The organism is Acidiphilium iwatense (assembly GCF_021556475.1).
Lineage (GTDB): Bacteria > Pseudomonadota > Alphaproteobacteria > Acetobacterales > Acetobacteraceae > Acidiphilium > Acidiphilium iwatense.
The window spans coordinates 1-47,489 of sequence record NZ_JAKGBZ010000029.1 but is presented as its reverse complement, the minus strand read 5'-3'; the positions used below and the strand labels follow the sequence as shown (position 1 = coordinate 47,489).

The window sequence follows — 47,489 nt, the reverse complement described above, 5'->3', positions numbered from 1 at the left end:
CCCGTCCTGCTGGCGCGCCAGCTCCCGCCCGATCGCCACCGCAATCTCAGGATCGGTCTCGCCAACCGACGCCCCAAAAAACCGCGCCATGCTCCCAATCACTCTCTGCTCGTTCATCGTGTCGGCTCCGGGTTGAGTTTGGCGAGGCGCGAATCGTGCCGTCCGCCGTCGTAGTCGGTCGAAAGAAACGCGGTCAGCGCGTCGAGCGCGACCACATCACCGGTCAGCCGTGCGCCGAGGGCGAGGACATTGGCATTGTTATGCGAGCGCGACAGCCGCGCCTCGGTCGCATCATGCGCCTGCGCGCAGCGTATGCCGGCGTGACGGTTGGCGGCGATCGCCATGCCGATCCCCGAGCCGCACACCAGCAAGCCGAGCCGCGCCTCGCCGCCTTCGATGCGCGCGCTCACCGCATGGGCGATATCGGGATAATCCACGCTCTCGGCGGAATTGGTGCCGCAATCGATCACCCGCCAGCCCGCCTTGCGCGCGGCTTCGGCCAGATGATTCTTCAACGCGAAGCCAGCATGGTCCGCGCCGACGGCGATCGTCTTGTCGTTGGACATGCGAACCGCATAGCACGCACCGCCCGCCGGGTGAAACAACCCCCAAGCGACGGCGCATTGCGCCGGACAAGCTTGCGTCCCGCCCGGCTTCGCGCGATGAGCCGCCTATGATCACCGGCAGTTTCCCCACCACCCGCCTGCGCCGCAACCGCCGCGATGCCTGGACCCGCCGCATGGTCGCCGAGACCGCGCTCTCGGCCGACCACCTGATCTGGCCGGTCTTCATCCGCGACGGCTCGGGCGATCCCACTTCAGTCAACTCGATGCCTGGGGTCGTCCGGGTGGGGCTCGACCGGCTCGCCGCCCATGTCGAGGACGCGGTGAAACTTGGCATCCCGGCCATCGCCCTGTTTCCGGCGACGCCCGCCGAACTGAAAAACCCCGAGGGCAGCGAGGCGCTGAACCCGGAAAACCTGATCTGCCAATCCGCCCGCCTGCTGAAACGCGAATTTCCCGAGCTCGGCCTGATCGGCGACGTCGCGCTCGATCCCTATACCGATCACGGCCATGACGGCGTGCTGCGCGACGGCTACGTCGCCAACGACGAATCGGTCGCCGTCCTGGAGCGTCAGGCAATCATCCAGGCGGAAGCAGGCATCGACATCATCGCGCCGTCGGACATGATGGACGGGCGGATCGGCGGCATCCGTGCGGCGCTGGACGCCGAGGGGCTGATCCACACAAAAATCATGAGCTACGCCGCCAAATACGCGTCCTGTTTCTACGGCCCGTTCCGCGAGGCGCTGGGCTCGCAGGGCGCGCTCAAGGGCGACAAGAAAACCTACCAGATGAATCCGGCCAATTCCGACGAAGCACTGCGCGAAGTCGCGATGGATATCGAAGAAGGTGCGGACATGGTCATGGTCAAGCCCGGAATGCCCTATCTCGACATCGTCCGCCGGGTCCACGACGCCTTCCGCGTGCCGGTCTTCGCCTATCAGGTGTCGGGTGAATACGCGATGCTGGCCACCGCGATGGAACTCGGCCTGCTCGATCGCGAACGGGGAATTCTGGAAACGCTCATCGGTTTCCGCCGCGCCGGAGCGTCCGGCGTGCTGACCTATTTCGCGGTGGAAGCGGCGCGGTTGCTCAAATCGGGCTGAACCGCGCCGCTTCCGTTTACAGGGTCAGAAAACCGCGTGATAGACCACGAGGACGATGATCGCCCCGATCACGGCGACGATCAGGCTGTAGATATTCAGCCCGGTCACACCGGCGCCGCCGAACAGATGAAACACGAAGCCGCCGACCACGGCGCCGATAATGCCGAGCACCATGTCGAGGATGAAACCCTCGCCCTGCTTGTTGACGACCTTGCTCGCGATGAAACCGGCGATCAGCCCGAGGATGAGCCACGCAATGATGGACATTCGGTTGTTCCCTTGAAAATGGAGATCGGCTCGATTTAACGCTTCAGCGCGCCGCGGATTTTGTCCTTGGCCTCGCCCGCCTTGCTTTGCACCTTGCCGGCAATCTTCTCGGCCTTGCCCTCGGCCTCCAGCCGTTTATTGCCGGTCGCCTTGCCGGCGGCTTGCTTCAGGCTGCCTTTCACTTGCTTGCCGGCACCCGCAACCCGATCTTTATCGACCATGACTGAGACTCCCTTTGCCATTGTGACGGCTCCGGCGGATTGCCGGGCCTCAGCTTTTCACATGGGTGAGGGCAAAACCGGCTTCGAGACCCCGCGCCAAAAATCAACGCAAGATTACGGAAATGACACCGCGCCGTCAGGCCATTCCGAGAGCGCGACGATATACGTCGAGCAGCGTCTCCTGCTCCTCGATCTCCGCCGGCTCCTGCTTGCGCATGCGGATGAGCTGGCGCAGCACCTTCACGTCGAAGCCGGCGGATTTCGCTTCCGAATAAATGTCCTTGATGTCGGAGGCGAGCGCCTTGCGTTCCTCCTCCAGCCGCTCGATCCGCTCGACGATGCTTTTCAGCCGGTCCGCCGCGATATTGCCGGTCGTCGCATTGTCAGCCGTATCGAGCACCATCGGTTCTTCTCCAGCCAGATCGGGGAGCCGGCGGAATAGAGCGCGCACCGAATCCGGTCAATGCCCGGCCTTGTTCGCCTGGTTAAATGCCGCCTTCTGCTCCGGCGACGCATCCTTCTGATATTTGGCCTGCCATTCCTTGTAGGGCATCCCGTAAACGATCTCCCGCGCCTCGGGATCGGTCAGCGCGATACCCTGCGTCTCCGCCGCCTCGCGATACCAGCGCGACAGGCAGTTGCGGCAGAATCCCGCGAGGTTCATCATGTCGATATTCTGCACGTCGGTCCGCTCGCGCAGATGCGCCACCAGCCGGCGGAACGCGGCCGCTTCCAGCGCGGTCCTGGTCGTCTCGTCCAATTCGGCTACGTTCATCGCGTTCATCTCCTTACCTGTGCGTCAAGTGGTCATCGACGCACTTGTTTGCCATACGGGGATGCAACATGACGCCCCAAGCGGCGCGACAAAAGGGAAAATTCATGGCTTCTCGCCTCCGGCGCCATCGGCGCACCAAGATCATCGCGACCATCGGCCCGGCAAGCTCGACGCCGGAGATGCTCGCGCAACTCTTCGAATCCGGCGCCGACGTATTCCGCCTCAATTTCAGTCACGGCACCCATGAGGACCATGCCGCCCGGATCGACATGATCCGCGCGCTGGAGCATAAATTCGACCGCCCGATCGGCATCCTCGCCGACGTGCAGGGGCCGAAGCTGCGGGTCGGCGCTTTCCGCGGCGGCCGCGTGCAATTGCAGACCGGCGCGGAATTCCAGCTCGACCTCAACCCCGCGCCTGGCGATACCCGACGGGTCAATCTGCCGCATCCCGAGATCATCGCCGCGGCGAGCATCGGCGCCACCTTACTGCTCGACGACGGCAAGCTGCGCCTGCGCGTCCTGCGCAAGCGCGAGGACCACCTGCTGACCGAGGTAGTCAATGGCGGCCCGCTATCCGACCGCAAGGGCGTGAACGTGCCGGACGTGGTGCTGCCGATCCCCGCGCTGACCGCGAAAGACCGCGCCGATCTCGATTTCGCGCTCGAGCGCGGCATCGACTATATCGGCCTCTCTTTCGTCCAGCGCGCCGAGGACGTGGCGGAAGCCAAGGCGATCGCCGCCGGGCGCGCCCTGGTGATGACCAAGATGGAAAAACCCCAGGCGCTCGACAATCTCGACGCGATCCTCGCCGCGTCCGACGCGGTGATGGTCGCGCGCGGCGATCTCGGCGTCGAGCTGCCGCCCGAGGAAGTGCCGATCGCACAGAAGCGGATCATCCGCGCCGCCCAGTTGCGCGGCGTGCCAGTCGTCGTTGCGACCCAGATGCTGGAATCCATGATTTCCGCCCCCGCGCCCACCCGCGCCGAGGCGTCGGATGTCGCGACCGCCGTGTTCGATGGCGCGGATGCGGTGATGCTGTCCGCCGAGAGCGCCGCCGGCCAATACCCGCGCGAGGCGGTCAACATGATGGACCGCATCGTCGCCAGGGTGGAGCGCGACGAGGACTGGCGGCGCGGGATCGACGCAAAGCGCCCCGATCCCGAGCATTCCTCCGCCGACGCGATCGCCGGCGCCGCCTGGCAGGTCGCCCGCACCATCGGCGCCCGCGCCATCGTCGCCTTCACCAGCTCTGGCGCCAGCGCGCTGCGGGTCGCGCGCGAGCGGCCGGACTGCCCGGTGATCGGCCTGACGCCATCGGTGGAAACCGCGCGCCGCCTCGCCGCCGTCTGGGGGATTCACGCGCTGGTCACCGACGAAATCCACTCGATGACCGAAGCCGTCGCCCTTTCGGCCCGGATCGCGCGCCAGGAAGGTTTCGTCCAGCACGGCGAGGAGATCGTCGTGGTCGCTGGCGTGCCGTTCGGCCAGAGCGGCACCACCAACGCGCTCCGGGTCGCCAAGGCGTGAACCGCACCTTGCCTTAACCCCCCGCTCAAGCCAGTATCGGTCCAAATTGGAGGAGGAGCAAAAAAATGATCGGCGTCGCCGTTCTCTACCCGAAGACCGAAACCTCGCATTTCGACACCGACTACTATCATGCCAAGCATATGAAGCTGGTGCGCGATCTGTGGGAGCCGATGGGCCTGCGCGGCGCGCGCGTGATGCACGGGCAGACCGGACCGGACGGCAAAGCGCCGCCCTATGCGGTTATCACCGTCCTCGAATTCGACAGCCTGGGGGCATTCGGCAAGGCCGCTTCGGCCCATGGCGGAGCGATCATGGGCGATATCCCGAATTTTACCGATGTCCAGCCGGTCATGCAGTTCAACGAGATCATGGCCTGACCGGAACGTTACGCTCGATTTGCTTTACTTTTCGATGGTTCCGCGACTATGTGACCACGGCTGGGCATCGCCCGGCCGGATCGCTTCACGAGATGGGGACGTTTGATGCGCCGGATTGCCCTCGGTTTGATCGCCGCGACGTTTTTGAGCGGCAATGCCTTCGCCTGCATGCAGCCGAGCACCCAGAAGGCGCTCGATGTGGTCGGGCTGAAAAGCACGCTAATGGTCGGCGCCCTCGCCTGCAACCAGCGGCAGGATTACGACACGTTCATGACACGGTTTCAGCCGCATATCCTGGCCGAGCAGCACCGGGTCGACGCCTATTTCCGCCGGCGCCACGGCCGGGCCTTCCACAAATACGAAGACAGCTACATCACCAGCCTCGCCAATGTGCAATCCTCGGCGGGCATTCACGAGGGCAGCAATTTCTGCGGCCGGAGCGAAACCCTGTTCGGCAAGGTTCTGGCGCTGAAGACCCAGACCGAGCTTGACGATTTCGCGCGCCAGGCGCCGGCGGTCCAGCCGATCGTCATGGTCGAATGCGGCATCGTCGAGAGCAGCGCGTTCCGCCGGATGGAGCGCCTGGCGCCCCGGCCGTGACGGTGAAGTGACCGCGCTGAAAGAGCTCCCGTCCCGCCTGCTGTCGGGCGCTGCCAATTTCCGGGCGATTCCCGCCCTGCCGACCGAGAATGGCCGCCATCTGCGCGCCGGTATGATCTATCGTTCCGGCGAATTGTCCAACTTGACCAGAGACGATCTCGCCTGTCTCGAAACACTCGGCATCAAGCTGATCTGCGATCTGCGCAGCAGTGCCGAGCGGCGCCGTTTCGCGACCGCCTGGCCGGCGCTCGCCCCTGCGCGCACCATCGAAATGCCGCCCGACTCCGACCGCGAGGCCGGGATGAATCCGCTGATCGAACGCCTCGCCCGCGAACCCGGTGCCGAGGGCGCGCGGCTTGCGATGCTCGACCTCTACGCGGTGCTGCCGCGCCTGCTGCTGCCGATTCTGACCGAGACGTTCGAGGCGATCGTCGCCGGCTGGGCACTGCCGCTGCTGCTGCATTGCCATGTCGGCAAGGACCGCACCGGCGTCGCGGCCGGAATTCTGCTCCGCGCCGCCGGTGTCGTACAGGATGGGGTCGCCGCGGATTATCTGGAAACCGCAAGGCATCTCGACGGCGCGGCGGAACGCCGCGCGCTCGGCCGCACTCTGGGGCGCCTGCTCGGCCGGGCGATCGACCCCGGCACGCTGGATATGCTCGGAGGAACCGATCCGGCCTACCTCGCCGCCGCGTTCGATGCGATCGACCGAAACTGGGGCGGGTTCGATGCCTATCTGGCGACAGCCGGTCTCACCCCGAGCCGCCGCGCCCGGCTCCAGTCGCTGCTCGTCGCATAAAAAAACCCCGGCCTGAGCCGGGGTTTTCGCAGTCGACAGTGCGCCAGATCAGTGCAGGATGATCTCGACGCGGCGGTTCTGCGGCTCGCGCACGCCCGGACCCGTGGGCACCAGAAGATGCGTCTCGCCATAGCCCTTGATCATGATGTCCTGCTTCGGCACCCCGTCGGAGACCAGTTGCGCCGCGACATTGTCGGCCCGGCGATAGGACAGCTTCATGTTGTAGGCCGGCGTGCCCGAAGTGTCGGTATAGCCGTTCACGTTCAGCCTGGTCACATGCGTGGTCTGCGAGGCGTGCGCCGCCTCGGCGACGATCTGCGTCGCGCGCGGCGTCAGGTTGGCCTTGTCCCAGTTGAAGAACACCAGATAGGTCCGCGCCGGAGCCGGAGCCGGAGCCGCGACCGGAACCGGCGCGGGTGGCGGCGGAGGTGCCGGCGGAAACAGCTCGTAGCGCAACCCGACAAGAATCATATTGTTGGATTCGTGGCCGACCTTGAAGGTCGACGGAACGCCATCGACGATGCCGTGATAGCGGTTGCTGCCGGTGGTGGCGAGGTAGCGGTATTGCAGCGTCGCCGACAGGCCCGGCGCGGCGGGAATCGGGAAGGACAGACCGACGATGCCCTGATAGGCGAGGCTGCCCTTGGTGCCGTGAATATTCACACCGGGCCCGACCGTGACATCGCGCCAGTCGAGGAACTGATAGCCGATACCCGCGCCGACGAACGGATAGACATAGGGCACGCCGATATCGAAATCGTACAGCCCGTTGACCATGAAGCCGTATTTCTTCTCGTTGCCGCCGGCGACAAACTGGGCGCCGCTTTCATCAACCTTATGGGCCTGGTTGTTGAAGTAGTCGCCTTCCAGCTCCACCCGGAAGCCGTTGCCGAAGCCGTAGCCGAATGCGGCCTCACCGGCGAAACCGTTATGGAACAGCATCTTGGCACCGAGATTGGTGGTGACGCCGTCGGCGGTGACGCTCTTGATCTTCCGGCTGTTCATGATGTTGTAGCCGAGCCCGGCGCTCACATAGGGGCCGGTGACCGGCTGCGCCTTCGCCGCGACGGGCAGAAGCGCCGGCGCGGCGATAAAGCTGGCCGCCAAAAGGGTGGTGCGAAACTTCATTCGTTGTCTCCTCGTGCGCCCGGATACCTGTTCAAACATTCGAACCGGCCGTGAGCTGGTCGATGAGCGCTATTTAGCATCGCCCTTGCGCCATTAGGAGATACAACATGGCTTTCGGCGCCGCTTCTGGCCGGTTTTCCACATGCTGTTGCACTGAAGCCACAAAGTCAAGTTTTATTTTGATATCGTCATTATTGTGTTCTTGGCAATATTCAGTGCGGAACAAAAAACCCCGGCCTGAGCCGGGGATAGACCATGCGGTTTGGCACGCAGCCGCCACACCAGCCCTGCGCGCCAAACCGTTTGTTTTTTAGTGCAGGATGATCTCGACGCGGCGGTTCTGCGGCTCGCGCACGCCCGGACCCGTGGGCACCAGAAGATGCGTCTCGCCATAGCCCTTGATCATGATGTCCTGCTTCGGCACCCCGTCGGAGACCAGTTGCGCCGCGACATTGTCGGCCCGGCGATAGGACAGCTTCATGTTGTAGGCCGGCGTGCCCGAAGTGTCGGTATAGCCGTTCACGTTCAGCCTGGTCACATGCGTGGTCTGCGAGGCGTGCGCCGCCTCGGCGACGATCTGCGTCGCGCGCGGCGTCAGGTTGGCCTTGTCCCAGTTGAAGAACACCAGATAGGTCCGCGCCGGAGCCGGAGCCGGAGCCGCGACCGGAACCGGCGCGGGCGGCGGCGGAGGTGCCGGCGGAAACAGCTCGTAGCGCACGCCGAGCAGGATCTCGTGGTTGCCGGAATGGCCCATATTCACCACGGTGCCGTAATCATTGTATTTCCGCGCATGGGTCAGCTCGATGTACTGATACTGGGCGGTCAGCGCCAAACCCGGAACCGAGGTGATATTATAGGCAACGCCGGCGCCGACATCGAAGGCGAAGCTGCCATAGGTGCCGCCGACCTGGGAATCGGGCGCCGGCAGGCCGACATGCTGGAATTTCTGCCACATATAGCCGATACCGCCGCCGATGAACGGCATGAAATTGGTGCCGGTCTGGAAGTCGTAATAGCCGTTCAGCAACAGGCCGTAGGTATTGACGCCGCCATGGACATGGGCGTCGCCGAACAGATGGTCATTGGCCTTGACAGCGGTGTTGCGAAAGAAATTACCGTCCAGTTCGACCCGGAAGCCGTTGCCGAGCCCATAGCCCACGCCGACCTGCCCGGCATAGCTCGGGCGGAAGATCATGGTGCCGGTCTCACCCATGGCCTTCGGCGCGACCGTGTATCTCTGACTTTGCATCAGGCTGGTGCCTAATCCGAGATCGACATAGGGTCCCGTCACCGCGCCGGGCACCTGCCCCAGCATCTGCGCGTGAGCCGAAGACACGGCAAACACCACCGCGGCGGCGGATGTCGCGGCGAGCAGAATCGAACGGTATGTCATGAAGCCTCCATTTGACAAACGAATCCCGCAGATAATGTGGGCCGGGGATCGATTGGGTGCAATAACCTGTCGCGCAGCCGGGCTCGGTTTGTCAATTAAGATATCGTCATCCTAACCAATGCGTTACGCTGCGGCTTCATCCGCCGGAACAGCCGATAACCCTGAACGTCACCGTCGCGTCGCCCACCACCACGGCACCCGGCTCGGAGCGGATCAGCCAGCCTCGGAACAGCGGCGAATCCGGCGCGGCATCGCTCGTCGCGGTATTCTGCGCGTCGTTGGAAGCGGGCCCGGCGATCCGCCTCACCGTAAGGTAAACCGCAGCATCCGGCGGTGCATCCTTCGGCCGCACCACGCAGGCTCCGACCTTGATCCGCAGTTTTCCGCGCGCGAAGCTGGAACCGACCGGCACGCTCAGCCGGGTCACCGCGCCATCCTCCTTGTCGAGCATGTCCAGGATCGCCCCGTCGCGGGGCATCCATACCGGCTTCGCCTGCACCGCCTGGGTCTGGCCGTTCCCCCCGGCCGCACCCGGCGCGGTCCCGGATGTCCCGCGCTGGATCATCGATTTGGGCAACGGGTTGCGCACCAGTCCCGGCGGCTGGGCCAGGGTTAGCGCCGGAACCTGCGGCGACGGCAGGTCGGGAGCCGGCAGCGCCTGCGGCACGGATGCGACCGGCGGCGCTTCCGGCACCGCGAGGACCTGGGGGCTACCTGCCCGCGCGAGACCGATCGCACCGATCGTCCCGATCGCGACAGCGATCGCAATGCGCCCGATCATCTCATTGCGCGCCGTTCGACCCGCCGCCGCCCGACAGGCCGGTCTTCGGCAGCCCGGTCTTCGCCGCCCCGGAATCCGGCGCCGGCGTGCCGCCGCCCTTCGCCGTATTGGAGGCGAAATTCGCCGCGCTGAACACGAATTTACCGAGCAGCGATTCGATATTGATCGCCGACTGGGTCACGATGATCGCACCGCCCGGTTTCAGCATGGTGTTCGACCCGCCCGGCGAGATCGACAGGTAATCGCCGCCGAGCAGCGATTCGCTCTCGATCGCGGCGCTGCTGTCCTTCGGCACCTGTACCTTGGGATTGATCGAGAAATCGACGATCGCCGCATAGCTCTGCGGGTTGAGTTCGGTCTTGGTCACCCGTCCCACCGTCACCCCGGCGATCTTCACCGGCGACCCGACTTTCAGCGGGCCGATATGGCCGAACTGGGCATGCAGAATATAGCCGTTCCGCGCCGCCGTCCTGGTGCTGGAGAAGGTGAAGGCGAGAAACCCCAAGGCGGCCACGATTACGGCCAGTCCTGCGATGATTTCGGAAACACGACGCTGCATCGGATACTTTCTTATTGAAGAATGGGCGGGTGCGGCGCGCGGCCGGCTTCAGGCGTCCGGCGTCCAGGGCTCGTAATCGCCGGAGGCGCGCGCCCGAACGCCGCCCTCATAATCATGGCCGGGCGGGCGATAGGCCCCGGCGCTGCCGGTCTGGTTCGGCACGTAAGGGCGCTGCCACGGGCGGCGCGGTTGCTCCGGCAGCGGCTGGTCGGTGGTGAAGTGCAGCCAGGCGTGCCACTCCGGCGGCACCAGCGAGGCTTCGCGCGCCCGGTTAGCGTAGACCACCCAGCGCCGCCCACGGCCGTCGGGACGGGTCGGCTTGATTTCCTGGTAGTAGCGGTTGCCCGTCGCATCCTGCCCGACGAAGCTGCCGCGACGCATGGTATTCAGCACGAGACCGGGATTGGCGAACAAGGCGCGCCAGCCGCCCAATGAAGCCAGGCTTACGGCGGCAGAACCAGAGTCCGCACCGGCGGCCGGTGCAGTGTCGCTGTTTCCATTCATGCGACGCTCTATAGAGGATCGGGCCGGATCGGTCCATCCGTTCCGCGCCCCGCGCCAATCGACGAGTATCCACAGGATTTTGTGGTCGCTTGCCGGAATATCCACAAGATAGCGTCGATTCCCTCTGGAATGCCCGGCGCGATCGCGTTAGTCTGCCGGCATGTTGAAAGATCGCGCCGGACCGCACCGCCCTGTCCCGTCACCCTGGCGCGGGGTGCGATTGCACCGGGTCGAAGCCGCCGCCGACCCCGATCGGCCAACCGAGCCGGCGATTCTGCCGGCATCCTGGCCGGCGCAATCCGCCGCCGGGCTGATCGCCCTGCGCGCCTCGTCCGCGATGATCGGCGTCGCCGAGGCCGCTTGTGCCTGGATCGACCCGATCGCCGCCGCCGCGCGCGAGGCCGGCATCGCCGAGGATATCGCGACCGCGCTCCATATCCTGCTGCGCGACCGGCGCGCCGCCCCCTCGCCCGGACTATGGCGCGGCAAGCCGGAGACCCTGCCCGGTTTCGTGTTCAACCTTCCCGAATTTCTCGATATGGAAGGCCAGTTCGACCTCGCCGGCTTCGGCACCGCCGTCGAATCGGCAGTGCTGACGCTCAGCCTCGCCAATCCGGCGGCGCAGCGCCTCGCCCTCGGTATGGCCGATCTGTCGCTCCTGCTCGCCCGGCTCGATCTCGATTATGGCAGCGACGATGCCCGCAATCTCGCCGCCGCCCTGGCCGCGCTGCTCGCCGCCCATGCCGATATCGCCTCGGCGCGGCTGCTCGCGCGCGGCATCGCCCCCGGCCAGCCGATCGCCGCGATGACACTGCCGAAATCCTGCCCGATCCAGGGCCTGATCGCGCGCGCCGCCGAGATGCAGCGCGAGGCCACCGCGCTGGGGCTGCGCCAGCACCGCACCCTCACCGGCATCCTGCCGCCTGGCCCGGTTGAAGCCTTGCTCGGCATTGAGACCGTGGGAATCGCCGCCCCGCTCTCGGCGCTCGATTCGGATGGCAGGCTCGCCCGATGGGCGCGCGCCAGGCTTGCCGCCTCGGGCCGCCCGGCGGAGGACGCGCTCGCCGCCATCATCGCCGGCGAAGACCCGTTCGGCGTGGCCGATCGGGCGTCTCTCGCCGCGATCCACGATGCCGTCGCCCCGTTCTGCGCCCTGATGCCCGAAACGCAACAGGCCCTGCCCCCGCGCCACGCAATGGCCGGCGCCGCGCGCGACCCACTGCCCGCAAGACGCGGCGGCTATACCCAGAAAGCCGCCGTGGGCGGCCACAAACTGTTTCTCCGCACCGGCGAATACCCCGATGGCCGACTTGGCGAGATTTTTCTATCGCTGCCGAAGGAAAGCACCGCGTTCCGGGGCCTTGCCGATGCCTTCGCCACCGCGATCAGCCTCGGGCTGCAGCACGGCATGGCACTCGACGAATTCGTCGATGCCTTCGCCTTCACCCGATTCGGTCCAGCCGGCGCGGTCGAGGGCGACCCCGAAATTGCCCAGGCAACCTCGCTGCTCGATTACGTGTTCCGCCATCTGGCCGCCAATTATCTGGATCGCCGCGATTTGCCGGACGCGCCGGAGGCTGAGGAGGCCGCTTCGGATGCCCTCGGGCACGTGCCGCTGCTGCCGCTCGATCTGCCCGCATCGGATACAGCGCGCCCGAAGCGCCAGCGCCCGGTTCTCAAACTGGTGGGATAGTGTGGCGATGCTGAAATTCTTACGGGGTTGTGGCGGCGATTTTAGGAATTTCAGAATCAGAAGCCACACTAGAATCAGAGGTTTTCTAGTGTTCTATCGTTTCGGAAATTCGTAGAACACTTTTGGCAATGTAAACAAATTTCCGAAACGGAACACTAGATATGAGCGTTTACGAAAAACTGACCGAACTCGGCATCACCCTGCCCAAGCCTGCCAAGGCGGCAGCAAATTACGTGCCGATCGTCATCGCCAACGGCTTCGTCATCGTCAGCGGCCAATTGCCGCTGGAACACGGGCAGGTCGCCGTCACCGGTAAGCTCGGCCAGGAGGTCGAAATCGATGCCGGGCTTCGCGCGGCGCGGCTCTGCTTCATCAACGTCCTCGCCCAGCTCGACGCTTCCCTGCCCGGCGGGCTCGGCGCGGTCGCCCGCGTGGTTCGGCTCGGCGGCTTCATCGCCGCAACCCCATTTTTCACCGACCATGCCAAGGTCATGAACGGCGCTTCGGATCTCGCGGTCGCGGTGTTCGGCGAGTTCGGCCGCCACGCCCGCTCGACCATCGGCGTCGCCTCCCTGCCGCTCGATGCTGCCGTCGAGGTCGAAGGGATGTTTCAACTCGGCTGACCGCACCCTGATTGCGCAGACCCGGCACCTCGCGTATTCCCCGCCCGGCACAGCAGGAAGGGGACACGCCATGAGCGCCATCGCCGACATCATCGCCCGCGAAATTCTTGACAGCCGCGGCAATCCCACGGTCGAGGTCGATGTGGTTCTCGAGTCCGGCGCGATGGGCCGCGCCGCCGTCCCTTCCGGCGCCTCGACCGGAGCACATGAAGCGGTCGAGCTGCGCGACGGCGACAAAACCCGCCACGGCGGCAAGGGTGTGCGCAACGCCGTCGCCGCCGTCGAGCGCGAGATATTCGAGGCGATCGGCGGCATGGACGCCGGCGAGCAGATCATGATCGACGAGCTGATGATCGACCTCGACGGCACGCCGAACAAATCCCGCCTCGGCGCCAACGCCATCCTCGGCGTCTCGCTCGCCGTCGCCAAGGCCGCCGCCGATGATGTCGGCATGCCGCTCTACCGCTATGTCGGCGGTGCCTATGCGCGCACCTTGCCGGTGCCGATGATGAACATCGTCAATGGCGGCAAGCACGCCGACAACCCGATCGACATCCAGGAATTCATGATCCAGCCGGTCGGTGCCGCAACCATCGCGGACGCCGTGCGCATGGGTGCTGACGTATTCCACGCGCTGAAAAAAATCCTGCATGATGCTGGCCACAACACCAATGTCGGCGACGAGGGCGGATTCGCGCCGGGCCTGAAATCGGCCGAGGAGGCTTTGGGCTTCATCAGCAAGGCGGTCGAGCGCGCCGGCTACCAGCCGGGCGAGGACATCGCCTTCGCGCTCGATTGCGCCGCGAACGAGTTCTTCAGGGACGGCAAATATCACCTGGACGGCGAGGGCAAGGTGCTCGATGCCGCCGGCATGACCGCCTACATCGCCGGCCTCGCCAACCAATTCCCGATCATCTCGATCGAAGACCCGCTGGGTGAGGATGACTGGGACGGCTGGGCGTATTTCACCGCGGAACTAGGTTCCAGAATGCAAATCGTCGGCGACGATCTGTTCGTCACCAACCCCACCCGCCTGCGGCGCGGCATCGAAGCCCGCTCCGCCAACGCAATATTGGTAAAACTAAACCAGATCGGCACGCTGACCGAAACGCTGGAAACCATCGAGCTTGCCCATCGCGCCGGCATGGCGACGATCATCAGCCACCGCTCCGGCGAAACCGAGGACGCCACCATCGCGGACATCGCGGTCGCGGTGAATGCCGGGCAGATCAAGACCGGCAGCCTCGCGCGCAGCGACCGCACCGCGAAATACAACCAGCTCATGCGCATCGAAGCCGAACTAGGGCCGGCCGCGCGCTTCGCCGGGCGCAATATTTTGCACCGGCGAGTATGACCAAAAGTTAGTCACAATAACTGCCCTTTGTTTCACGTGAAACAAAGGGCCGCTTTGTAACCTATTTCAGTTATCGGCTGCCGGTCAGCGCCAGTCGCGGATTTCGGGCAGATCGTCTCCGGTGGTGGTGACACAGCGCCGATGCGCGATCAGCCGGCCGCGCAGTTCCTGCTTAACATGCGCGGCCGTGCTGGACAGGCCGGGCACCCGATCGATCACCGCCATCGCGAGGTGGAATCGATCGAGTTCGTTCAGCACCGTCATGTCGAACGGCGTCGTCGTGGTGCCTTCCTCGCGATAGCCGTGGACATGGAACTGGTGGTGATTGGCGCGGCGATAGGTCAGCTGGTGGATCAGCATCGGATAGCCGTGATAGGCGAAAATCACCGGCCGGTCCGTGGTGAAAATCGAATCGAAATCGTGATCGTCCATGCCGTGCGGATGCGCGGAGGGCGGTTGCAGCGCCATCAGGTCGACCACGTTGACCATGCGGATTTTCAGCTCGGGCAAATGATGGTGCAGCAGGTCGATCGCGGCGAGGGTTTCCAGCGTCGGCACGTCGCCGGCGGCGGCCATCACCACATCCGGCTCCACTCCGTGATCGTTCGAGGCGAAGCCCCAGATGCCGAGACCCGCGGTGCAATGGACGATCGCCTGCTCCATGGTGAGATATTGCGGCTCGGGCTGTTTGCCCGCGACGATCACGTTGACGTAATTCTTGCTCCGCAGGCAATGATCGGCGACCGATAACAGCGTGTTGGCGTCGGGCGGCAGATAGACCCGTACCACATCGGCCTTCTTGTTGGCGACATGGTCGATGAATCCAGGGTCCTGATGGGAAAATCCGTTATGGTCCTGGCGCCAGACATGTGAGGTCAGCAGATAATTGAGCGAGGCGATCGGCTTGCGCCAGTCGATTTTCTGCGTGGTCTTCAGCCATTTCGCGTGCTGGTTGACCATCGAATCGACGATGTGGATGAACGCCTCATAGCAGGAAAACAAGCCATGCCGCCCGGTCAGCAGATAGCCTTCCAGCCAGCCTTGGCACAGATGCTCGCTGAGCACCTCCATCACCCGTCCATCCTGGCCGACGCTGACATCGTCCTTGGTGCGTTCGGCCATGCTGACCCGGTCGGTCGCCTCGAACACCGCCGACAGGCGATTGCTGTCGGTCTCGTCCGGTCCCATGAGCCGGAAGGTTTCGCGATTGCGCGCGATCACGTCGCGCAGCCAGGCGCCGAGCACGTGGGTCGACGCCGCCATCGTCGCACCCGGCACCGCGACATCGACGGCATAGTCGCGAAAATCCGGCAAATCGAGGTCGCGGCGCAGCAGCCCGCCATTGGCGTGCGGGTTGGCACCCATGCGCCGCGCGCCCTCCGGCGCCAGCGCCGCGAGTTCCGGGATCAGCGCACCGGTATCGTCGAACAGATCCTCCGGTTTGTAGCCGCGCATCCAGGCTTCGAGCATGGCGCGGTGCGCGTCGTTGTCGCGCACCGCCGAGAGCGGCACCTGATGCGCGCGAAACGTGCCTTCCACCTTCAGCCCATCGACCGCCTTGGGTCCGGTCCAGCCTTTCGGCGTGCGCAGAACGATCATCGGCCAGCGCGGCAGCTCGATGGCGTTTTGGTTAGCGCGCGCCTGATTCTGGATCGCGGCGATAGCGTCGTGCGCGGCATCGAGCGCTTCGGCCATCGCATGGTGCATCGTCATCGGATCGTCGCCGGCGACGATGCGCGGATCGTAGCCATAGCCGCGCAGCAAAGCGAACAGATCGGCCTCGGCGATGCGCGCGAGAATAGTGGGGCCGGCGATTTTCCAGCCGTTCAGGTGCAAAATCGGCAGGACCGCGCCGTCGCGCCTGGGGTTGAGGAATTTGTTGGAGTGCCAGCTCGCGGCGAGCGCGCCGGTTTCCGCCTCGCCATCGCCGATCACGCAGCAGGCGAGCAGATCGGGATTGTCGAACACCGCGCCATAGGCATGCAGCAGCGCATAGCCGAGTTCGCCGCCTTCGTTGATCGAACCCGGCGTTTCGGGTGCGACATGGCTCGGGATTCCACCGGGAAACGAGAACTGGGTGAACAGGCGCTTCAATCCGGCTTCGTCGCGGCCGATATTCGGATAAATCTCGCTGTAGGTGCCTTCGAGATACACGTTAGCCACCGCCGCCGGGCCGCCATGACCCGGCCCACAAATGAAAATCGCATTCACGTCGCGCGCCCGGATCAGCCGGTTCATATGCGCATAGACGAAATTCAGCCCTGGCGTGGTGCCCCAATGGCCGAGCAGGCGCGGCTTGATGTGCTCGGGGCGCAAGGTTTCGCGCAGCAGCGGATTGTCCATCAGATAGATCTGGCCGACGGAGAGATAATTCGCAGCACGCCAATACGCATCGATCAGTTTCGCGTCTCGCGCCGAAAGAGCCGATTTCCGCTTCGCCATCGCCGCCTCCTCCAGGGTGTGTACCCTAACCAAGTTGCTCCATCACGTGCCGCGCGATCATCGCTGCCTCGTCGGTCGGGATCACGCGGATTTCCGTGGCCATGCCGGCACCGGCAAGGCGTTCGGCGATGGCATCGCGGATCGCCGCGTCGTTCTCGCCGATGCCGCCGGTGAATACGAGGCACTCCATGCCGCCGAGCGAGACCGCCATGCGCGCGATTTCCTGTGCGGCGCGCAGCACGAACAGCGCGATCGCGAGCCGTGCCTCCGCCTTATCGCTCTTGTGCAGTTCGCGCATGTCGCCGGAGAGGCCGGACACACCTTTCAGCCCGCTCTCGTCATAGAGCTGATTCGTAAGCGCTTCGGCATCGAAGCCGCGTTCGGTCATCAGATAGAGCAGCGCGCCGGGATCGACCGAACCGGACCTTGTGCCCATTATCATCCCGTCGAGCGCGGTCGCGCCCATGGTGGTGTCGATACTGACACCATCGCGCAGCGCACAGGCGCTCGCGCCGTTGCCGAGATGCGCGATAACGACGCGATGCCGCGTGATGCCGAGTTCGGCGAGCCGGTGCGCGATGAATTCGTAGGACAGGCCGTGAAACCCGTAGCGCCGGAGCCCGAGTTTCGCCGGCAGCGGCAAAGTGCGGTGCAGTGGCGGAATGGTACGGTGAAACGCGGTATCGAAACAGCCGAATTGCGGCAGATCGGGCCGGTGCCGGGCGACCATCCGCGCCGGCTCGAGATTATGCGCCTGGTGGAGCGGGGCGAGCGGCGCCAAGGCGGCGAGCCGTTCAAGAACAACGTCGTCGAGCGGCACCGGGGCGGTGAAATCGTCGCCGCCGTGGACGATGCGGTGGCCGACCGCGACCAGCGGGCCGGCGGTTTCGTTCGCTTCGATCCAGCGGAGCAGCCGGCCGGTCAGCGCGTGGAACCCCTCGGTATCGGACCAGTCTTCCTGGGTATCACCAGCGCGGAATCGCGGCTGCGCGCCGATTCCCTCGATCGCGCCCTGAAGAGCGTGCCGGGGCGGATTGCCGGCGAGGAACACCGCGAATTTCACGCTCGACGATCCGGCGTTGAGGGTCAGGATCGCGCGGCCGGTCATTTCGGTCAGAAATCGTATTTCTTCGCGAGCGCGTGCAACCCCGCCAGCGCGCCGATGCCGACCACCGCCGCCACCGACCATGCGGCGGCCTTGTGCCGGTCGGTGAACATTTCGAAACTGCCCTTGCGCGAGCGATCGCTGAACCGGCCGCGCGCGCCGTAGCGCCCCGGCACCGGCTCGAACAGATTGGCCGGCGCATCGGCAGGCAGGATCTGATCGGTCATCTGGCCGGAATAGCCGGCGGTGGCGAGGTAGCGATCGGCGAGGCCGGGGGCGATCCGGTTTGCCATGATCGCGACCACGGTGGGCATGCCGACCCAGATTTCGCGCCTATGGTGGAAGGCCGCGAACACGATCGCCCTGGCCGGAACCTCCGGCGCGTAAATCGGCGGCACCGGCTGCGCGCGTCGGCCCATTTTGTTCAGCGCCCAGTCGAATTGCGGGGTGTTGACGGCGGGCAGATGCACCATGGACAGCTTGATATTGCTCCGGTCATGGATCAATTCGCTGCGCAGACTGTCGGTAAACCCTTTTATTGCCGCTTTCGCCCCGCAATAGGCCGATTGCAGCGGAACCGACCGATAGGCCAGGGCGGAGCCGACATTGATGATGGTGCCCTGATCGACCCGCTTCAGGCGGCGCAGCGCTGTCATCGTGCCATGAACGGTGCCGAGATAGGTCGCCTCGGTCGCCCGCTTGAATTCGGCGGGGTCGATTTCGGCGACCGGTGCGAAAATCGTCGCCATGGCGTTGTTGACCCAGATGTCGATCGGGCCAAGCGCCTGCTCGATGGCATCGGCGGCGCGCTCCACCGCTTCGGCATCGGCCATGTCGGCCGGGGCGGCACAGGCGCGCACGCCCAAGGTGCGCAACTCGGCGGCGGCGGTTTCCAGCCGGTCCCGATCCCGCCCGATCAACCCGACATCGCAGCCCTGCCGCGCGAATTCCTGCGCCACGGCGCGCCCCACGCCGGCACCCGCGCCGGTTACGACCGCCAGTCTGGTCATCGCCGTCTCTCCCGTTTCACGTCCCCGGCGATATTGGCACGCGGCAATGCCGATAGGAGAGGAAGCCACATGACATTGGGTTCATGTTTGAAAAAGACACGCCGATCGCATGACCGGCGTGCCCCGAATATTCATTACTAAATCAGATTAACTAACGCATGATCGTGTTGCCGTTGTTCGCGGTGTCAGCGTCCCTCGCCGATTTCGTGGCAGGCGAGCCGTTCCAGCACGCGGACCATGCCCGAATGATCCCACGCCGAACCGCCCGCCGCCGCGGCGGCGTTGAACAATTCCTGGCAGGTCGCGGTGTTGGGCAGGCTGATGCCGAGCGACCGCGCGCCGGCGAGCGCCAGGTTGAGATCTTTCTGATGCAGCTCGATGCGGAAACCGGGTTCGAAATTGCGATTGACCATGCGCTCGCCGTGGACTTCCAGAATCCGCGAGTTCGCGAAGCCGCCCATCAGTGCCGTGCGCACCCGCGCCGGATCGGCCCCGGCCTTGGAGGCGAACAGCAATGCCTCGCCCACCGCCTCGATGGTCAGCGCCACGATGATCTGATTGGCGACCTTGGTGGTCTGGCCGTCGCCATTGCCGCCGACAAGAGTGATGTTCTTGCCCATCAGGTCGAAGATCGGCTTCACCACCGCGAAGGCGCGATCCGGCCCGCCGACCATGATGGTCAGGCTGGCCGCCTTGGCGCCGACCTCGCCGCCGGAGACCGGCGCATCGAGATAGTCGCAGCCGAGCGCATTGATCCGCTGGGCGAAGCCCTTGGTCGCGATTGGCGAAATCGAGCTCATATCCACCACGATCTTGCCCTGGGCAAGACCTTCGGCCACGCCGTCCTTGTCGAACAGCACGGCTTCGACATGCGGCGTGTCCGGCACCATGGTGATGATGATGTCGGCCTGCGATGCCACCTCGCGGCCGCTCGCGCACGGCGTCGCTCCCTGATCGATCAGGTCCTGGGGCAGTTTTCCCACATCGCGGATGAACAGCGTGTGGCCGCCAGCGATCAGGTGGGCCGCCATCGGCTTGCCCATGATGCCGAGACCGATGAAGCCGATTTTGCTCATGCGATCGATTCCTTGTTGTGCGTTGTCGATGCGGGTTTTTTGTCGAGATAGGGCGCGAGCCAGCCAAGTCCGGCCTCGGTCGCGGCGCGCGGCTTGTATTCGCAGCCGATCCAGCCTTCATAGCCGAGCTCGTCGATCCGCCGGAACAGATAGGCATAGTTGATCTCGCCGGTGCCGGGTTCATGGCGACCCGGATTGTCGGCGAGCTGGAGATGGCCGATGCGGTCGAATTCGGCTTCGATGGTGCGGGCGAGATCGCCTTCCATCACCTGCGCATGATAAATGTCGAATTGCAGCTTGAGATTATCCGAAGCGACCTCGTCGATGATGTCGAGCGCCTGGCGCGTGCGATTGACGAAAAATCCGGGAATGTCGCGGGTATTCACTGGCTCCAGCAGCAGCTCGATTCCGGCATTCTTCAGGCGGGGTACGGCAAAACGCAGATTCTCCACCAGCGTCTCGCGCGCTTGCGGTGCATTTTCAGGCCGAACGATGCCGGCGAGGCAGTTCACCCTTGGGCAGCCAAGCGCCGTCGCGTAGTCGATCGCGCGCGTAACCCCGTCGCGGAATTCCGCGACCCGGCCTGGATCGGATGCGATGCCGCGCTCGCCGCCCGCCCAGTTTCCCGCCGGCAGATTGTGCAGCACGACCGACAGGTCGTTGGCGGCGATCGTGTCTTTCAGAACTGCCTTGTCGTATTCGTAGGGAAACAGGAATTCGACCGCCTTGAATCCCGAAGCGGCGGCGGCGGCGAAACGGTCGAGAAACGGCACTTCGTTGAACAGCATCGTCAGATTGGCGGCGAATCTCGGCATACGAGCCTCCTTGAAACCGATGGACCTGATGGACCTGATGGACGTTCGGGGCGGGTCAGCGTGACGCTGGTTCGAGCTTCTTTTCACCGGCTTCGATGCGCCCCATATCCTGGCTCTTCTTAATCGAAAGACTTGGATCGAGACAGAGGATTTCCTCGAATTCGTTGATGTTGTCGACTTCGGTGCCCATCGAGACATTGGTGACGCGCTCGAGGATGAATTCGAGCACCACGGGCACCTGATGCTCGTCCATCAACTGCTGCGCCCGCGCGAAGGCGTCCTTGAACTCGTTCGGGCTTTTCACCCGGATCGCCTTGCAGCCCAGTCCTTCGGCCACCATGACGTGATCGACGCCATAGCCGCGCACCGCGTCTTCGTCCGGTTCGACGTTGATGTTGTCGAACGCCAGGCTGACCTCGAAATCCATCTGGAAGCCGCGCTGCGCCTGGCGGATCAGGCCGAGATAGGAGTTGTTCACCACGACATGCAGATAGGGCAGCTTGTGCTGCGCGCCGACCGCCAGTTCCTCCAGCATGAACTGGAAATCGTAATCGCCCGACAGCGCCACGATTTTCTTGTCGGGATCGGCGGCGCGCACACCGAGGGCGGCGGGCAGGGTCCAGCCCAGCGGGCCGGCCTGGCCGCAATTGATCCAGTTGCGCGGGCTGTAGACTTTCAGGAATTGCGCGCCGGCGATCTGCGACAGGCCGATGGTGGTGACGTAGCAGGTGTCGCGCCCGAGCGCCTCGTTCATTTCCTGGTAGACGCGCTGCGGCTTGAGCGGCACCGTATCGAAATGCGACTTGCGCAGCATGTTGCGCTTGCGATGGTCGCAGGCGGCGGCCCAGTCGGATCGGTCCCTGAGTTTGCCTGACGCTTTCATCTCGCGCGCCGCCGCGATGAAGGCGGTAAGCGCCGCCTTCGCATCCGAGACGATGCCGAAATTTGGCCCGAACACGCGGCCGATCTGGGTCGGCTCGATATCGACATGGATGAATGTGCGGCCCTTGGTATAGACCTCGATCGAGCCGGTATGGCGATTGGCCCAGCGGTTGCCGATGCCGAACACGAAGTCGGAGTCCAGGAACGTCGCGTTGCCGTAGCGATGGCTGGTCTGCAGCCCGACCATGCCGGCCATCAGGGGATGATCGTCGGGGATGACGCCCCAGCCCATCAGGGTCGGGATCACCGGCACGCCGGTAAGTTCGGCGAATTCGACCAGAAGATCGCAGGCATCGGCATTGATGATGCCGCCGCCGGCGACGATCAGCGGCCGCTCGGACGCGTTCAGCATCGCCAGCGCCTTTTCCGCCTGCGGACGCGACGCGGCCGGCTTGTGAACCGGCAAGGGCTGATAGGTCTCGTCGTCGAACTCGATTTCGGCCATCTGCACGTCGATCGGCAGATCGATCAGCACCGGACCCGGTCGGCCCGAGCGCATCACGTGGAACGCCTGCTGGAACACCATCGGCACCAATGCAGGCTCGCGCACGCAAACCGACCATTTGGTGACGCCCTTGGCGATCGTTTCGATATCGACGGCCTGGAAATCCTCCTTGTACAGCTTGGCGCGCGGCGCCTGGCCAGTGATGCACAGAATCGGGATGGAATCGGCCTGGGCCGCGTAAAGCCCGGTGATCATGTCGGTGCCGGCCGGGCCGGAGGTGCCGATGCACACGCCGATATTGCCCGGTTTCGCGCGGGAATAGCCGTCCGCCATATGGGACGCGCCTTCGACGTGCCGCGCAAGGATGTGGCGGATGCCGCCGCGCGCTTTCAGCGCCGCATAGAGCGGATTGATCGCCGCCCCCGGCACGCCGAACGCCACGGTGATTCCCTCGCGTTCCAGCACGCGAACCGCCGCTTCGATCGCTCTCATTCTGGCCATGATTCTGCCTCGTTCCCCGATGTCCTTGGATGGCTTGTAGCGGGTCGGCGAATTTTGTGGTAATAATCCCGTATCGTGGAAAGACATGATCGGATTTTGGTTCCGACTGTGAGTTTTCCTTTCCGATGATGCCGCGACAGAGGAGACTGGCATGGCGCGACAGGTGACCGAACGCGAGCGCAAGGGCGGCGATCAGGTGCAATCGCTGATCCGCGCGCTGACCCTGCTCAACCGGCTGGCCGAAGCGACCGAGGAGGGCAGCACCCTGACCGATCTGGCACAGCAGGTCGGCCTGCCGGCTTCGACGGCGCATCGCCTGCTCGCGACGCTGGAGCAGGAGCGCTATGTGCGGTTCGACCAGGAAACCAGGCTCTGGTCGGTCGGCGTGCAGGCCTTCGTTTCCGGCTGCGCGTTCATGAAAACCCGCAATCTCGTCAGTCTCGCCCGGCCATACATGCGCAGCCTGATGGAAGACAGCGGCGAGACCGTCAATCTCGCGACCGAGGATGAAGGCCAGGCGGTGTATCTCGCCCAGGTCGAATGCCGGCAGATGATGCGGACCTTCGCGCGGCCCGGCTCGCGGGTGCCGCTGCACTGTTCGGCGGTCGGCAAGGCGCTGCTTTCGGCGGTTTCCGAGAAACAGCTTGCGAAAATCCTGCATCGCCACGGCATGCCCCGGCTGACCGTGAAGACGATCACCGCCCCTACCCCGTTGCGCGCCGATCTCGATCGGGTGCGCGCCGCCGGCTATGCGGTGGACGACGAGGAACACGCGGTCGGGCTGCGCTGCATCGCCTCACCCATATTCGACGAAACCGGCGATGTCATCGCGGCGGTGTCGGCCTCCGGGCCGATGGCGCGCATCGGCGACGAGCGGGTCGCGGGGCTCGGCGGCTCGGTTCTCGAAACCGCGCGGCGGATCACCGCGCAGATGGGCGGAAAGCCGCATTGAGCCGATCGTGAATATCCAGACGCTGCGCTAATTTAGTAGACAGGCTGGAGATGGTTAGTTACTATATCGTTATGCGATAGGAATTGCCGTAGAGGGTAACCATGTTCCAGCAAGTGCTGAACCCGACGGGAAATCTGTTCCTCACCTGGATTCTCGCCCTCGTACCGGTGGTGGTTCTGCTGGTGCTGCTCGCGGTGTTCCGCGTCTCCGCCTGGATTTCGGTGCTGATCGGCGCGATCGTCACCTTCCTGCTCGCGGTGATCGTGTGGGGGATGCCGGTCGGCAGCGGCATCCGCGCCTATATCTATGGTTCGCTCACCGGCATCTGGGCGGTGGACTGGATCACCTTCTGGGGCGTCATGCTGTTCAATTCGCTCACCCTGACCGGCGTGTTCGACCAGTTCCGCCGCTGGCTGACCGCGCAGGGCACCGCCGATGTGCGGGTGCAGGCGATCCTGTTCGCCTGGGCGTTCGGCGCGCTGCTTGAAGGGCTGGTCGGCTTCGGCTACCCCTGGGCGTTCGTCGCTCCCATCCTGATCGGGCTCGGCATCCCCGATCTCGACGCGATCCGCGTCGCCGCGATCGCCAATAACGCGCCGGTGTCCTACGGCGCGCTCGGCGTGCCGATCATCGCGCTCGCCGCGGTGACCGGCTTGCCGCTGCTCGCGCTGTCGGCGTCGATCGCCCATATCGTCGCGGTGCTGGCGCTGCTGCCGCCCTGGGTGCTGATCTATCTGGTCACCGGGAAAACCGGCTTCAGCGACGGCTGGCCGCTCGCCGTGGTGGGTTCGCTCGCCTATATCGCCGGGCAATACCCGGTCGCGGTCTATCTCGGCCCGTATCTGCCGGACGTGACCGGCGCGATCGTCAGCTTCGGCGCATTGTTGCTGCTGCTGAAATTCTGGAAGCCGGCGCGGGTGCTCGGCTATGGCGGCGTGCCGGTCGATGCCGCCACGGCCGCTCTCGGCCGCGAGCCGCACGGACTCTCCGGCGCGCAGATCTTCCGCGCCTGGCTGCCGTTCATCGTGCTGATCATCGTGGTGGTGCTGTGGACCGGGCCGTGGTCGCCGCTGCCCGGCATCGTCGGGTTCAAGCTCGCGGTCGCCGCCGGCTCGTCGATCCATAAAGGTACCAAGGTGATCGCCGCCTTCATTTTCTCGCCATTCATCGGCGGCACCGCGATCGCGGTCGCCTGGCTGATCGTCAGCCTGCCGCTCGGCATGACGGGGGCGCAATATGCCGAGGCGTTCCGCCGCACCTGGCATCAGATGTGGGGTGCGCTCCTGGTCGGCGTCTTCATCTTCGGCCTCGCCTTCATTTTCAACTTCTCCGGCATGGCCGCCTCGCTCGCCACCGGCTTCTCGAAGATCGGCACCGCCTTCATCATCGTCGCCCCCATCCTGGGCTGGATCGGCGTCGCGCTGTCGGGCAGCAACACCTCGACCAACGCGATGTTCGGCTTCTTCCAGGTCACGGTCGGGCGGCTGCTCGGCTTCCCGGTATTGCTATTGCCCTCGCTGAATTCGGTGGGTGCGGAAGTGGGCAAGCCGGTCGCGCCGCAGACCGCGAGCGTCGGCGTTTCGACCAGCAAGTTCGTGCGTAACGAGGGCGCGGTGATCCGCCACAACATGGGCTGGACCTTCATCCTGCTCGCCTATCTCGTGGTGATCGGCATCGGATTCTACTTCCTGGCGCCCGGCACGATGCTGCTCGGCGGGCACTGAGTTTCAGGTTTCGGTTTCCCGGCCATAGGCGAGCAGCAGGGCGAGAATCACCACGCCATAGGCGATGCTGCGCACATAGTCGGGCATGTTCAGCGCGAGGAGCACCGAGACCAGGACGGTCAGGCTGACCGCGCCCGCCGCGACGCCGAGATAATGGCCGCGCCCGCCGAGGATGTTGACGCCGCCGATCACCACCGCCGCGATCGAGGTGAACAGGTAGGGATCGCCCATGCCGAGCGAGGCCTGGCCGCCGAAGCCAACCAGCATGATGCCGGCAAGAGCTGCGAAAAACCCGCTCGCCGCATAGAGCATGATGGTCAGGCCGCGCGCGTCGACCCCGGCGAGCACCGCCGCACGCGGGTTGTTGCCGAGCGCATAGGTCGCGCGGCCGAACCGGGTGATGCTGAGCACGGCGGAGACCAGCACGATCACCACGACCCAGAGCCACAGCGCATCCGGCACGCCGAGCAGGGCGCCGTGGGCAAGGCTTTGTACCACCGGCGGCGCATAGGCCGAACACGCCGCACAGGTGAAACCGCCGGTGAAGCCGAGCACCAGCCCTTCGATGATGCCGTTCATCGCCAGGGTCATCACCACCGCCGGAATGCCGAACCACGCCACGCCTGCGCCGTTTACCGCCCCGACCGCGATGCCGAGTCCGAGGGTCGCGGCGACGGCCAGCGGCGCGCGGGCGTCCAGCCCCATCGAGGTGGTGGCGAGCACGATCGCACCGGCATTCAGCACCCAGGGCACCGAGAGGTCGATGCCGCCGATCAGGATGACGAAGCATTGCCCCGCCGCCACCAGCCCGACAAAGGAGGCGATGACCAGGATGGTTTCGACGTTGGCGAGGCCGAGGAAGCCCGGATGCACCGCCTCGCCGATCAGGAACAGAACGATCGCCGCGACGATGGCGTAGACGACGCGCCAGGATTCCGGCGCGAGACGGGGCAGGTATTTCATCGCGGCCTTCATCGGCGCCGCCTGATCGCGCCGCCGATCACGCCGCCCGCCACCACCGCGATCAGCAGGAATACGCCCTCGTAGAACGACTGGAACAGCGGATCGACATGGCCGAAAAACAGGATGTCGACGATCAGCGTGGTGATCAGCGCGCCGGCGATCGCGCCGATCGCCGAGCCGCGCCCGCCGAACAGCGAGACCCCGCCGAGCACCACGGCGACGATCGAGGTCAGCGTGTAGGAATCGCCCGTGGTGGCGTCGCCCGCCGTGGCGCTGGCGGCGAGAAACAGCCCGGCGGCGGCGGCCAGAAGGCCGTCCAGCATATAGGCGATGATCTTGGTGCGCAGAACATTCACGCCGAGCGTGCGCGACGCCGCTTCGTCATTGCCGATCGCATAGAGATCGACGCCGGGGCGCGAGCGGCGGAACGCGGCCCAGCCAAGCCCGAGCAGCACGATGAAAATCAGCGCATAGGGCGCGTTCGGGTTGACCAGCAGATCGGTGAAGGAGGGCGGTATCGCGCCGCCGGGCTGCGGCAGCACGCGGATGGCGAGCCCCTGAAAAATCGACAGCGTGCCGAGCGTGACCACGATTGGCTGTAGCCGGCCGAGCCCCACCAGCAACCCGTTGAGCAGACCGCAAGCCGCGCCGACGAACAGAATAACCACCGACCAGAGCAGCGCACTGCCCAGGGTTTTGCCCATGGTGACGGCAGCCATTGCGTTGGCGAGATCGACCACGCCACCCACCGAGAGGTCGATCCCCTTGGTCAGCACCACGAAGCTCTGCCCCACCGCCGCGAACACCAGGGGCATCGCGCTGTTGACCGTCGAGGTCAGTTCGAAATTGCCGGGCAGCCGATGCTGTTCCAGCGCATAGATCAGCACGAAACCGAGAATGGCGAGCAGCAGGATCGACCCCGCCAGGATCAGCCCGATATTCTGGGCGATCGTGTGGCCGAGCCGGCTGCCGCGCGGCAGGGTCAGGCTCGATGTTTCAGGCGGCATCGGCGGCCTCGCGCATCGCCGCCGAGACGATCGCCTCCGCCGAAAGTTGTTCGGCGGGCAGATCGGCGACGATCGCGCCGCGCCGCATCACCAGCACCCGGCGGCAGAGATGGGCGAGTTCCTCGGCGTCCGACGAATAGAACAGGATCGCGTAGCCCTCTCGCGCAAGCCGCACCACCAGCTCGTAAATCTCGTGCTTGGTCGCGACATCGACGCCACGCGTAACATCGTAGAGCAGCAGAATCCGCGCCTTGGTGAGAAGCCAGCGCCCGAGAAGAACCTTCTGCTGGTTGCCGCCCGAGAGCGCGCCGACCGGCTGGGCGGCGCTCGGCGTACGGATGGCGAGCCGGGCGATGGTGTCGCTCGCGATTCGCCGTTCCGCGCCGAGATCGATCGCGCCGAGCCGGGAAAGTCGTCTCAGGATCGGCAGGGTCAGGTTGTCGCGAACCTTGAGCGGCAGGAACAGCCCCTCGCTTTTGCGGTCTTCCGGCACCAGGGCAATGCCGGCACGGATCGCATCGCGCGGGGTTCTGATCCGGCGAGGTTTGCCGGCGACGCGCAATGCGCCCTCGATGAAGCCGGGGGCACCGAACAGGCCAAAGAACAACGCGCGATGGCCGTGCCCGGCGAGGCCGCCGACGCCGAGAATCTCGCCGGGATGGAGTGCCAAATCGAGTTGCGCGGTGCCGGCGGCGCGCGCGCCGGCGAGTTCGAGCGCCGGAGCACCATCCGGCGCGGGCGGGCGGGCGGGAAACAGGGCTTCGAGCCGCCGCCCGGTCATCAGCGTGATCGCTTCGGTTTCGTCGATCGAGTCGAAGCTGCCGACATCCGAGCCGTTGCGGAAAATCGTGATCCGGTCGGCGATCGCGGCGATTTCCGCCCAGCGGTGCGAGGTGAACACGATGGCGGTGCCTGCGGCGCGCAGCGCGCGGATGCGGGCGAACAGCCAAGCGACCTCGCGCTCGACCAGCGCCGAGGTGGGCTCGTCGAGCAGCAGGATTCCGGGCGATGCGAGAATCACCCGCGCGATTTCAACGATCTGCCGTTCGGCGAGCGAAATATCGGCGGCGAGAGCGCGCGGATCGATATGGGTGATGCCGAGTTCGGCAAGGCTGCGCTCGGCGAGGCCGGGCATCGCGGCGCGGTCGATCAGGCCGAGGTGGGAGCGCGGTTCGCGCCCGAGCAGCAGATTATCCGCGACCCGCATATAGGGCAGCAGCGTGAGTTCCTGGAACACGATGCCGATGCGCAGCGCTGGATCGGCCAGAACCTCGCCTTCATCCGGCGCGATCCGGCCGCCGAGGATTTTGATCAGGGTCGATTTGCCCGCGCCGTTTTCGCCGACCAGCGCGTGAACGCTACCCGAATCGGCCGCGAAGGAGGCTTTGGTCAGAGCCCTGACGCCGCCGAAGGATTTGCTGACCGAACACGCCGCGATCGCGGCCGGCACGGTCACGCTTTCGGCAGATGCACGGTCAGCCGGCCCGGACAGGGCGTGCCCTTGGTCGCGGCGTCGACGCAGATTTTCACCACCGCGTGCGGCCCGCTATCGGTGAAATCGGTGAAGAAACTGTCCGGCAGGTGCGGGAATACCGTCTCGCCGACCTTGACTGTCGCGTCGGTGACGAACGGGAACGGGATGGTGATGTCGCGGCGCGGATAGGTTTTGTGTAGAATGCGGCGCGCCAGTTCGAGCGCGACCAGAACCAGATAGGGCGGCTGGCCGATCGACAGCCCATCGACCTTCTGGCCCATATAGCCGAGCATGAACTTGCGGAAGCCGTTTTCCGCCTCGCCGGCGGTGGGCGGCAGCGGGGTGCGCTTGGCCGCGATGAAGGCTTTCAGCACGCCATCGGTGCCGCCCTGGCACCAGATGCCGTCGATTTTCGGCAGGCTGGGCAGGATCGCGGCGGTGTTTTTCTCCGCCGTCGCCGAATCCCAGTTGCCGGCGTAGCGGTTGACCACCTTGATGCCCGGATGCTTGCGCCAGACCATGTCGGCGCCCTTGTTGCGGTCCTCGTTCACCGTGGTGCCGGCGACGCCGGTGACCATGATGACATTGCCCTTGCCATCGAGCTTCCTGGCGAGCCACGCCGCCAGGGTTTCGCCGAATTTGACCTGGTCGGTGTTCACCTTGATCGCGGCCGGGGTGGTCACGACGTTGTCGAACGAAATCACCAGAATGCCGCGCGCATGGGCCTGCTGGATGATGCCGTTCAGCCCGGTGGGCGAGGCGGAATCGACCAGGATCGCGTCCATCCGTTCGGCGATCATCCCGGAAATCTGCTGGCTTTCCTGGCTGACATTGTTGCCCGAATTGAACCAGGAACCTTCGACCTGGCTTTTATAGGGCTCCATCTGGAGCGCGGCCTTGAACAGGTTCTCCATTTCGATGCGCCATTCGTTGCCGATATAGGAATTCGACAGCGCGATCTTGAGTTTGCGGCCGGCGGCGAATCCGGTGCGCGGCAGGCTGGCCACCCCAAGCCCGGCGGTCAAACCCGCGATGACCTTACGGCGCGTTGCGTCCTGATCCATGGCGTTCCTCCGTTGGTTTTTCTGTCGAGCGCATTCCGTGCCGAAGCGCCGTGAGACGCCACCGACAGCGTTGATTCTTATAGGTTGAATACAGAGTGGATCGGACTTTGACAAATGAAAATCGCAGCATCACGGTCGCGGTGTGGACGAAATTCGCTCTATGTCGCGCGCAGGATCGCCGGACTTACGAAAAAGGACGCCCGCGCACGCTCGAAATCAACGTGAAATACGGCATCGAGTTAAACTTTGGTATTCATCGTGGTGGATATTTTTTGAGCATTGCGGAACGGTTTCCGTCACGCCACTTAGACATAAGATGCCAATCATGTGCCGCCGTGTGATGTGGCAATGGAGAGCATTTTGCTTATCGAAAGCTTCGCCAAAAGCAAGTCAGGCGAATTCGGCGGCGAGACCCACCTGATCGTGACATCGCTGGTCGTGGGCGCTGCCAGTTTCATACCCGATAATCTGCTATCCGGGTGGTGCGCGCCACGCCGCCTACCCGCGGTTCAGTGATATGACCATGCGCGCAAAATGCTGGGTGGCCGGAATCGGCATCCCGGTTCTGCTGATCGTGCTGCTGGCGATTTTCTGGAGCTGGAACTGGTTTATCCCGATGGTCGATTCCCGCGCGTCCGCGGCGCTCGGCCGCAAAGTGACCATGTCGCATTTGCATGTCCGGTTGGGGCGGGTCGTCACGGTGCGGGCCGGGAATGTCCAGATCGACAACCCAAAGGGATTTCCGGCAACCCAGCCGTTCGCCAAAATCCGTCAGCTCACCATTCGGTTCAACATCATTGATTATCTATTTCACAACCGAACCGTCGTGCCGCTGATCGATTTGAACCATCCCGTGATCAACGCCGTCGCAACGCCTGCACAGGTCGACAACTACACATTCAAGGCGGCAAAGCCCTCAAAGCCCGGCAAGCCGAAGCCGCCGCCGGAAATCGGCACGCTGACCATTGAAAGCGGGCTTGCTCATGTCGTCGATCCCAAACTGAAAGCCAATCTGCGTCTGGTCATCGACACGCGGGCGGCCACCGGCATCGTCGCCAAACATCGCTAGGCGCACGAGATCGCGGTGCAAGCCAAGGGAACTTACAACAACCAGCCGGTTACCGGCACGATGATCGCGGGAACCCTGCTCCCCCTGCGCAACACGGCACAACGCTACCCGCTCGACCTTTCCCTGGCGAACGGTGCGACGCATGTTTCGCTGATCGGCACGGTGCAGGACCCGTTGAGCTTCAAAGGGGCCAACGTGCTGTTGACGCTGGCTGGCGACAACATGGCGGATTTGTATCCGCTGACCGGCATTCCCATGCCCGCCACGCCGAAATACCGGGTGACCGGGCGTCTCGCCTATGCCCATCAGAGCATCGAATTCACCAATTTCCACGGTCTGGTCGGCAACAGCGATCTGAGCGGCACGATTGCCGAAAAGCCGGGCGCCATCCTCACCAACGGCACGTCGAAACCCACGGTGCGGATGAATCTGATGTCCAGGCGGGTCGATCTGGTCGATCTGGGCGGATTCATCGGCACCAAGGCTGGCGGCGAGCATGAAGCGGGGGCGACCGCAGCGCAGCGGGCAAAAATCGCCGCATCGGAGGCGCGCAGCCCCAACCTCCTGCCGGACAAGCCGTTCAACCTTCCCAAGTTGAATGCCGCGAACATCTATTTGCACTACAAGGCGGACAGTATCGAAGGCAAGTCGATGCCGCTCGATGACCTTGCCGTGACCATGGATATCGTGAACGGCACAATCCACCTGCATCCCATCAGTTTCGGCGTCGGTACCGGCCGGATCATCGGTACGATCGCCCTGACGCCGGTTTCGAACAAGCTGATTCACGCCGTCGCGAATGTCAGCTTTGCCAATGTGAATGTGTCCAAGCTGATGGCGGCGACGCATATGTTCCGCGGCGCCGGATTGTTGCAAGGCAAGGCCACGTTGAACGCCACCGGAAATTCGATCGCTAGTTGGGCTGGTAACGGCAATGGCGGACTAGTTTTGTACATGACCGGCGGCAATCTCAGCGCCCTGCTGGTGTCACTCTCCGGCCTGGAATTTGGCAACGCACTCATCGCGGCCCTTGGCCTGCCGGAACAGACTGATATTCGTTGCTTCGTCGGTGATTTCGCGCTGGATCGCGGCATCTTCGATACCCGAACGCTGTTGCTCGACACCGGCACCGCGGTCGTGCGCGGCGAGGGTACCGTCAACCTCAAAAACGAGAGGATCGATTACCGTATCCAGTCAAAGCCGAAGCATTTCAGCATCGGCTCGCTGCCGGCGCCGATCGACATCACCAGCACGATGAAAAAACCCAGCATCGGTCCGGCGAAAAAGCCGTTAGTCGAACGCGGCATCGCGGTTGCGGTCCTGGGCGTGATCGCGGCCCCGTTGGCACTGCTTCCGACGATCCAGCTCGGCGTGAAGGATCCGCATGCGTGCCAGGATTTGGTCACCGAAGCGGAGACCCAGGATCGCGATGACAAACCTGGGCAATCGGTGCGGCCCGTGGCTCATGCGGCTCCGGTCCGCAAAGTCGCGGCGAGGCCGCCCGCGCCCCACGGCAATCTCACGACCAGCGCCCTCAACCGACAAGAGCTGAAAAAGGTGCAGCACCAGCGTCCTTGATACGGTGGAAACGCTCTACTCATCCGTTGTAAAGCTGGAGGACTTCGGCGTCATTCCATGTGGCGCGCCAGCCGCCATTGCGCACCAGCGCCTCAAGACTGGTCCAGGCGAGTTGGCCGACCGCGCGGCTCGCGGTGGAAAGCGGCTTGCCGGCCTGATAGCCGAGATGAATCCGGCGCATCAGCGCCGGGCGTTCCACCCGCCAGGATCGGAACGTCCCGCTACGCAATTCCTGCTCGATCGCCATGGTCGGCAACATGCCGAAACCCGCGCCGCGTGCCGCGAGCTGCTTGATCTGACGGTAGGAGTCGATTTCGATCGCGGGGTCGAGGGTTTTGTGGATCGATTTGGCCGCCCGGTCGATCAGGTTGCGCAGGCCGTGGGCCGGACCGGGCACGATCAGTTTCAGGTTCAGCGCCGCACCGAGGCCGATGCTCTCGCCGCGCGGCAGCTTCTTCATCGTGGGAATGCCGAAAAACTGGATGTCCTCGGTGAGCGCGTGATGCAGGGTCAGGCCTTTTTCGTCCTCGACATTGTAGAGCATCGCGAGATCCACCGAACCATCACGCAGCCAGTTCAGCACGTAGCCGCTCATCGCCTCGACGATCCTGATCCGCACCTTCGGGTAGCGGTGCGCCGCCGCTTCGATCAGCTTCACGCCGAGCTGCTCGCTGATCGTCCCCGGCATGCCGAAACGCACCTCGCCGCTGGGAATCGCGGCACCGCCGCGCACCTGATCCGGCAGGGAAGCGACTTGGGCGCAGATGGCCCGCGCATGGTCGAGCAGACGCAGACCGGCCTCGGTCGGGATCACGCCGCGCGCAGTGCGATGCAGGAGAGTCACGCCGAGATCGGCCTCGATCGCGAGCACGTGCTGGCTCAGCGCCGGCTGCGCGACATGGAGAAGCCGTGCCGCGCGCGACACCGAGCCGGCTTCGACGATGCCGATGAAATAGCGCAACTGGCGGATGTCCATGCCGCGATTCCCGTGAGCTAGATGATTATCATATACATCCTAGAAAAAATATCTATTTTTCATCTGGCCTGGAAGCGACCAGAACCGGCGCCGGCATGAGCTACGCGCAGGCCGAGAAGGAGATTCAATTGGACCAGACGATCGATCATGACCCGCACGCGGCGATCCGCGACGAGGTGCGCAAGCTGTGCGCCGATTTTCCCGGTCCCTACTGGCGCGATCTCGACCGCGAGGGCGCCTACCCGACCGATTTCGTCAACGCGCTCGCCGCAGGCGGCTGGCTCGCCGCGCTGATCCCGGAGGAATATGGCGGATCGGGCCTACCCTTGTCCGCCGCCGCCGCGATTCTGGAGGAAATCCAGCACGCCGGCTGCAACGGTGCTGCCTGCCATGCGCAGATGTATATCATGGGCGCTCTGCTCCGGCACGGCAGCGAGGCGCAGAAGCGGCTCTATCTGCCGCAAATCGCCATCGGCGCGTTGCGGCTTCAGGCCTTCGGCGTCACCGAGCCGACCAGCGGCACCGATACCACCGCGCTGAGCACCACCGCGCGGCGGGAGGGCGACCACTACATCGTCAACGGCCAGAAAATCTGGACCTCGCGTGCCGAACATTCCGACCTGATGCTGCTGCTCGCGCGCACCACGCCGCGCGACCAGGTTGCCAAACGCACCGACGGGCTCTCGGTGTTTCTGGTCGATATGCGCGCGGTGAAGGGCGACAGCCTGACGATCAGGCCGATCCGCACCATGATGAACCACGCGACGACCGAGGTGTTCTTCGACAATATGCGCATCCCGGCGGATGCGCTGGTCGGCGAGGAGGGGCGCGGCTTTCGCTACGTTCTGTCGGGGATGAATGCCGAGCGCATCCTGATCGCCGCCGAATGCATCGGCGATGCCAAATGGTTCATCGAAAAATCCACCAATTACGCGAACGAGCGGGTGGTGTTCGGGCGCAGGATCGGCCAGAACCAGGGCATCCAGTTCCCGATCGCGAAATCCTATGCGCGGATGCGCGCCGCAGAACTGATGGTGAGCCGCGCCGCCGCTCTGTTCAAGGCCGGGCGCGATTGCGGCGCGGAAGCGAACATGGCGAAACTGCTCGCCGCCGAAGCTTCGTGGGAGGCCGCCGAAGCCTGCGTGCAGACCCATGGCGGTTTCGCTTTCGCCGAGGAATACGACGTGGAGCGCAAGTTTCGCGAGACCCGCCTGTATCAGGTGGCGCCGATCTCCACCAACCTCATTCTCAGCTACCTCGCCGAGCACGTGCTCGGCCTGCCGCGATCCTATTGATGGCGGCCGGAAACAGTCCGTTAGAAGGCTTGGTCGTCGTCGCTGTCGAGCAGGCGGTCGCGGCGCCGTTCTGCACCGCGCGGCTCGCCGATGCCGGTGCGCGGGTGATCAAGATCGAGCGCCCCGAGGGCGATTTCGCCCGGTTCTACGACGATGCGACGCCGGCCGGCAGTTCCTATTTCGTCTGGCTGAACCGGGGCAAGCGGTCGGTCGTTCTCGATCTCAGCAAGGCCCGCGCGCGCGCGCAGCTTGAAGCGATCATCGCGCGCGCCGACATCCTGGTGCAGAATCTCAAGCCCGGCGCGATGGAACGGCTCGGCCTGAAAATCGAGCGGCTGCGGCAGGATTTTCCGGCGCTGATCTGCTGCTCGATCACCGGCTATGGCGATAGCGGGCCGCTCGCCGCGCGCAAGGCCTATGATCTTCTGGTGCAGGCGGAATCCGGCCTCGCCTCGATCACCGGCGGACCGGGCGAGCCGGCGCGCGCCGGTATTTCGGTGGTGGATATCGCGACCGGCGCGACCGCTCATGCCGCGATCCTGGAAGCGCTGATCGCGCGCAGCCACACCGGCAAGGGCGCCGATATCCGCGTCTCGATGTTCGACGTGATGGCCGACTGGCTCACCGTGCCGCTGCTCAACGCCGAAGCCGGCAAGCCGCCCAAGCGGGTCGGTCTCGCGCATCCCTCGATCGCGCCCTATGGCGTGTTCGCGACACAGGATGGGCGCGGCATCCTGATTTCGATCCAGAGCGAGCGGGAATGGCGGGTCTTCTGCGCCGATGTTCTCGGCGACGCCGCGATGGCGAGCGATCCGCGCTTTTGCCGCAACGTGGCGCGGGTGAAGAACCGTGCCGAAACCGACGGCGCGGTGGGGCGGGCCTTCGCATCGCTCCGGGCCGACGATTTGATCAAGCTTCTGAACGATGCCGATATCGCCTTCGCCGAGGTGAACGACATGGCGGCGCTGTCGCGTCATCCGCATCTGCGCCGGATCATGGTGGAGACCGAAGCCGGAGAGGTTTCCTTTCCCGCTCCGGCACCGGTTTTGCAGGGCAGCACACCGCATTACGGTGCGGTGCCGGCGCTCGGCGATCATACCGATGCCGTGTTGGCGGAATTCGCCGGAGGGGTATGATGACCGAAGCAACCGAACTGGATGTCGGTGCGCTGCGCGGCTGGATCGGCCGCCGCGAGACCGTGCGCGACATGCTAACGCCAAGACTGGTGCGGGAATTGCAGGCGACGCTGGATCAGGATGCGGCGGTGCCGGAGGACGGCGCGAAGGCACCGCTCGCGATCCATTGGTGCCTCGCGCCGCCGGCCGCACCGGGTTCGGCGCTCGGGCCGGACGGCCACCCGGCGCGTGGCGGTTTCCTGCCGCCGGTGCCGTTGCCGCGCCGCATGTGGGCAGGCGGTGCCTTGCGGTTTCACGACCGGCTGCGCGTCGACGACGCGGTAGAGCGGCGGTCGCGCATCGCCGATGTCAGCGTGAAGCGGGGGCGCAGCGGCACGCTGTGCTTCGTCGCGGTCGATCATGAAATCGCGACCGCGCGCGGTATCGCGATCGCCGAGCGTCAGGACATCGTCTATCGCGCGCTGGAGGACGGTAGTGCCAAACCGCCCGCTCCCGCCGCACTGCCGCGGGCCGAATTCCGCCGCGAGATGCGGGCCGATCCGGTCCTGCTGTTCCGCTATTCCGCACTGACCTTCAACGGTCATCGCATCCATTTCGATCGGAGCTATGTCACCGAGGTCGAAAACTATCCCGGCCTGATCGTTCACGGCCCTTTGCAGGCGACCCTGCTGATCGAGTTCGCCGCCGCGACCGAAGGACGCGCCCCCGCCGGTTTCACCTTTCGCGGCGTGAGCCCCTTGTTCGATTTTACCCCGTTCGCGCTTTGCGCGCGACGCAACGAGACGGGTCTCGCCCTCTGGATCGAAACGGCGGACGGCATTCGCACCATGGAGGCGCAAGCTACATGGTGAGCAGATCAGACATCGCACCGCCGGGGGAATGACGCCGTGACCATAACAAAACAGCTTTCCGGTTTCACCGCATCCTTGCGCTGCCGGGATCTTTCGCCTGACGTGATCGCGCGTACCCGGCTTCTCGTGCTGGATCTGATCGGCAATGTCGTGCGCGCGCGGCACGACGCCGAAAGCACGCCGTCCCTGCTTGCCGCCGTGCGCGTGATGGGTCTGGCGAACGGCGATGCCCGCGTGTTCGCCGATCCCGCAACCTATGCGCCGGCCGGCGCGGTTCTGATCAATGCGACTCTCGCGCACTCGCTCGACTTCGACGATACCCATGCCGCCGCCATCGTGCATCCCGGCGCGCCGGTGATTCCCGCCGCCCTCGCGGCCGCCGAGCTGGTGAGCGCTTCGGGGGAAGACACCCTTGCCGCCATCGTCGCGGGATACGAAATCGCCTTGCGCCTCGCCCTCGCTTTGCCCGCCGGCGCGCATTACGATCGCGGCTTTCACCCCTCCGCGACCTGCGGCGCGTTCGGTGCCGCCGCCGCCACCGCGCGCGTCTTCGGCCTCGATGCCGCCGCGACGGAATCGGCCTTCGGCATCGCGCTCAGCCAGAGCGCCGGCAGTTTGCAGTTTCTGGCGAACGGCGCCTGGACCAAGCGGTTTCAGGTCGGCTGGGCCGGCATGGCGGGCTTCGCCGCGGCCACGCTCGCGCGCGAGGGATTTCGCGGCGCCGCCGATCCGATCGAGGGCAGGCACGGCTTCCTGAACGCCTATGCGCCCGCGCCGGAGCCCGCGCGCGCCGTGCGCGATCTCGGCATGGTCTGGGAATTGATGCGCACGGGGGTAAAACCCTATCCGTCCTGCCGCTGGGGCCATGCCGGCATCGACGCGGCGCTGGCGCTGCGCGCCGAATGCAATGTCGATATTTATAACATAGAGCAGGTGACGCTCGGCCTGTCGCGCGCGGGCATGTTGCTGATCGGCGCGCCCGCCGACAAGAAGGCCGATCCGCGCAACATCGTCGATGCGCAATTCAGCGGCCCCTTCGTCATCGCCGTAGCCCTCGCGACTGGCGGGATGGCGTGGGACAGCTACAAGCTGCTCGACGATCCGACGATCCGCGCGCTGATGCAACGGATTGCCTACGAGAACGACCCGGACATCGAAGCCGAATTCCCCGCCAACATGTCCGGCAGGCTGACGGTCCGGGTTCGCGGCGATGTATTCAGCCGGAAAATCGTCACACCGAAGGGCGAACCGGAGACCTTCCCGACCGAAGCGGAACTGCGCGGCAAATTCTCGAGCCTCGCGGATGCGGTGCTGGGCAAACCACAAGCCAACAAGCTTGCCGACGCGATCCTGCACCTGGACCGGCTGGCGGACGCAGCGGCAATTCTGCGCGAGGGCGCGTGACGTTCTGTATAATAACTAAATGTCATCAATTCAGGACAAAGGACGAAACGCCATGAAACAGGACAGCTACGACCAGAACGCGGAACGCGAACTGATCGCCCGCCTCGACCGGCTACCGCTCTGGCCGCATTCCAGCGCGGTTCTCTGGGTGGTCGGCATCGGCTACCTGATCGCGTTTTTCGACATCACCAATGTCGCATTCGGCCTGCCGGTGTTCAGCAAGGTTCTGCATTTCACCGCCGAACAGCAGGCGATTCCGATCACCGCGAGCCTGGTCGGCTATGTTGTCGGCTCCTGGCTGAACAGCAACCTCGCCGATGCGATCGGCCGGAAAGGCGGCATCATGACCGCGACCTTGCTGTTCACCATCGGCTGCATCGGCACCACCTTCGCGATGGGCCTGACCTCGATGGTGGTGGGGCGGTTCGTCACCGGCATGGGCATCGGCGCGGAAATCGCGGTGATTTCCGCGTATATCGGCGAGATGGCGCCCGCCGCCGTACGCGGCCGCTATACCGGCCTCGCCAATGTGTTCGCCATGCTCGGCCAGGGCGTCGTGCCGATCGTCGCCCTCGCATTGGTGCCGAATTTCGCCTGGGGCTGGCGCGCGATGTTCTGTCTCGGAGCACTTGGCGGACTCACGCTGTTCGCGTTTCCGTGGCTGCCGGAATCGCCGCGCTGGCTGCTGAGCAAGCGCCGGATGGCGGAGGCCGCATCGGTGATCGACGCCGCGGAAGCGCGCGCCCGGCTGCGCATCGGCGGCGATCTGCCCCTACCGATCGAGGTCGCGGCGGAAGTGCATTCGCAGGGCTTTCCCACCGCCGCGCTGTTTCGCGCGCCGTTCGCCGGCCGGGTCGTTCTGCTGTTCGTGCTCTGGTTCATCTGGTATATCGGAACCTATACGTGGCTCGGCCTGGGACCGACCTTTTTCGTCGCGCGCGGCTACACGCTGACCCACAGCATCCTGTTCATGCTGGCGAGTTCGGTCGGCTATCCGGTGGGTTCCCTGCTAGCGACCGCTTTGGGCGATGCGTTCGAGCGCAAGCACACGATTTTCGCCGGGATGCTGCTCTGGACGGCCTGTTTCGTGGCGATCGGAATCGCCGGTTCGCCTTTGCTCATCTATGTCGCGGTGTTTCTGCTGGCCGGTTCGCTCGGCTTTTTTCTGCCGCTGATGTATGCGCTGACGGCGGAAAGCTTCCCGACCCGCGCGCGGGCGACCGGCGTGTCGCTGACCGATGGCGCCGGGCATCTCGGCGGCGCGGCCGGCCCGATCATGGCGCTCGCCGTCTATTCCTGGGGCGGAATTTCGTCCGGCTTCACCACGGTGTTCCTGTTCATGGCGGCGACCGGCCTGATCACCGCGACGATCCTGCCTTTCACCATCAACGCGACCCGCAAATCCCTCGAAGTGGTCAGCAGGGAATGACGGCGGCCGCTCAGGCGGGCTCGGCCGCTTCCCGGCTGAGCGCCTGCTCGATCAGCGCGACCGTCGGCGCTACGCCGTACAGCGCGATGAACGGGCCGAAGCGCGGACCTTCGCTCTGGCCGAGCAGCACCTGATACAGGCAGGAAAACCAGTCGCGCAGGGCGGCGAAATCGTGCCGCTTGCCGACATCATACAGCAGGGTCTGCAGCGTATCGGCATCGGCATCCTCCGGCAGCACGCGCAGGGACGCCTCGAGGTCTTCGAGGGCCGCGCGTTCGGTTTCGCTGGGCGCGCGATAGCGCTTCGCCGGCTTGATGAAATCCTGGTAGTAGCGCACCGCGTAATCGACCAGCCGCGCGAGAAACGGCGATGTTCGCGGCGTCGCGTCGGGTTTGTAGGCATGGATGAAGCCCCAGAGCATGTCGGGGGTTTCAGCGTTCACCACGGTGGCGAGGTTGAGCAGCATGCCGAACGGCACCGGGCTCGGCGCCGCTTGCGGGATGTCGCCCGCATGGATATGCCAGGCTGGATTGTCGCGTGGATCGGCTTCCTGTGCTGCTTTTTCGACATTGGCGATATACTCGTCGGTCGCACGGGGAATCACGTCGAAATAGAGCCGCTTGGCCCGCTGCGGCGAGCCGAACATGAACTGGCCAAGGCTTTCCGGCGGCGCGTAGCTCAACCATTGCTCGACCGAGAGCCCGTTGCCCTTCGACTTGCTGATCTTCTGGCCGTTCTGGTCGAGAAACAGCTCGTAGGTGAAGGTTTCCGGCGGCTCGGCGTCGAGGGCGCGGACGATCGCGCTCGACAGGCGCACCGAATCGATCAGATCCTTGCCCGACATTTCGTAATCGACGCCGAGCGCGAACCAGCGCATCGCCCAATCCGCCTTCCATTGCAGCTTGGCGGCGCCGTCGTAGATCGAGGTTTCGTAGCCGGTGCCGGAGTCGGGATCGCGCCAGGTCACCGTGCCGGCATCGACATCCACCGCCTCGATCGCGACCTGCATGACCATCCCGGTCCTAGGGTGCAGCGGCAGGAACGGCGAATAGGTCGCGCGCCGCTCCGGCCCGAGCGTGGGCAGAATGATCGCGCGGATCGCATCGTGCCGCGCCGCCACCGCGCGCAGCGCGGCGTTGAACCGGCCCGAGCCGTAATACTCGGTCGAGGAGGCGAATTCGTAGTCGAACCCGAAGGAATCGAGAAAGGCGCGCAGCCGCGCATTGTTGTGCGCGCCGAAGCTCGGATGGGTGCCGAACGGGTCGGGCACGCGGGTCAGCGGCTGGCCGATGAAGCCGCGCAGCATGTCCTGGTTCGGCACATTGCCCGGCACCTTCCGCAGCGCGTCCATGTCGTCGGAAAAGGCGAGCAGTTTCGAGGGCAATCCGGTGAGCGCTGTGAAGGCGTGCCTGATCCACGAAGTGCGGGCGACCTCCATGAAGGTGCCGATATGCGGCAGGCCGGACGGCCCGTAGCCAGTCTCGAACAAAGCGGCGGTTTTTCCGGTGCGCGCGAGGCGTTGGGCAACGCGCTCCGCTTCACGGAACGGCCAGCTGGTCGGGACGGGAGATGTGGTTTCGATCATGGCCCGGCTGTAAGGTCGGGACGCATCGCGGTCAAACCGGTTTGGCGCATGGGGCCTCTCCGCTATACATCAGTCATGGACTCCGCGCCGCGACTTCTGCTTCCCGATGCCCCGGCGCTGGTCAGCGCCCCTGGGCGCGCCGCGATTCTGAGCAGCGACGGTGAATTGCGCGTGCTGTCGGTGGAGAATGCCCGCTCCGCCCTGCGCAACTCTCCGCCGCCCTTGGTGGTGCATGGCCCGGCGACGCTGAAGCGGCTCGGCATCACCATGCAAGTGCTCGACCTGCTCGAATTGTTCGCCTTCGTCATGCCGGCGCAAAACGCGGCACCGACGCCGGCGGGCCTCGCCCGCGCGCTCGATATCGATCCGCCGCGCGGGCTGGAGGACGCGGCGGCGATGCTGCCCGATCTTGCCGCTTCGCTGCTGGCGCGCCTCGCACAGGGGCGAAAACTCGCGATGAACCGCAACGCCGCCGGGCTGGCCGCGCTGATGGGCGGAGTTGCGCAAGGGTCCAGCGATCCGAAGGATCACTGGAAGCGCAACGAAGGGGGCGCGGGCTGGCCGTGGGCGGGCGCGGTCGCCGCGGCGCTCGACGATGCGGCGGCGCGGCCGGATCGGGCGGCGCTGCGCCTCTGGTCGATCCTGCCGGAATGGGAGGATGAGGCGCCGCGCCCACCGCCATCGGCCTTTCCGGTGCCGCCGGACGCCGCGCGCACAAGACTTGCCGAATTGCTCGGCGATCGGGCCGAGGCGCGGCAATCTCAGTCCGACTATGCTTCCGCCGCGACCGCCGCCTTCGCGCCGCGCGCCACCCAGGATGCGCCGCACTGCGTGCTCGCCGAGGCCGGCACCGGCACCGGCAAGACGCTGGGCTATCTCGCACCCGCCTCGCTCTGGGCGGAACGCAACCAGGGCGCGGTGTGGATTTCCACTTATACCCGCCATTTGCAGCGCCAGATCGAGCAGGAACTGGCCCGGCTGGAGCCCGACCCGGCGCGGCTGCGCGCGCGGGTGGTGCTGCGCAAGGGGCGGGAGAATTATCTGTGCCTGCTGAACTATGAGGAAGCGGTCAATGCCGGGCGGAGCCCGAATCTGATCGCACTCGGGCTGATCGCGCGCTGGGCGCGTGCCTCGAACGATCACGATGTCGCGGGCGGCGATCTGCCGGGCTGGTTTCCCGAATTGTTCGGCGCCGGGCTGCTGCCGCAGATCGCCGACCGGCGCGGCGAGTGCATCCATGCCGCCTGCCCGCACTGGAAGCGCTGCACCATCGAGCACGTGATCCGCCGTGCGCGCCACGCCGATCTGGTGATCGCCAACCACGCGCTGGTGATGGCGCAGGCGGTGTGGGGCGGCCTGGACGATTCCAACGTGCCGACCCGCTACGTGTTCGACGAAGGGCATCATCTGTTCGACGCCGCCGACAGCGCGTTTTCCGCCGAACTGTCGGGCATCGCGATGGCGGAGTTGCGGCGCTGGCTGCTCGGGGCCGAGGGCGGCCGGTCGCGCGCGCGCGGCATCGCCAAACGGCTGGAAGATCTCATCGAGGCGGATGACCGGCTCGCCGCACCGTTGCAGGCCGCGCTGATCGCCGCCCGCGTGCTGCCGGGCGCGGCGTTTTTCGCCCGGCTTGCCGAGAGTGGCGATGCCCAGCTCGACGCGGTGGGATCGGGGCCGGCGGAGACGTTTCTGGCCGCGCTTGCCGCCCAGGCGCGCGCCCGTGCCGCCGAGCGGGAACGAGATTCGGGGCTGGGCATCGAGGTCGATCTGTATCCCGCCGAACCCGAACTGGCCGAGGCGGCGTCGGTGCTGGACCGCGCACTCGCCCGGCTGGAGGCGCCGCTGAAGGCGCTGCGCGCGCGGCTGCTCGACCGGCTCGACGAGGAGGCCGCGACGATCGAGGAAAAGGATCGCCAGCGCATCGAGGCGATGGCGCGCGGCCTGCATCGCCGGGCGATCGACCCGGTAGCCGCGTGGCGTCGGATGCTGGCGGCGGCGAACGCGGCCCCGCCCGCGCCCGGCGAACGGCCGCACAGCGTGCTGTTCATCCGGCTCGGCCGCGATGCGGCGCTGCTGTCGCATCTGCTCGACCCGACCGAGGCTTTCGCGGAGACGGTCGCCGCACCGTCGCACGGGTTGCTGATCACCTCGGCCACACTTCGGGATAGCGCGGACCGGGACGCCGAATCCGGCTGGCGCGGCGCCGAGGCGCGCAGCGGGGCGGCGCATCTGGCCGCACCCGCGATTCGCGCCGCCTTCGCCTCGCCCTTCGATTATGAGGCGCAGACGCGGATTTTCGTGGTGCGGGACGCGCCGCGCGACAATATCGACGCCCTGGCCGCCGCGTTTCGCGCGTTGTTCATCGCCTCGGGCGGCGGCGCGCTCGGCCTGTTCACCGCGATTTCCCGGCTGCGCGCGGTGCATACCCGCATCGCGCCCGCGCTGGCGGCGGCGAATATCCCGCTCTACGCCCAGCATGTCGATGCGATGAACAACGCCACGCTGGTCGATATTTTCCGCGCCGAGGAGCACGCGTGTCTGCTCGGCACCGATGCGATGCGCGATGGTGTCGATGTGCCGGGTAACGCGTTGCGGCTGGTGGTGTTCGAGCGCACGCCCTGGCCGCGCCCGGACATTCTGCACCGGGTGCGGCGCACCCATCTCGCCGGTGGCAATCCGAAATCCTACGACGATGCGATCGTGCGTCTGCGCCTGCGCCAGGCATTCGGCCGGCTGATCCGGCGCGACTCGGACCGGGGCGTGTTCGTGCTGCTCGACCGGGCGATGCCCTCGCGGCTGCACGCCGCGTTCCCGGCGGAGGTTACGGTGCAAAGCCTCGGTCTCGCGGAGACGATCGGGGCGATCGGGGGGTTTTTCGCCTCTTATATGTAACATATTAGCAACAGTCGGAATCAATCTTTGCGTGTGCCGCATTGTCATGTCGCGGCAAAATGCGTTGGCATATAGCTTGCGGTCGTTCTCAATGTTTTGCGTTGCAACATGATTTTTCGCCGATTTCGATGAAAAACCATGCAAATTGCGCAAGAAAAGATCAAACAGGAGGCTTTATGCAGGCTACCAAGTCTACGAAGCGCGAGAGGCTGAAACGTTCGAGGCTGATCGCGCTTGGCTTCGGCTCGGCGCTGTCGATGCTGGCGCTGCAATCGGCCCAGGCGTTCAACGGCCCGGCGAATATCAAGATCGATGGCGGACCGCTGGGGCCGCTTGAACTCTCCGGCGGCGCGGACGGCTATTTCTACGGCCTGTCGGGCACCGGTAATTCGGCGAATCCCGGCCTGCTCGGCACCGATAAGGCGACCGGCGCGGAATTCCTCAACGGGCTGATCCAGGTGCAGAAGACGACCGGGCTCGTGCAGTTCACCGTCGAGGTCGGTTCCACCACCTCGTTCGTTCTCGGCGCCGCGCCGACCCGCACCTCGGTGCAGACCTTTTCCACCGGCCCGCTCTATGCCGGCTACGTGACCCTGGCACCGAACACGAATTTCAGCATTTCCGCCGGCCAGATCGCCTCGCTCGAAGGCTATGAATCGGGCATCGACTGGAACAACGCCAATCTGCTGACCACCGACCTCTTCTCGGTCGAGAACTCGCAGAGCCGCGGCGTGACCGCGACCTATACGCAGGGGCCGGTCTCCGGCACGCTGACCTTCGGCGACGGCTGGGATACTGGCGTATGGAACTTCCTGCAGGGGCTGGTGACCTACACGTTCAACAGCAATAACAGCCTGTCGGTCTACGGCGCGACCAATCTCGGCCGCACCGGGCTGAACGCGAATATCTACGGCTCGGCCAATCTTCCTTACGACAAGTCGACCGTGGCCAATTTCGGCCCGTATTTCGTCAACTCGACGATGATCGGCGCCTATTACAGCTACACGCTCGGCAACCTGAACCTCGTGCCGGAAGTGCAGTATGTCTATGCCAAGGTTGATCACAAGCTCGGGCTCGACAAATACTCGAGTAATCTCGGCGCCGCCCTGTTCGCCGACTACCAGTTCGGCAAGTCACCCTACTCGATCGGCGCCTGGGCGGAATATTTCTCGAGCAACGGGCCGGATAACTGGTTCATCAATCCGGGCGCGCAAGGCATCGGCGTTTCCATTTCGCCGACCTGGCAGCACAAATATCTGTTCGTGCGTGGCGATGTCGGGCTGCTGCACCTGACCAAGTTCAGCAACAACGGCTCGCGCGGCTACGGCAATGATGGCGGCAGCCGCAATCAGGCCGACTTCCTGCTCGAAGGCGGCATTCTGTTCTGATCCGAAGGTGACGACCGGACGGAGTTACCTCTGTCCGGTCAGTTCGCACCTTCCAACGCCGACTCGGCTTCCAGCCACGCGGATTCCGCTGCCGCGATCTCGGTCGCGATGGCCGCGAGGCGCTGGTTGAGCGACGCGATCTCCTCCGGCTTCGCGCGGGCGTAGAAAGCCGCATCGGCCAGCTTCGCTTCCAGACGCTTTCGCTCCGTATCCAGCGTCTTGATTTTCTTCTCCGCGTCGCGCGCGGTGCGGCGCAACGGCGCCGTTGCTTCGCGCGCTTCCGCTCGGGATTTGCGATCGTCACGTGTCGGCGCCGCTTTGCGGTCCTGCGCGGGGGCGGAATTTTTCTGGGTGATCAGCCGGCGATAGGCTTCGAGTTCGTCGTCGTAATCCACCACGCTGCCACCCGAGACCAGAAGCAGCCGGTCGGCGACCAGATCGATCAGATGAGTGTCGTGGGTGACCAGAATGACGGCACCCGGAAAGTCGGTCAGCGCCCGCACCAGCGCCTCGCGCGCGTCGATATCGAGATGGTTGGTCGGCTCGTCGAGGATGAGCACCTGCGGGGCATCCCGCGTGGCGAGTGCCAGAAGCAGCCGCGCCTTCTCGCCGCCGGAGAGCTTGCTCACTTTGGTTTCGATTCGCGCCGCGTCGAGCCCGAACCGCGCACCCTGGGCGCGCAACTGAGTCACCGTCGCGTTCGGCAGCACGCGGGCGAGATGAAGCAGCGGCGTGTCGCCAAGCTCCAGATCATCCTCCTGGTGCTGGGCGAAATAGCCCACGGTGATGCCGCGGGTGCGGAAGGCGGCGCCGCTCATCGGGGCGAGCCGCCCGGCCAGGGCCTTGGCGAGCGTCGATTTGCCGTTGCCGTTGGCCCCGAGCAGGGCGATGCGATCCTCCATATCGACCCGGAGGCTGACATCGTTCAGCACCGCACGGCCGTCATACCCAAGCGTCACCCGGTCGAGCGAGAGCAAAGGCGGCGCCAGTTCCTTCGGTTCGGGAAAGGCAAAGCGGGTCGGCGCGTCCTCCACAATAGTGTCGATCATCGGCATCCGGCCCAGCGCCTTGAGGCGCGACTGCGCCTGCCGCGCCTTGCTGGCCTTGGCGCGGAACCGATCGACGAATGCCTGCATATGGGCGCGCTGGGCGGCGATGCGCGCGGCCTCCCGGTTCTGCTGCTCGGCGCGCTCGGTGCGGATGCGCACGAATTCGGCGAAGCCGCCGGGCGTGAGGGTGATTTTGCCGCGATCGAGATGGGCGATCGAATCCACCGCGCGGTCGAGCAGGTCGCGATCATGCGAGACCATCACCACCGATCCCGGAAACCGGGCGAGCCAGTTTTCCAGCCAGAGCGTGGCTTCCAGGTCGAGATGATTGGTCGGCTCGTCGAGCAGCAGCAGATCGGGTGCGGCGAACAGGGCGGCGGCGAGGGCGACACGCATCCGCCACCCGCCGGAGAAACTGGCCATCGGCCGGTTCTGCGCGGCTTCGTCGAAGCCGAGCCCGGCGAGGATCGCGCCGGCGCGCGCTTCGGCGGAGTCCGCGTCGATCGCGATCAGCCGGTCGTGGATTTCCGCGAGCCGTTCGGGCGCGGCGTGATCTGTTTCGGCAAGCAGCGCCATACGTTCGAGATCGGCTTCGAGCACCGCCGCCATCGGAGTGACCTCGCCCGCCGGCGCTTCCTGCGCGACGGTGCCGAGCCGCGCGCGGCTGGCGAGTTTGATCGTGCCCCCGTCGGGGGCATGAATCCCCGTGATGAGCTTGAGCAGGGTGGATTTGCCCGCGCCGTTGCGGCCGATCAGGCCGATCTTGCGGCCCGGATCGACGGTCAGGGCAGCGTGGTCGAGCAATGCGCGACCGGCGAGGCTGAAGGACAGGTTTTCGATACGGAGCAGGCTCATGCTAGTGTTCCGATTCGGAAGTTCGGCTGCGCTGACCGAGGCATCCTACGAACTTCCGAATCGAGCAGGACACTAGGGTGTGTCGTCAATTAAGCCAGATAGCGGTGGCGGTGAGGTGGACGCCTGCGAGGAAGTTTCTGGCGGTTTTGTCGTAGCGCGTTGCAATGGCGCGGAATTGCTTGAGTTTGGC

At 65.2% G+C, this 47,489-nt stretch carries 42 protein-coding genes and 1 pseudogene; 19 read left to right on the top strand and 24 right to left on the bottom strand.

The features are described from left to right. Positions 1-113 precede the first annotated feature (113 nt). A complete protein-coding gene (rpiB, locus tag L2A60_RS13835; protein ID WP_235705021.1) occupies positions 114-566 on the bottom strand; it encodes a ribose 5-phosphate isomerase B in 453 nt (150 codons plus the stop codon). A 107-nt stretch (positions 567-673) separates the two neighbouring features. Here rpiB and hemB point away from each other — a divergent pair, with 107 nt between their 5' ends. Continuing rightward, on the top strand, positions 674-1,669 hold the full coding sequence (hemB, locus tag L2A60_RS13830; protein WP_235705020.1) for a porphobilinogen synthase: 996 nt from the start codon (positions 674-676) through the stop codon (positions 1,667-1,669). Between the two features lie 24 nt (positions 1,670-1,693). Here hemB and L2A60_RS13825 read toward each other — a convergent pair whose 3' ends face one another. From L2A60_RS13825 to L2A60_RS13810, 4 genes are all read right to left on the bottom strand, one after another. Continuing rightward, complete coding sequence (locus L2A60_RS13825) at positions 1,694-1,936, bottom strand: GlsB/YeaQ/YmgE family stress response membrane protein (RefSeq protein ID WP_235705019.1); 243 nt, start codon at positions 1,934-1,936, stop codon at positions 1,694-1,696. 35 nt (positions 1,937-1,971) lie between these two features. Beyond that, positions 1,972-2,157, bottom strand: a complete 186-nt coding sequence (locus L2A60_RS13820; RefSeq protein WP_235705018.1) for a CsbD family protein — start codon at positions 2,155-2,157, stop codon at positions 1,972-1,974. A 136-nt stretch (positions 2,158-2,293) separates the two neighbouring features. Continuing rightward, on the bottom strand, positions 2,294-2,560 hold the full coding sequence (locus L2A60_RS13815; RefSeq protein ID WP_235705017.1) for a DUF2312 domain-containing protein: 267 nt from the start codon (positions 2,558-2,560) through the stop codon (positions 2,294-2,296). A gap of 57 nt (positions 2,561-2,617) precedes the next feature. After that, on the bottom strand, positions 2,618-2,932 hold the full coding sequence (locus L2A60_RS13810; RefSeq protein ID WP_235705016.1) for a DUF1244 domain-containing protein: 315 nt from the start codon (positions 2,930-2,932) through the stop codon (positions 2,618-2,620). Positions 2,933-3,036: 104 nt separating this feature from the next. On the opposite strand from L2A60_RS13810, the gene pyk reads away from it, so the two are divergent. The 4 genes from pyk (at position 3,037) to L2A60_RS13790 (ending at position 6,237) form a co-directional block, all read left to right on the top strand. Next, complete coding sequence (gene pyk, locus L2A60_RS13805; protein WP_235705015.1) at positions 3,037-4,461, top strand: pyruvate kinase; 1,425 nt, start codon at positions 3,037-3,039, stop codon at positions 4,459-4,461. Positions 4,462-4,526: 65 nt separating this feature from the next. Continuing rightward, positions 4,527-4,838 (top strand): EthD family reductase, encoded by a 312-nt coding sequence (locus L2A60_RS13800; protein WP_235705014.1) that lies wholly within the window; start codon positions 4,527-4,529, stop codon positions 4,836-4,838. A gap of 105 nt (positions 4,839-4,943) precedes the next feature. Then, on the top strand, positions 4,944-5,438 hold the full coding sequence (locus tag L2A60_RS13795) for a hypothetical protein (RefSeq protein ID WP_235705013.1): 495 nt from the start codon (positions 4,944-4,946) through the stop codon (positions 5,436-5,438). A 7-nt stretch (positions 5,439-5,445) separates the two neighbouring features. Further along, the gene (locus L2A60_RS13790) at positions 5,446-6,237 is read left to right on the top strand and encodes a tyrosine-protein phosphatase (RefSeq protein ID WP_235705012.1); all 792 of its coding nucleotides are present in this window, start codon (positions 5,446-5,448) and stop codon (positions 6,235-6,237) included. 48 nt (positions 6,238-6,285) lie between these two features. Here the strand turns inward: L2A60_RS13790 and L2A60_RS13785 are convergent, their stop codons facing one another. From L2A60_RS13785 to L2A60_RS13765, 5 genes are all read right to left on the bottom strand, one after another. Continuing rightward, positions 6,286-7,365 carry an OmpA family protein gene (locus tag L2A60_RS13785; protein ID WP_235705011.1) on the bottom strand — a complete coding sequence of 360 codons (1,080 nt, stop codon included), beginning with the start codon at positions 7,363-7,365 and terminating at the stop codon, positions 6,286-6,288. 310 nt (positions 7,366-7,675) lie between these two features. Then, positions 7,676-8,758 (bottom strand): OmpA family protein, encoded by a 1,083-nt coding sequence (locus tag L2A60_RS13780; RefSeq protein ID WP_235705010.1) that lies wholly within the window; start codon positions 8,756-8,758, stop codon positions 7,676-7,678. A 136-nt stretch (positions 8,759-8,894) separates the two neighbouring features. Beyond that, a complete protein-coding gene (locus L2A60_RS13775; protein ID WP_235705009.1) occupies positions 8,895-9,539 on the bottom strand; it encodes a DUF2155 domain-containing protein in 645 nt (214 codons plus the stop codon). A gap of 1 nt (position 9,540) precedes the next feature. After that, positions 9,541-10,098: an outer membrane lipid asymmetry maintenance protein MlaD gene (gene mlaD / locus L2A60_RS13770; RefSeq protein WP_235705008.1), complete on the bottom strand. Its 558-nt coding sequence runs from the start codon at positions 10,096-10,098 to the stop codon at positions 9,541-9,543. Positions 10,099-10,146: 48 nt separating this feature from the next. Next, the gene (locus tag L2A60_RS13765; RefSeq protein WP_316044773.1) at positions 10,147-10,602 is read right to left on the bottom strand and encodes an NADH:ubiquinone oxidoreductase subunit NDUFA12; all 456 of its coding nucleotides are present in this window, start codon (positions 10,600-10,602) and stop codon (positions 10,147-10,149) included. Between the two features lie 160 nt (positions 10,603-10,762). Here L2A60_RS13765 and L2A60_RS13760 point away from each other — a divergent pair, with 160 nt between their 5' ends. From L2A60_RS13760 to eno, 3 genes are all read left to right on the top strand, one after another. After that, the gene (locus tag L2A60_RS13760; RefSeq protein WP_235705007.1) at positions 10,763-12,295 is read left to right on the top strand and encodes a TSCPD domain-containing protein; all 1,533 of its coding nucleotides are present in this window, start codon (positions 10,763-10,765) and stop codon (positions 12,293-12,295) included. Between the two features lie 161 nt (positions 12,296-12,456). Continuing rightward, positions 12,457-12,918, top strand: coding sequence for a RidA family protein (locus L2A60_RS13755; protein WP_235705006.1), 462 nt, complete (start codon positions 12,457-12,459; stop codon positions 12,916-12,918). Positions 12,919-12,988: 70 nt separating this feature from the next. After that, positions 12,989-14,272, top strand: a complete 1,284-nt coding sequence (eno, locus tag L2A60_RS13750) for a phosphopyruvate hydratase (RefSeq protein ID WP_235705005.1) — start codon at positions 12,989-12,991, stop codon at positions 14,270-14,272. Between the two features lie 84 nt (positions 14,273-14,356). On the opposite strand, the gene L2A60_RS13745 is transcribed toward eno, so the two are convergent. The 6 genes from L2A60_RS13745 to gcl all read right to left on the bottom strand — a co-directional run bounded on the left by L2A60_RS13745 (position 14,357) and on the right by gcl (position 22,608). Beyond that, entirely contained in the window at positions 14,357-16,714 is a 2,358-nt protein-coding gene (locus L2A60_RS13745) for a phosphoketolase family protein (protein WP_235705003.1), read from the bottom strand. A 25-nt stretch (positions 16,715-16,739) separates the two neighbouring features. Further along, positions 16,740-17,822, bottom strand: a complete 1,083-nt coding sequence (locus L2A60_RS13740) for an acetate/propionate family kinase (RefSeq protein ID WP_235705001.1) — start codon at positions 17,820-17,822, stop codon at positions 16,740-16,742. A 5-nt stretch (positions 17,823-17,827) separates the two neighbouring features. Next, the gene (locus L2A60_RS13735) at positions 17,828-18,829 is read right to left on the bottom strand and encodes an SDR family oxidoreductase (protein WP_235705000.1); all 1,002 of its coding nucleotides are present in this window, start codon (positions 18,827-18,829) and stop codon (positions 17,828-17,830) included. A gap of 185 nt (positions 18,830-19,014) precedes the next feature. Beyond that, entirely contained in the window at positions 19,015-19,905 is an 891-nt protein-coding gene (locus tag L2A60_RS13730) for a 2-hydroxy-3-oxopropionate reductase (RefSeq protein WP_235704998.1), read from the bottom strand. Next, positions 19,902-20,720: a 2-oxo-tetronate isomerase gene (gene otnI / locus L2A60_RS13725; protein ID WP_235704997.1), complete on the bottom strand. Its 819-nt coding sequence runs from the start codon at positions 20,718-20,720 to the stop codon at positions 19,902-19,904. The genes L2A60_RS13730 and otnI overlap by 4 nt, the downstream gene beginning before the upstream one ends. 55 nt (positions 20,721-20,775) lie before the next feature. Then, positions 20,776-22,608, bottom strand: coding sequence for a glyoxylate carboligase (gene gcl / locus L2A60_RS13720; protein WP_235704995.1), 1,833 nt, complete (start codon positions 22,606-22,608; stop codon positions 20,776-20,778). Between the two features lie 151 nt (positions 22,609-22,759). Here gcl and L2A60_RS13715 point away from each other — a divergent pair, with 151 nt between their 5' ends. Both L2A60_RS13715 and L2A60_RS13710 read left to right on the top strand, forming a co-directional pair. Further along, positions 22,760-23,560 (top strand): IclR family transcriptional regulator domain-containing protein, encoded by an 801-nt coding sequence (locus tag L2A60_RS13715; protein WP_235704994.1) that lies wholly within the window; start codon positions 22,760-22,762, stop codon positions 23,558-23,560. A gap of 101 nt (positions 23,561-23,661) precedes the next feature. Beyond that, positions 23,662-25,284: an L-lactate permease gene (locus L2A60_RS13710; RefSeq protein WP_235704993.1), complete on the top strand. Its 1,623-nt coding sequence runs from the start codon at positions 23,662-23,664 to the stop codon at positions 25,282-25,284. A 3-nt stretch (positions 25,285-25,287) separates the two neighbouring features. Here L2A60_RS13710 and L2A60_RS13705 read toward each other — a convergent pair whose 3' ends face one another. The 4 genes from L2A60_RS13705 to L2A60_RS13690 are packed head-to-tail and all read right to left on the bottom strand — an operon-like array spanning position 25,288 to position 29,792. After that, a complete protein-coding gene (locus L2A60_RS13705) occupies positions 25,288-26,259 on the bottom strand; it encodes an ABC transporter permease (protein ID WP_235704992.1) in 972 nt (323 codons plus the stop codon). Next, positions 26,256-27,254: an ABC transporter permease gene (locus L2A60_RS13700; protein ID WP_235704991.1), complete on the bottom strand. Its 999-nt coding sequence runs from the start codon at positions 27,252-27,254 to the stop codon at positions 26,256-26,258. Before L2A60_RS13700 ends, L2A60_RS13705 begins: the two co-directional genes overlap by 4 nt. Continuing rightward, positions 27,244-28,710: a sugar ABC transporter ATP-binding protein gene (locus L2A60_RS13695; RefSeq protein WP_235704990.1), complete on the bottom strand. Its 1,467-nt coding sequence runs from the start codon at positions 28,708-28,710 to the stop codon at positions 27,244-27,246. Before L2A60_RS13695 ends, L2A60_RS13700 begins: the two co-directional genes overlap by 11 nt. Continuing rightward, the gene (locus tag L2A60_RS13690; protein WP_235704988.1) at positions 28,707-29,792 is read right to left on the bottom strand and encodes a sugar ABC transporter substrate-binding protein; all 1,086 of its coding nucleotides are present in this window, start codon (positions 29,790-29,792) and stop codon (positions 28,707-28,709) included. Before L2A60_RS13690 ends, L2A60_RS13695 begins: the two co-directional genes overlap by 4 nt. 517 nt (positions 29,793-30,309) lie before the next feature. Here L2A60_RS13690 and L2A60_RS13685 point away from each other — a divergent pair. Together L2A60_RS13685 and L2A60_RS13680 are read left to right on the top strand one after the other, a co-directional pair. Continuing rightward, positions 30,310-30,861, top strand: a complete 552-nt coding sequence (locus L2A60_RS13685) for an AsmA family protein (protein WP_235704987.1) — start codon at positions 30,310-30,312, stop codon at positions 30,859-30,861. Positions 30,862-30,876: 15 nt separating this feature from the next. Then, positions 30,877-32,439, top strand: coding sequence for an AsmA family protein (locus tag L2A60_RS13680; RefSeq protein WP_235704986.1), 1,563 nt, complete (start codon positions 30,877-30,879; stop codon positions 32,437-32,439). 19 nt (positions 32,440-32,458) lie between these two features. Here the strand turns inward: L2A60_RS13680 and L2A60_RS13675 are convergent, their stop codons facing one another. Then, on the bottom strand, positions 32,459-33,415 hold the full coding sequence (locus L2A60_RS13675; protein WP_235704985.1) for a LysR family transcriptional regulator: 957 nt from the start codon (positions 33,413-33,415) through the stop codon (positions 32,459-32,461). A 95-nt stretch (positions 33,416-33,510) separates the two neighbouring features. On the opposite strand from L2A60_RS13675, the gene L2A60_RS13670 reads away from it, so the two are divergent. From L2A60_RS13670 to L2A60_RS13650, 5 genes are read left to right on the top strand one after another with little or no spacing between them, the layout of a single operon-like run. After that, a complete protein-coding gene (locus L2A60_RS13670) occupies positions 33,511-34,710 on the top strand; it encodes an acyl-CoA dehydrogenase family protein (RefSeq protein ID WP_235704984.1) in 1,200 nt (399 codons plus the stop codon). Positions 34,711-34,739: 29 nt separating this feature from the next. After that, positions 34,740-35,846: a CaiB/BaiF CoA transferase family protein gene (locus L2A60_RS13665; RefSeq protein WP_329603579.1), complete on the top strand. Its 1,107-nt coding sequence runs from the start codon at positions 34,740-34,742 to the stop codon at positions 35,844-35,846. Continuing rightward, on the top strand, positions 35,846-36,697 hold the full coding sequence (locus L2A60_RS13660; RefSeq protein WP_235704982.1) for an FAS1-like dehydratase domain-containing protein: 852 nt from the start codon (positions 35,846-35,848) through the stop codon (positions 36,695-36,697). Before L2A60_RS13665 ends, L2A60_RS13660 begins: the two co-directional genes overlap by 1 nt. Positions 36,698-36,733: 36 nt before the next feature. Continuing rightward, on the top strand, positions 36,734-38,101 hold the full coding sequence (locus L2A60_RS20760) for an MmgE/PrpD family protein (protein ID WP_235704981.1): 1,368 nt from the start codon (positions 36,734-36,736) through the stop codon (positions 38,099-38,101). A 52-nt stretch (positions 38,102-38,153) separates the two neighbouring features. After that, positions 38,154-39,530, top strand: coding sequence for an MFS transporter (locus L2A60_RS13650; RefSeq protein ID WP_235704980.1), 1,377 nt, complete (start codon positions 38,154-38,156; stop codon positions 39,528-39,530). Positions 39,531-39,540: 10 nt separating this feature from the next. Here L2A60_RS13650 and L2A60_RS13645 read toward each other — a convergent pair whose 3' ends face one another. Beyond that, a complete protein-coding gene (locus tag L2A60_RS13645) occupies positions 39,541-41,115 on the bottom strand; it encodes a lysine--tRNA ligase (protein WP_235704978.1) in 1,575 nt (524 codons plus the stop codon). 75 nt (positions 41,116-41,190) lie between these two features. Between L2A60_RS13645 and L2A60_RS13640 the strand changes: the two genes are divergently transcribed. Together L2A60_RS13640 and L2A60_RS13635 are read left to right on the top strand one after the other, a co-directional pair. Continuing rightward, positions 41,191-44,007 carry an ATP-dependent DNA helicase gene (locus tag L2A60_RS13640; protein ID WP_235704976.1) on the top strand — a complete coding sequence of 939 codons (2,817 nt, stop codon included), beginning with the start codon at positions 41,191-41,193 and terminating at the stop codon, positions 44,005-44,007. Between the two features lie 176 nt (positions 44,008-44,183). Beyond that, positions 44,184-45,395 carry an outer membrane beta-barrel protein gene (locus L2A60_RS13635; protein ID WP_235704975.1) on the top strand — a complete coding sequence of 404 codons (1,212 nt, stop codon included), beginning with the start codon at positions 44,184-44,186 and terminating at the stop codon, positions 45,393-45,395. 38 nt (positions 45,396-45,433) lie between these two features. Here the strand turns inward: L2A60_RS13635 and L2A60_RS13630 are convergent, their stop codons facing one another. After that, positions 45,434-47,299 carry an ABC-F family ATP-binding cassette domain-containing protein gene (locus tag L2A60_RS13630; RefSeq protein WP_235704974.1) on the bottom strand — a complete coding sequence of 622 codons (1,866 nt, stop codon included), beginning with the start codon at positions 47,297-47,299 and terminating at the stop codon, positions 45,434-45,436. An 85-nt stretch (positions 47,300-47,384) separates the two neighbouring features. Next, a pseudogene (locus L2A60_RS13625) lies at positions 47,385-47,489 on the bottom strand (IS5/IS1182 family transposase); the annotation flags it as partial.

Coding starts and splice junctions, on each gene's coding strand:
- rpiB (WP_235705021.1), bottom strand. CDS start 566: ATGTCCAACGACAAGACGATCGCCGTCGGCGCGGACCATGCTGGCTTC.
- hemB (WP_235705020.1), top strand. CDS start 674: ATGATCACCGGCAGTTTCCCCACCACCCGCCTGCGCCGCAACCGCCGC.
- L2A60_RS13825 (WP_235705019.1), bottom strand. CDS start 1,936: ATGTCCATCATTGCGTGGCTCATCCTCGGGCTGATCGCCGGTTTCATC.
- L2A60_RS13820 (WP_235705018.1), bottom strand. CDS start 2,157: ATGGTCGATAAAGATCGGGTTGCGGGTGCCGGCAAGCAAGTGAAAGGC.
- L2A60_RS13815 (WP_235705017.1), bottom strand. CDS start 2,560: ATGGTGCTCGATACGGCTGACAATGCGACGACCGGCAATATCGCGGCG.
- L2A60_RS13810 (WP_235705016.1), bottom strand. CDS start 2,932: ATGAACGTAGCCGAATTGGACGAGACGACCAGGACCGCGCTGGAAGCG.
- pyk (WP_235705015.1), top strand. CDS start 3,037: ATGGCTTCTCGCCTCCGGCGCCATCGGCGCACCAAGATCATCGCGACC.
- L2A60_RS13800 (WP_235705014.1), top strand. CDS start 4,527: ATGATCGGCGTCGCCGTTCTCTACCCGAAGACCGAAACCTCGCATTTC.
- L2A60_RS13795 (WP_235705013.1), top strand. CDS start 4,944: ATGCGCCGGATTGCCCTCGGTTTGATCGCCGCGACGTTTTTGAGCGGC.
- L2A60_RS13785 (WP_235705011.1), bottom strand. CDS start 7,365: ATGAAGTTTCGCACCACCCTTTTGGCGGCCAGCTTTATCGCCGCGCCG.
- L2A60_RS13780 (WP_235705010.1), bottom strand. CDS start 8,758: ATGACATACCGTTCGATTCTGCTCGCCGCGACATCCGCCGCCGCGGTG.
- L2A60_RS13775 (WP_235705009.1), bottom strand. CDS start 9,539: ATGATCGGGCGCATTGCGATCGCTGTCGCGATCGGGACGATCGGTGCG.
- mlaD (WP_235705008.1), bottom strand. CDS start 10,098: ATGCAGCGTCGTGTTTCCGAAATCATCGCAGGACTGGCCGTAATCGTG.
- L2A60_RS13765 (WP_316044773.1), bottom strand. CDS start 10,602: ATGAATGGAAACAGCGACACTGCACCGGCCGCCGGTGCGGACTCTGGT.
- L2A60_RS13760 (WP_235705007.1), top strand. CDS start 10,763: ATGTTGAAAGATCGCGCCGGACCGCACCGCCCTGTCCCGTCACCCTGG.
- L2A60_RS13755 (WP_235705006.1), top strand. CDS start 12,457: ATGAGCGTTTACGAAAAACTGACCGAACTCGGCATCACCCTGCCCAAG.
- eno (WP_235705005.1), top strand. CDS start 12,989: ATGAGCGCCATCGCCGACATCATCGCCCGCGAAATTCTTGACAGCCGC.
- L2A60_RS13745 (WP_235705003.1), bottom strand. CDS start 16,714: ATGGCGAAGCGGAAATCGGCTCTTTCGGCGCGAGACGCGAAACTGATC.
- L2A60_RS13740 (WP_235705001.1), bottom strand. CDS start 17,822: ATGACCGGCCGCGCGATCCTGACCCTCAACGCCGGATCGTCGAGCGTG.
- L2A60_RS13735 (WP_235705000.1), bottom strand. CDS start 18,829: ATGACCAGACTGGCGGTCGTAACCGGCGCGGGTGCCGGCGTGGGGCGC.
- L2A60_RS13730 (WP_235704998.1), bottom strand. CDS start 19,905: ATGAGCAAAATCGGCTTCATCGGTCTCGGCATCATGGGCAAGCCGATG.
- otnI (WP_235704997.1), bottom strand. CDS start 20,720: ATGCCGAGATTCGCCGCCAATCTGACGATGCTGTTCAACGAAGTGCCG.
- gcl (WP_235704995.1), bottom strand. CDS start 22,608: ATGGCCAGAATGAGAGCGATCGAAGCGGCGGTTCGCGTGCTGGAACGC.
- L2A60_RS13715 (WP_235704994.1), top strand. CDS start 22,760: ATGGCGCGACAGGTGACCGAACGCGAGCGCAAGGGCGGCGATCAGGTG.
- L2A60_RS13710 (WP_235704993.1), top strand. CDS start 23,662: ATGTTCCAGCAAGTGCTGAACCCGACGGGAAATCTGTTCCTCACCTGG.
- L2A60_RS13705 (WP_235704992.1), bottom strand. CDS start 26,259: ATGAAGGCCGCGATGAAATACCTGCCCCGTCTCGCGCCGGAATCCTGG.
- L2A60_RS13700 (WP_235704991.1), bottom strand. CDS start 27,254: ATGCCGCCTGAAACATCGAGCCTGACCCTGCCGCGCGGCAGCCGGCTC.
- L2A60_RS13690 (WP_235704988.1), bottom strand. CDS start 29,792: ATGGATCAGGACGCAACGCGCCGTAAGGTCATCGCGGGTTTGACCGCC.
- L2A60_RS13685 (WP_235704987.1), top strand. CDS start 30,310: ATGACCATGCGCGCAAAATGCTGGGTGGCCGGAATCGGCATCCCGGTT.
- L2A60_RS13675 (WP_235704985.1), bottom strand. CDS start 33,415: ATGGACATCCGCCAGTTGCGCTATTTCATCGGCATCGTCGAAGCCGGC.
- L2A60_RS13670 (WP_235704984.1), top strand. CDS start 33,511: ATGAGCTACGCGCAGGCCGAGAAGGAGATTCAATTGGACCAGACGATC.
- L2A60_RS13660 (WP_235704982.1), top strand. CDS start 35,846: ATGACCGAAGCAACCGAACTGGATGTCGGTGCGCTGCGCGGCTGGATC.
- L2A60_RS13650 (WP_235704980.1), top strand. CDS start 38,154: ATGAAACAGGACAGCTACGACCAGAACGCGGAACGCGAACTGATCGCC.
- L2A60_RS13645 (WP_235704978.1), bottom strand. CDS start 41,115: ATGATCGAAACCACATCTCCCGTCCCGACCAGCTGGCCGTTCCGTGAA.
- L2A60_RS13640 (WP_235704976.1), top strand. CDS start 41,191: ATGGACTCCGCGCCGCGACTTCTGCTTCCCGATGCCCCGGCGCTGGTC.
- L2A60_RS13635 (WP_235704975.1), top strand. CDS start 44,184: ATGCAGGCTACCAAGTCTACGAAGCGCGAGAGGCTGAAACGTTCGAGG.
- L2A60_RS13630 (WP_235704974.1), bottom strand. CDS start 47,299: ATGAGCCTGCTCCGTATCGAAAACCTGTCCTTCAGCCTCGCCGGTCGC.